This window comes from Mucilaginibacter sp. (assembly GCF_039921305.1).
Lineage (GTDB): Bacteria > Bacteroidota > Bacteroidia > Sphingobacteriales > Sphingobacteriaceae > Mucilaginibacter.
Genome location: NZ_JBDSCA010000024.1, coordinates 1 through 44,612 on the forward strand (window position 1 = coordinate 1; position 44,612 = coordinate 44,612).

41 protein-coding genes are annotated in these 44,612 nt (G+C 43.8%); 26 read left to right on the plus strand and 15 right to left on the minus strand.

Annotation, left to right across the window (positions count from 1 at the left end; all coding sequences use genetic code 11):
• Positions 1 to 244: 244 nt before the first annotated feature.
• The 7 genes from ABIN91_RS06755 to ABIN91_RS06785 all read left to right on the plus strand — a co-directional run bounded on the left by ABIN91_RS06755 (position 245) and on the right by ABIN91_RS06785 (position 9,855).
• Positions 245 to 691, plus strand: coding sequence for a hypothetical protein (locus ABIN91_RS06755; protein ID WP_348049799.1), 447 nt, complete (start codon positions 245 to 247; stop codon positions 689 to 691).
• Positions 692 to 769: 78 nt separating this feature from the next.
• Positions 770 to 2,545 (plus strand): hypothetical protein, encoded by a 1,776-nt coding sequence (locus tag ABIN91_RS06760; protein ID WP_348049801.1) that lies wholly within the window; start codon positions 770 to 772, stop codon positions 2,543 to 2,545.
• Between the two features lie 115 nt (positions 2,546 to 2,660).
• The gene (locus tag ABIN91_RS06765; protein ID WP_348049803.1) at positions 2,661 to 4,652 is read left to right on the plus strand and encodes a hypothetical protein; all 1,992 of its coding nucleotides are present in this window, start codon (positions 2,661 to 2,663) and stop codon (positions 4,650 to 4,652) included.
• Positions 4,653 to 4,796: 144 nt separating this feature from the next.
• Positions 4,797 to 7,481, plus strand: coding sequence for a hypothetical protein (locus tag ABIN91_RS06770; RefSeq protein ID WP_348049805.1), 2,685 nt, complete (start codon positions 4,797 to 4,799; stop codon positions 7,479 to 7,481).
• A gap of 75 nt (positions 7,482 to 7,556) precedes the next feature.
• Positions 7,557 to 8,591, plus strand: coding sequence for a hypothetical protein (locus tag ABIN91_RS06775; RefSeq protein WP_348049807.1), 1,035 nt, complete (start codon positions 7,557 to 7,559; stop codon positions 8,589 to 8,591).
• 71 nt (positions 8,592 to 8,662) lie between these two features.
• The gene (locus ABIN91_RS06780; RefSeq protein ID WP_348049809.1) at positions 8,663 to 9,277 is read left to right on the plus strand and encodes a hypothetical protein; all 615 of its coding nucleotides are present in this window, start codon (positions 8,663 to 8,665) and stop codon (positions 9,275 to 9,277) included.
• A gap of 338 nt (positions 9,278 to 9,615) precedes the next feature.
• Positions 9,616 to 9,855, plus strand: a complete 240-nt coding sequence (locus ABIN91_RS06785; protein ID WP_348049811.1) for a hypothetical protein — start codon at positions 9,616 to 9,618, stop codon at positions 9,853 to 9,855.
• A gap of 2 nt (positions 9,856 to 9,857) precedes the next feature.
• Here the strand turns inward: ABIN91_RS06785 and ABIN91_RS06790 are convergent, their stop codons facing one another.
• Positions 9,858 to 10,358, minus strand: a complete 501-nt coding sequence (locus ABIN91_RS06790) for a hypothetical protein (RefSeq protein WP_348049813.1) — start codon at positions 10,356 to 10,358, stop codon at positions 9,858 to 9,860.
• Positions 10,359 to 10,477: 119 nt separating this feature from the next.
• Positions 10,478 to 10,972 (minus strand): hypothetical protein, encoded by a 495-nt coding sequence (locus ABIN91_RS06795; RefSeq protein WP_348049815.1) that lies wholly within the window; start codon positions 10,970 to 10,972, stop codon positions 10,478 to 10,480.
• A 264-nt stretch (positions 10,973 to 11,236) separates the two neighbouring features.
• Here ABIN91_RS06795 and ABIN91_RS06800 point away from each other — a divergent pair, with 264 nt between their 5' ends.
• The 7 genes from ABIN91_RS06800 (at position 11,237) to ABIN91_RS06830 (ending at position 18,706) form a co-directional block, all read left to right on the plus strand.
• Positions 11,237 to 12,412, plus strand: coding sequence for a head maturation protease, ClpP-related (locus ABIN91_RS06800; RefSeq protein WP_348049817.1), 1,176 nt, complete (start codon positions 11,237 to 11,239; stop codon positions 12,410 to 12,412).
• Between the two features lie 174 nt (positions 12,413 to 12,586).
• Positions 12,587 to 13,669, plus strand: coding sequence for a hypothetical protein (locus ABIN91_RS06805; RefSeq protein ID WP_348049819.1), 1,083 nt, complete (start codon positions 12,587 to 12,589; stop codon positions 13,667 to 13,669).
• A gap of 156 nt (positions 13,670 to 13,825) precedes the next feature.
• Positions 13,826 to 14,368, plus strand: coding sequence for a hypothetical protein (locus ABIN91_RS06810; protein WP_348049821.1), 543 nt, complete (start codon positions 13,826 to 13,828; stop codon positions 14,366 to 14,368).
• A 336-nt stretch (positions 14,369 to 14,704) separates the two neighbouring features.
• On the plus strand, positions 14,705 to 15,208 hold the full coding sequence (locus ABIN91_RS06815) for a hypothetical protein (protein ID WP_348049823.1): 504 nt from the start codon (positions 14,705 to 14,707) through the stop codon (positions 15,206 to 15,208).
• Between the two features lie 52 nt (positions 15,209 to 15,260).
• A complete protein-coding gene (locus tag ABIN91_RS06820; RefSeq protein WP_348049824.1) occupies positions 15,261 to 16,658 on the plus strand; it encodes a hypothetical protein in 1,398 nt (465 codons plus the stop codon).
• Between the two features lie 219 nt (positions 16,659 to 16,877).
• Positions 16,878 to 18,020, plus strand: a complete 1,143-nt coding sequence (locus ABIN91_RS06825) for a GAF domain-containing protein (protein ID WP_348049826.1) — start codon at positions 16,878 to 16,880, stop codon at positions 18,018 to 18,020.
• Positions 18,021 to 18,184: 164 nt separating this feature from the next.
• Positions 18,185 to 18,706: a hypothetical protein gene (locus ABIN91_RS06830; RefSeq protein ID WP_348049828.1), complete on the plus strand. Its 522-nt coding sequence runs from the start codon at positions 18,185 to 18,187 to the stop codon at positions 18,704 to 18,706.
• Here the strand turns inward: ABIN91_RS06830 and ABIN91_RS06835 are convergent, their stop codons facing one another.
• The 3 genes from ABIN91_RS06835 to ABIN91_RS06845 all read right to left on the minus strand — a co-directional run bounded on the left by ABIN91_RS06835 (position 18,707) and on the right by ABIN91_RS06845 (position 21,219).
• A complete protein-coding gene (locus ABIN91_RS06835) occupies positions 18,707 to 19,291 on the minus strand; it encodes a riboflavin synthase (protein ID WP_348049830.1) in 585 nt (194 codons plus the stop codon). It lies immediately after the preceding gene.
• Positions 19,292 to 19,391: 100 nt separating this feature from the next.
• Positions 19,392 to 20,309 carry a helix-turn-helix transcriptional regulator gene (locus tag ABIN91_RS06840; RefSeq protein ID WP_348049832.1) on the minus strand — a complete coding sequence of 306 codons (918 nt, stop codon included), beginning with the start codon at positions 20,307 to 20,309 and terminating at the stop codon, positions 19,392 to 19,394.
• Positions 20,310 to 20,328: 19 nt separating this feature from the next.
• Positions 20,329 to 21,219 carry an SDR family oxidoreductase gene (locus ABIN91_RS06845; protein ID WP_348049834.1) on the minus strand — a complete coding sequence of 297 codons (891 nt, stop codon included), beginning with the start codon at positions 21,217 to 21,219 and terminating at the stop codon, positions 20,329 to 20,331.
• A 222-nt stretch (positions 21,220 to 21,441) separates the two neighbouring features.
• Here ABIN91_RS06845 and ABIN91_RS06850 point away from each other — a divergent pair, with 222 nt between their 5' ends.
• Both ABIN91_RS06850 and ABIN91_RS06855 read left to right on the plus strand, forming a co-directional pair.
• Entirely contained in the window at positions 21,442 to 21,639 is a 198-nt protein-coding gene (locus tag ABIN91_RS06850; protein ID WP_348049836.1) for a DUF2683 family protein, read from the plus strand.
• On the plus strand, positions 21,630 to 21,899 hold the full coding sequence (locus tag ABIN91_RS06855) for a Txe/YoeB family addiction module toxin (RefSeq protein WP_348049838.1): 270 nt from the start codon (positions 21,630 to 21,632) through the stop codon (positions 21,897 to 21,899). Before ABIN91_RS06850 ends, ABIN91_RS06855 begins: the two co-directional genes overlap by 10 nt.
• On the opposite strand, the gene accC is transcribed toward ABIN91_RS06855, so the two are convergent.
• Positions 21,896 to 23,380, minus strand: a complete 1,485-nt coding sequence (accC, locus tag ABIN91_RS06860; RefSeq protein WP_348049840.1) for an acetyl-CoA carboxylase biotin carboxylase subunit — start codon at positions 23,378 to 23,380, stop codon at positions 21,896 to 21,898. The genes ABIN91_RS06855 and accC overlap by 4 nt on opposite strands.
• Positions 23,381 to 23,516: 136 nt before the next feature.
• Between accC and ABIN91_RS06865 the strand changes: the two genes are divergently transcribed.
• The 6 genes from ABIN91_RS06865 (at position 23,517) to ABIN91_RS06890 (ending at position 29,901) form a co-directional block, all read left to right on the plus strand.
• Positions 23,517 to 24,023: a DUF892 family protein gene (locus ABIN91_RS06865; protein ID WP_348049842.1), complete on the plus strand. Its 507-nt coding sequence runs from the start codon at positions 23,517 to 23,519 to the stop codon at positions 24,021 to 24,023.
• Between the two features lie 92 nt (positions 24,024 to 24,115).
• Positions 24,116 to 24,766, plus strand: a complete 651-nt coding sequence (locus ABIN91_RS06870; RefSeq protein ID WP_348049844.1) for a hypothetical protein — start codon at positions 24,116 to 24,118, stop codon at positions 24,764 to 24,766.
• Positions 24,767 to 25,060: 294 nt separating this feature from the next.
• Entirely contained in the window at positions 25,061 to 25,744 is a 684-nt protein-coding gene (locus ABIN91_RS06875; protein WP_348049846.1) for an MBL fold metallo-hydrolase, read from the plus strand.
• Positions 25,745 to 25,775: 31 nt separating this feature from the next.
• Positions 25,776 to 26,675, plus strand: a complete 900-nt coding sequence (locus ABIN91_RS06880) for a YegS/Rv2252/BmrU family lipid kinase (RefSeq protein ID WP_348049848.1) — start codon at positions 25,776 to 25,778, stop codon at positions 26,673 to 26,675.
• Positions 26,665 to 27,201: a dual specificity protein phosphatase gene (locus tag ABIN91_RS06885; protein ID WP_348049850.1), complete on the plus strand. Its 537-nt coding sequence runs from the start codon at positions 26,665 to 26,667 to the stop codon at positions 27,199 to 27,201. Before ABIN91_RS06880 ends, ABIN91_RS06885 begins: the two co-directional genes overlap by 11 nt.
• 282 nt (positions 27,202 to 27,483) lie before the next feature.
• Positions 27,484 to 29,901, plus strand: coding sequence for an outer membrane beta-barrel protein (locus ABIN91_RS06890; protein WP_348049852.1), 2,418 nt, complete (start codon positions 27,484 to 27,486; stop codon positions 29,899 to 29,901).
• 88 nt (positions 29,902 to 29,989) lie between these two features.
• Here ABIN91_RS06890 and ABIN91_RS06895 read toward each other — a convergent pair whose 3' ends face one another.
• On the minus strand, positions 29,990 to 30,268 hold the full coding sequence (locus tag ABIN91_RS06895; RefSeq protein WP_348049854.1) for a hypothetical protein: 279 nt from the start codon (positions 30,266 to 30,268) through the stop codon (positions 29,990 to 29,992).
• Positions 30,269 to 30,627: 359 nt separating this feature from the next.
• Here ABIN91_RS06895 and ABIN91_RS06900 point away from each other — a divergent pair, with 359 nt between their 5' ends.
• The 3 genes from ABIN91_RS06900 (at position 30,628) to ABIN91_RS06910 (ending at position 35,561) form a co-directional block, all read left to right on the plus strand.
• Positions 30,628 to 31,179 carry an AraC family transcriptional regulator gene (locus ABIN91_RS06900; RefSeq protein WP_348049856.1) on the plus strand — a complete coding sequence of 184 codons (552 nt, stop codon included), beginning with the start codon at positions 30,628 to 30,630 and terminating at the stop codon, positions 31,177 to 31,179.
• Between the two features lie 138 nt (positions 31,180 to 31,317).
• Positions 31,318 to 33,546, plus strand: a complete 2,229-nt coding sequence (locus tag ABIN91_RS06905; protein WP_348049858.1) for an ice-binding family protein — start codon at positions 31,318 to 31,320, stop codon at positions 33,544 to 33,546.
• Positions 33,547 to 33,647: 101 nt separating this feature from the next.
• Positions 33,648 to 35,561, plus strand: coding sequence for an OmpA family protein (locus ABIN91_RS06910; RefSeq protein WP_348049860.1), 1,914 nt, complete (start codon positions 33,648 to 33,650; stop codon positions 35,559 to 35,561).
• Positions 35,562 to 35,767: 206 nt separating this feature from the next.
• Here the strand turns inward: ABIN91_RS06910 and ABIN91_RS06915 are convergent, their stop codons facing one another.
• Positions 35,768 to 36,259 (minus strand): hypothetical protein, encoded by a 492-nt coding sequence (locus tag ABIN91_RS06915; RefSeq protein WP_348049862.1) that lies wholly within the window; start codon positions 36,257 to 36,259, stop codon positions 35,768 to 35,770.
• Positions 36,260 to 36,562: 303 nt separating this feature from the next.
• On the opposite strand from ABIN91_RS06915, the gene ABIN91_RS06920 reads away from it, so the two are divergent.
• Positions 36,563 to 38,896: a TIM-barrel domain-containing protein gene (locus ABIN91_RS06920; protein WP_348049864.1), complete on the plus strand. Its 2,334-nt coding sequence runs from the start codon at positions 36,563 to 36,565 to the stop codon at positions 38,894 to 38,896.
• A 4-nt stretch (positions 38,897 to 38,900) separates the two neighbouring features.
• Here ABIN91_RS06920 and ABIN91_RS06925 read toward each other — a convergent pair whose 3' ends face one another.
• The 7 genes from ABIN91_RS06925 to ABIN91_RS06955 form a co-directional block, all read right to left on the minus strand.
• Positions 38,901 to 39,713: a hypothetical protein gene (locus tag ABIN91_RS06925; RefSeq protein ID WP_348049866.1), complete on the minus strand. Its 813-nt coding sequence runs from the start codon at positions 39,711 to 39,713 to the stop codon at positions 38,901 to 38,903.
• A 12-nt stretch (positions 39,714 to 39,725) separates the two neighbouring features.
• Positions 39,726 to 41,324, minus strand: coding sequence for a hypothetical protein (locus tag ABIN91_RS06930; protein WP_348049868.1), 1,599 nt, complete (start codon positions 41,322 to 41,324; stop codon positions 39,726 to 39,728).
• Between the two features lie 66 nt (positions 41,325 to 41,390).
• Positions 41,391 to 42,104, minus strand: a complete 714-nt coding sequence (locus ABIN91_RS06935; RefSeq protein WP_348049870.1) for a hypothetical protein — start codon at positions 42,102 to 42,104, stop codon at positions 41,391 to 41,393.
• 1 nt (position 42,105) lies between these two features.
• Entirely contained in the window at positions 42,106 to 42,729 is a 624-nt protein-coding gene (locus tag ABIN91_RS06940; protein WP_348049871.1) for a hypothetical protein, read from the minus strand.
• 64 nt (positions 42,730 to 42,793) lie between these two features.
• The gene (locus ABIN91_RS06945; protein ID WP_348049873.1) at positions 42,794 to 43,348 is read right to left on the minus strand and encodes a dihydrofolate reductase family protein; all 555 of its coding nucleotides are present in this window, start codon (positions 43,346 to 43,348) and stop codon (positions 42,794 to 42,796) included.
• Positions 43,349 to 43,589: 241 nt separating this feature from the next.
• A complete protein-coding gene (locus tag ABIN91_RS06950) occupies positions 43,590 to 44,039 on the minus strand; it encodes an RES family NAD+ phosphorylase (protein WP_348049875.1) in 450 nt (149 codons plus the stop codon).
• A gap of 3 nt (positions 44,040 to 44,042) precedes the next feature.
• Positions 44,043 to 44,483, minus strand: a complete 441-nt coding sequence (locus ABIN91_RS06955) for an MbcA/ParS/Xre antitoxin family protein (protein WP_348049877.1) — start codon at positions 44,481 to 44,483, stop codon at positions 44,043 to 44,045.
• Between the last annotated feature and the right edge of the window lie 129 nt (positions 44,484 to 44,612).

Below are 44,612 nucleotides of genomic sequence, written 5' to 3' on the forward strand. Positions count from 1 at the left end.
AAAGCGGAGAGAACGTGCAAGCCTGTGCGGCCGGGAAGGGCCTCCTGATTGTGCATAGCGAGGGCCTGTGTAGCTTAAGCCGCACAAGCATTCAGCCCGTGTAGTTCTCTTCGCTTGTGCGTAAAAAGCCCTGTGCGGCAAAGAAGCCTCCTGCCGACAAGCCCTTTGGTTACTTTGTGGCTACAAAGTAACTAAGCCCCCGCGGCTATGAGCGGAAACCACGCAAGATCTAAACCCTGCAAAAATGAATCAAAACCTGCTAACCTACCTCACCGATATCAAAAACCAAATAATAGATATCGCCACCCAAAAGGGCATGAATGCTTCGGGTAAAACCCTGAGCTCCATCGAGATCATAGAAACCCCGAAGGGCTATGATTTGCAAGCGAGCCCCAGCATTTACTTTATGGAGCACGGCCGTGGGCCAACCCATCCCGGCACACCGGCAGGCAACCCTAATTTGGTTGAGGTAATTCAGGATTGGTTAGATGCCAAAGGCATCAACGCCAACCCCTACGCCATAGCCAAAGCCATCCACAAAAACGGCACAAAACTATACCGCTCCGGCGGCAACTCCGGCATCCTGAGCGTACCACTAAACCTCGATAGGCTTGATCAGGTATTTAACGATATCAGCGCTGAGTACCTCAACAACACAGCCCAGGCCGTATTTGATGAAATAAAACTATAAACAACCAATTCACCTCTAAAAAAGATACTTGATACCTGATACTCGCTACTTGATACTAAATCACTAACCCAAAAACCCATGCCATTCTTAACCACCATCGATTATTTCAGCTACGGCTCCGTTGTTTACAGCATCAATTACAGCCATACAACCGAATCATTTACCATATTCCCCGATATGCTGCCCGAAGATACCGTGATAACCGAAGCAGACCGCGGCAAATCAGAATCGCAATACATTAACACCCTAAGCTACCCCGGCGAAACCGTCGATTTTTATGCCAGCCTCACCTACCCTTTTGCAACCCTGGTAATTAACCCTGATGGTAGCGGCGACCCCGGCGATGGCGATACCTGCGATCTAACCATCACAAACATCAGCATCACCAACCAAAGCGTAACCAGCGCTCACGATGGTTCAGTCACTATATCGGCAGCCACAACGCACACGCCTATTCAGTATAGTATTGATAATTTGAGTTGGCAAAGCAGCAACGTATTTACCGGTTTAAACGCTGGCCACGGTATAGCTTACGTAAAAGATGCGATGGACTGCACCGCGTCAATGGGTTACGATATCATCACCACCCCCATCCCCTTTAACCGTTTGGTAAGCACCCCCGCATCCGGCCAATCCCGCTGGAGCGCGTTGTTTAACCCCATTGTATTTGGTTATCAAAGCGAAAGCATGGTTCCCGGTCGCAAATTCATCACCCAGATCACCAGCGGGTACGATGGCGCAACCAACATAATAACCGCTACTCATGCCGCTAACCTTACGGGATATTGCCGGGCCGACATCTCCAAATACCTCCGCACGTTATTACAACCTAAAGACGAGCTGGACTACACCGCCATCAACTATCGCGATGCCAACATCAGCGCATCGTACACCGTACAATACAAAGAAGCCTGGAACGGTGGCGAAGATTTAACCTGGACCAACACCGGCGACCCCTTCTACGTTACCTACTCGGCCATGCAAATAGGCAACAAAACCGGGGGTAACATGGGCCCCTATGTTACCTATCCGGATGCCGTTCAAACCAACCCCGCCAAGTTTTTAAACGATTTTAAATACCCCGTATTTTACACCGATATGCCCTGGGATCTCTCCTTCATCTACTCCGAAAAAGTAGCCGGGTACCAGCTCAAATTAGGCGGTAACGGTATCGATATCAACGGCAACATAGCTGGCGCGCTGGGCGAAACCATGCTATTGAACGAAGATGGATCGGTGCTGTTAAACGAAGACGGCTCCAAACTCCTGATCGAAAAACAGGCACCCGGTGTACTCTACAACAAACTGGGTGTTAACCGTTTGCGCATCAGCCAAAACCTGCCTGCCAACAGTATTTGGTTAGATGTGTTTTTGTTTTACACCGATGGCTCCGGCAACAACATCCGGGTAACCGAAAACCGCCGCCTGCTGTTAGATAACTCGCCTTGCAATGGCCTGCCTTACGAGTATTTAAAATGGGTGGGGCCAACCGGCGGCTGGCTCTATTACCTATTCACCAAAAACCAACTGCACGAACTTAACACCAGCAACCCGGTACTCATGGAACGCTACATCAGCGATTACGCTGCCGCGGATAGCTCGCACGATTTGATCAGCATCAGCGCCCAGCGCAAAATAACCGCCGGCAAAAACGATATCCCCGCCCACGAAGCCGAGGCCCTGGCCACCATCCTCTACTCGCCCAAAGTGTACCGCCTAGTTGATGCCGACACCAACACCTGGCAAGGCGTTATCATCGATACCAAATCCATCAAAATGTACCAAACCTACGGCAACACAGGCGATTTCGAGATCAGCTATTTACTGCCGGAAGTGAACACCCAGAGGGCGTAGAGCCCCCTAACCCCTGTCTGCCGACAGGCAGGCCCTAAAGGGGGAACAAAATAACTAAGTATTAATTAACCATCACACTAATCAAAAACTCCCCCTTTAGGGGGCTGGGGGGCTTATGCAAAACTCACAACTCTACATCAACGATCACCCGCTCGATCTTCCTTCAGATAGCCTCATCGCGCTATCCTACGCGGTAAATACCTTGACTGATGTTACCACCGTGCAGGGTAACATTTCCAACTCCATCACGCTGCCTAACACGGCCAATAACCGGGCAGCTTTGGGTTACCCCGATGATATGAACTTTAACGGGGCGGGCATCATCCGCAAAAAGCTGCCCTGCCGCTACATTCAAAACGGGGTTGACGTTATTGCCCAGGGCAACCTTCGCATTACCGGGGCAACTAAAAGCGGCATCAACGTGGTACTTAGTTGCGGCAATACCGATTTTTTCGATGTCATCACCGGCAAAATAACCGATTTGCGGATGGATGAACATGACCACATCTGGAATCACGCCAATGTGATCGCATCGCGTATTAACCCTACAGCTTACGTGTATCCAATCATCAATTACGGCACACTTTTACCTTCCGGCGATGAGGGTCACAGCAGCGGCGTGTACACCAACGAAATGCGTCCTGCCGTATTCGCCCGCTACATCGTGAAAAAAATAGTCGAGTCCGCAGGTTATACGTTAGATGATCAGGCCGTGATAGACGACAACGTTACCCAACCCATTTACAGCAATTTGCTGCTGCCCTTTAGCGGCGATAAAATGTCGCACCCGCAGCGTTATATTAATGATTTGAAACCTAAAGACGTTAAGGCTACTAACACAGGTCAATCGCACAGTAGCGCAAACGGCGAACTGGTGCCCATCCCCTTTACCAACGAAGTAACCGACACCGATAACCGCTTTGATGGCACCCGGTGGACAGCCAACCGCATTATGCGCATCAACATATCCGCAGCCATGCCGCACATTCACCTGCACCGTCCGTCGGGCTCTGGCGGTGGTACCGATAGCGTAGCCGGGGCCTATTTCAAAATAATGCATCAACCCGCGGGCAGCGGTACGGCTAACATTATGTACGAGCAAAACCTGCGCTTTGGCCCTGCCCATGATGATGAAGACCATAACGATGTTCACCTTAATATGCAATCGGTAGCTATGTGGCCCGGCGACAGTATTTTTATAGCCTATGAAACCGCCGGGCACGATGTTAACACCACTGTAACAATAGATACCGGTGCCACCCTGAACATTAATGCCGATTTTAGCGATATAATTTATGGCGAAATACTGCAACTGGAAGGCACCCTGCCCGATATGAGTTGTACCGATTTTCTTCGTTTCATCCAATTCTATTTCTGCGCCGTAATCCAAACCGATAATGTTAAAAAAACGGTAAAAATTGTACCCTTTGGCCACATTATTCAAAATATGCCCCTTGCGCTGGATTGGAGCAGCAAAATAACCAACGGCGACGATGAGTTTGACGTTCAGATAGGCGATTACTGCCAGCAAAACGAAGCCAAATGGCAGCCCGACGATAACATATCGCCAGATACCTACGCCAACGGCAGCTTTAAGATTACTGATGACAACCTTGACCTTTATCAGGATATTTACGATCTGCCCTTCGCCCCCAGTTATGATGTATTGAGCTTGGCCTCAAAACTAAAAACCATAGCCATTAACAAAGTGCCCGATATTTACCAAAGCAGCGAGTTTACTATCCAAACGGAAAACCGCATCTGTTTGCTCAACACCGTAAATACCCAACTTATTTATTACGATACCAACGGCAGCGGCACCACAATAACCGATAACATCCCGCTAACATTCTTCAGCTCCGGCAGCGCCGATGTGCCCGATCTTACCCTGCCCAGCATCTTCAATAATCACTACAAAGATCTGGTGACGGTACTAAACGATCAGCGCAAGCTCACCTGCTATCTGCGCCTTACGGAGATGGATATTCAGCAGCTCAATTTCTTTATCCCTATCTACATCCAAAAGTACGCTAGCTACTTCTACATCTCAAAAATAACCGATTTCACCGGAGTAAAACCCGTAAAGGTGGAGCTGATACGGCTTTAAGAGGTTCATAGCCAATGGTTCATAGATCATAGTAAAAGCACTTAGCACGCTTTCCATGATCACCTTTTTTCTTCCATGAACCATGATCCATGGTCTATGAAGCAAACATCTCAATACTAACTACTCACTACTAACTACTTCCCAATGGACGATACCAAAAAAGCCCTCCTCAGTATCGAATTAGATACTGCCGCCCTCACCCAAAATGCCGAAAAGGCCAAAGAAACCGTAAAGGCCCTGGCCGGGCAGCTCAAAGAACTTAAAGCCGCCGGAAAAGAAAGTGGCGATGCTTTTGATAAGATAGTTGAGCAACTTAAAAAAGCCAGCGAAGAAGCCAGTAAAAGCAACGAAAAGCTCAAAGAGTTTGGTAAAGGTTTAGTCGACGCAGCCAAGGCAGCGGGTGATCTATCCGCCCAGCAGCAAAAAGCTACGCAGGATACTAACAGTGGCGCGGCCGCTTTAGATGTTTTAAAGCAGCGTTACGCAGCCAGCACAACCGAAGTTGCCGCGCTCGGGCAGCAATTCAGTCTGTTAAACCACCAATCCATTACACTTAAAGAAACCCATGGCAAAAACAGCGAAGAAGTAAAAACCCTGCAAAACCAGTTATTGGGCCTAAACGCGCAAATTAAAAATGCAAAAGCCAACAGTGCCGAGTATAAAAACGAAATAGCCCAGTTAACAACACAGCAAGCCGGCAACAGTACAGCCATAGCCAACACCTCCCGGTCGGTTGGTGATTATACCAACGCGGTTGTACACGCCATTGAGGCGCATACACCATTCGGTAAATCGGTTGGCGAAGCGGCCCAGCAATTCGCTACCTTTAAAGAGGGTGCTACCAAAGTAATCACATCCCTTAGCGATTATAAAGCCGAGGTGGCGGCGGCCTTAGCCAAATCCGAAACATTCAACAGCAATACAAGTATATTTGCCAAAGGCTTCGAGGTGTTAAAAACAGGCACATCGGTAGCCACCGGTGGTTTCGAAGGTTTAGGTAAAGCTATAAGCGGCACAGGTTTTGGCCTGTTGCTCACCGTACTGGCCGCTGTGATAGATAAATTTAAAACCTTTACCCCACTGGTTGAATTTTGCGATAAGATAACGGCAGCCCTTAATGGCACGTTTGATGCCCTGGGCAATATGGTGATAAAGTTAGTTGCGCCTATGGGTAAAATATTTACCGAACCCAAACAAGCCCTGGTAGATTTTGGCCACCTTTTAATTGAAAACGTAGTTAACCGCTTTAAAGCCATATCCGTTATCGGCGAAGGCGTATGGCATATACTAAAAGGCATATTTACGTTAGATGGCAAAGAAGCAACCAAAGGCTTTAAAGGCTTAACCGATGGCGTTATTCAACTCAATACGGGTGTAACCAACGCTACCGATAAAATAGCGGGCTTTGCAAAAACAATAGGTAACGCCAGCCAACAAGCTTTTAAATTGAAAGGCGCGCAGCAAGATCTGGACAGGCAGGTGCAAACGTCGGCAATAAAGAGCCACGAGGAAGCCGCCAAAATGGCGGATCTATCACGCAAAATGGCAACAGCCGACCTGGCAACACGTAAAAAATTACAGGCCGAAATAGATGCCATTCAAAAAGGAGCAACCCAAAGGCATAAAACCGAAGTTGACCGGCAGATAAGCATTACCACATCCAAAGTTGCCGCCGCGCACGGTCTATCGCAAAAAGAGCTTTCGCAGCTTACCGCTGATGATGTCGAAAAGCTGCGCGTATCAAAAAACCTGAACGCCGAAGAAGTTAAAAGCCTGCAGGAAGCCGTTAAACAACGTGCCGACCTGGGCAAAGAAGAAGCCGAAGCCTATGCTAAGGGTCATCAAACCAAGCAGGAAGAGCTAAAGGTTCACCTCGAAAAAATGCAAACTATCCATGATAAGGCTAAAAAGCAAAAAAAGAAGGACCCACAACAGGCTGCACCAATAGAAACACAGAAATCTACTTCCACAGATGATAATAACAGCTTAAGCCAAGGAAAAGACGCATTTGATAAAACCACCGCTGCTGTGGCTGCGCAGGAAGCGAAAACAAATGACAACGCTTTAAAGAACAAAAAGAAAACCGTCCTCGAAGAACTTAAGATACTGAAAGACAAAACAGCCGCCTACCAGCAGCATTTTACCAAACTGGCCCTAATGTTTGGTAAAAACACACAAATGAACAAGGCGGCATTTTTAGCTCAAAAAGCCTTTGCCGCTGCCGAGGTAGCCATTTCTACCGAAAAATCAGTAGCAGCAAGTATTTTAGCTACCAAAAATGCTATAGCAGAAGATTCCAGAAACCCATTCCCCTTAAACGTTGCCCTTGTTGCTAAAGATATTGCCTTTGGAGTGATTGATGTTGCTACCACCATTGCCGACGGTGCCAAGCAAATATCAACTATTAACAGTAGTAACCCATCCGGTTTCGCCCGAGGTGGTTTATATTTGTCGGATGGTAATGGCGCCTACCTAACCGGCCCCGGCAGCGGCACCAGCGATAGCATCAACGCCAAACTCAGCAATGGTGAATCCATCATCAACGCCCGCTCAACCCAAATGTTCGCACCGGTACTATCAGCCATCAACCAGGCAGGCGGCGGCAAGGCTTTCAACACGGCGGGCAATGGTAATAACTATGCCCTTGGCGGGATATTCAGCGGCAGCGATGTATTGAACGATAGTTCAAACGAATTGGCTCAAACCCGTGCCCTAAATGATATGGCCCGCATAATGGCCGCCAATATGCCCCGCCAGATATTGGTAGTTGAAGATGTACAGGCAGGCCTCCAAAACAAAGCAATGCTGCAAAGCATGAGTAACTTTTAAAAAAAACTAATTTTTTTAGTATTTTATTGTTGTATTATTTAAATGTTTTTTTATTTTTATCCAAAATATTAAAACATGAAAAAAATATTACTACCTATTATCTTATTAATTACTGCTTTTAACGTAGCAAACGCACAAACCGACTTTTGTAAGGATATTACCAGAACTACAAAAGGGTCAAAAGTTATTTACGAATCACCCACACCTGGCGATAAGAGGGAATTAGTTACCCAATGTGGTTTCATAAAAGCAATTGATGAGAACGGGGCCCAAAATTATTTCAAGCTTGGTACCGCTATGGGTGGCAATCCGGATGTTACAGATGTAGTCTTTACCTTTGAGGATGGATCTGAATTAAAATATTCAAACATAAAAATAACCCAAGGAGAGAAGAGTGCTCTGGGCGACTATATGTATACTACCATTTTTGCAATATCCAAGGATGATATAGTAAAGTTTAAATCAAACCCAGTGCGCTTTTATATGTTTTTAGGTAAAAAGCGCGCTGTAGGCTTTAAAGGTGATATAGCTAAGTTACGTGCATATGCCGATTGTATTGACAACCTTAATGAAGCACCCAAACCCCTAATAAACGCAAACGAAAAAAAATCGATAGATGGTTTTTGGGGCATCAAATTTGGCGCATCAGTCGACGAGGTTAAAACGGCTATTGCTGCAAAAGGCGGGACTTACAGCACCGGAAGTTCAAAACCTGATAACCTGATGTTTAGCGGTGCAAGCTTTACTGGTCGTAATACAGAATATATCAACGTTAGAACAGTGAATGATAAATTTTACGAGGCCTCAGTAGGATTTCCGGAGTTAACAGATGTTCAATTAATACCGACATTTAACACAATCGTATCCGAATTATCCGCCGTATATGGCGATGCGAAAATTGAAAAAACTTTTAAAGAGCCTTACAAAGAGGGTGACGGCTTAGAAGCCGGAGCTATCAGAATAGGCATGGCAAGTTATGTTGCCCGATGGAAAACCAACAACGGTAATACTATTATTGTACAAATTAATAAAAACAGCACCATTACAATCTTTTATACCGACACCGCTTTAAATAAAGTAAAAAACACGCAAAAAAGTGCCGATTATTAATCAAAATTAACTCAAAAAAAAGGCTTCCTTATAAACAGGGAGCCTTTTTTGTAAACAACCAAAACCGCATCATGAAAAAATTATTACTCGCTATACTATTGCTCCCGCTGTTCACCATCGCCCAGCAAAAACGGATAGATGGTTATGCAGGCATTATGTTTGGCTTATCGCCAGAGTCGGTAAAAAATGCTATTGAGGCCCGTGGAGGCGTGATGGAGGCCTCATCATCCGCTAAAACTTATTACTTTTCTAATCTATCATTTAACGAGCATAAGTCCACTACAATGGGTTTTCATTTTTTTGATAACAAGTTGTACCATGCTATCATGTTTTTTGATCATGTTGACCAAGATAAGGTAATAAGCACCTACAATGCCTTAATTAAAGAACTCAACGTTATTTACGGCGAAGGCAGTGTAATAAGCGAGTTTAGGGCGCCTTACCAACCCGGCGATGGCAAAGAACTTTACGCCCTGCAAAATCAAAAAGCAAGCCTTTATACCACGTGGACATCCCACAATGATGATGGTACCGATAACGTTGTACTGTTAAATATAACCAGCGAACTCAGCATTGCAATTAGTTACATGGGCGGTACCCTTATGAAACAAAAAGACGCGGCAGAAGAAGCCCAGGCCCAAATTAAACCAAAAGCCAAAGCTAAAACGACAGCCAAAAAACATTAATACAAATACCCGGCACTTAGCCAGTGCCGGGTATTTATTTACATCCTTTCCAATCATCACCATTATCTCATATCACTCCTATATCTCAGCAAAAATCTGTCGGTAACTTTAATTATTCTGGTTTTTAAAGTTAATTATCAAAATGCAATAATCTCAAAATCAGATAGATAAATTTTATTACAATTACCCCAACAGTAATAAAACCCGTACCTTTGTATAACACAAAAGCAAACGGAAATAAAACACATCCTGTTGTAAATTTCATCATTCCGTATTCAATATTCAGTGTTCGATATTCAAAAAATCTAATTACTAAATACTTCAATACTAATTAAAAAATGCTCCAAACCCTGCTCAATCTCAAAAACAACGGTACGCTAAAGCAACTGGTGCTAAGCGGACTCATGTCGCAAAAGGTGTTTAATTATATCGAGATCTACCTGTGGATTGATGCCCGCGCCAAAACCACCGGCAAAAGCCTCAACACTATTATTACCGATGCCGAAATAGCCTTCGGCGTATGCCGCCGCACCGTGTGGAACGCCCTCAGGGTAATGAAGGAAATGGAAGAAGGTTGAGGTCAATTTTCGGCTTCGCTTAAATTAAAATGATAAGTAAAATCATCAAGCAGGTTCCTCTTAGATTCCGAGGCGTTAAACCATGTCAAACCCGGAATAACAATCATGCTCATCACACCAATCGTACCCAAATAACCATTAAATGGTGTTTGCAATAATGCATTCGTAACCAATATCAAGCCAATAATAAAACAGCTCCATACAATAAAAACACTGGCAAAAGGTGGCTTTAAACAAACGTTAACCTGGCAACCATCTGCATCTTCTAAATCAACAATTAGTCGGCCATTGTGGGTTCGGTTCGGTATCAGTTTCCTAAAACTATGTTTAATATTAAAACTTCCATCATCATTCATCGTTCCACAAAGTTCACTCATACTTAAACCCCAAATTGAAAATGGCTTTTCGCAAATTACTATCAACCGGCTTTCAATTTGTGCTACGCTTTGGCTGCTATAGTATGTAAAGTACTCTTTGCTAAAAGCTTTGTTAATAAAATTCATCAGCTAAAGCTGCTCATTAAAAATCAAAATAACAAATGAAGGTAGTGCAAAAACACGTGCACCACTTTAACCCAAAACCCGCCGTACCTTTATATCACAATAGCAATAAAAGTAATGCATTAAAGCTTACTCACATTAAAACATTGGGTAAATGCTTGCACCAGAGCATTTTTAGCATAATAACAACCATAAGATAATAAGCCAGGAATACCTATCATCAAGAATAAACCCACAAACAATACTTTAAAAGCATTCCCCCTATTAAAAGGTGTTGCCGATGTTACGAGCAAAACACCAAACGCAAACACAATTAAACCAATAACTATAAAAGCTCTATGCGGTCTTAGCCTTGCTTCAACAATGCAACCATCAACAGCAGGCAAAACCCGCACTACAATTATAGCATTGCCACCACCACCGTTATCTGGCGACATTTTAAATTTCCCGGTAAATCTAAACCAGCCGTTATTTTTTTTTCTGCCACTAAGTGTATCTGATAAAATCCAAATACTACGGCTGCAATATTCACGCAATTCCGCTTCAAGCTCTGCCGAGTTCAGTGTACTGCTAAAACCAATATGCTCGTTACTAAACTGCTTAAAAACAATATTCATCAGCTAAAGCTGCCTAAATAAAACCATAAATGCAAATCATCATTCAACCATCAAATTCAAGTAGTGCAAAAACACGTGCACCACTTTAACCCAAAACCCTCCGTACCTTTGTATCACAATAGCAATAATTGTAATAAATAAAAACAGCAAGCTTTAAGCTCCAAGCCACAAGCTAAAAACCAAAAGCATACAACTAACAGCCAACACAATTCCCATAAACCAAAAGCTTGAAGCCTGGAGCTTGAAGCTAAAAGCTAAATCAAAATGCCTCAAACAACAGCCCACATATACATCTACGGCGATATCGTCAGCTTGCAGGCTCCCAGCCTGGGTCAGTCGGGCGCTGTGTCCTTAACCTCAGTAAAGGATGCGTACAACTCTAACAGCGCCTGCGACAACATCGTGGTACACATCCACAGCAACGGTGGTTCCGTTTTCGAAGGTTTCGCCATCCACGATTTCCTTGTTAACACCCACAAACCCATCACCACCATTGTTGAGGGACTATGCTGCTCCATCGCCACCGTCATCTTCATGGCCGGTACCGAGCGTAAACTCACCGAAAATTCCCGCTTTTTGATCCACAACCCATGGGGGAATGCCGAGGGCGATGCAGCATACTTCCGCCAGTATGCCAACGAACTGCAAAACGAGCAGAGCCGCTTATTAAACTTTTACAAACAACAAACCGGCGCCAGCAGCCAAATACTGCAAAGCTACATGAACGCCGAAAAAATGATGAGCCCCCAATTAGCCGTCGACCTTAAATTTGCCACCGGCATCATCGATACCGTAAAGGCTATGGCCCTGTATCGCAACCAATTGCACAATCCTTACCCCGTAACCCCTCAAAACAAACAACATATGGACAAAACAAAAAAGACTGCCTTTAGCCAACTCATATCCGGCCTAAAAAACCTGGTTAAAGATTTTAATAACGATGCCTCGGACAATATCCAGGCGGCCAATAAAACCCTTATCGGGAATGCCGGCGACCTGTATTTTGATGGTGAATTAGCCGTAGATACAGCCGTTTTCACAGATGAAGCCCTAACCGTACCCGCAGCCGATGGCGATTATGAGTTTGAAGATGGCACAACCATCAGCATAGCATCAGGCTTAGTAACCGACTTAACCGAAGCCACCGATGGCAGCGGCACAAACGATACCCCATCGGGCAGAGCTGTATTAGCCACTTTACGCAAAAAGTTAGCCACCCTAAAAGCCGAAAAACAAGAACTGGAAGCCGCCCTTGCCCAAAGCGAAACCGTAATGGCCAGCGCATCAAAAGCCTTACAACTGGCAAAATCAAGCTACCGCCCCGATAAGCGCGAAAATAAATTTAACTGCGCCACCAAACCCACCACCAACGATCTGGCCGACAAAATGGAAGCCCGCCGTGCAGAACTAAAAGCCAAAAGCGCAAAGGTAAAAGCGTAAGCAATTCTCTCCAATTCAATTCCCACCATCTCCATCGTGTCATTGCGAGCGATAGCGCGGCAACCACACGGAAGCCGAGCCGCCCACCAAGTCCGCCATACCTATGTGCGATTACTTCGTACCTCGCAATGACACATTCAATCATTCAATCCATCAATCATTCAATCATTAAATATGTCATCAACAATTGATCTATCCACCGTAAGCTTCCATGGCAAAGAAGTTATGAGCTTGCGCGAAGCCTTTTACCAGGCCGTATTCCAAAACCCCACTATCGATCAGTTCCACACCGTAGTAAACGGCATTAAGGCCAGCCAGCAAATCGTATTTCTGGGTCAGTACGGTTTAACCGGTAAAAAACTGGTAGGCTGCGATGCGCCAACACCCGTATCTGCCATACCAACATCCAACAAAAGCTGGGATCCGCAATACATTGGCGCCCGCATCCAGGAGTGCTACGTCGACTTATTAGATACCTTCTTTGTTTGGGGTATGAAAAACGGCGTTCAAAAGCCCGACTTAACCAACACCGATTTCGCCCTGTTTTTAGAAGAGCGCTTCTCCCTTGCCGCTTATGAAACCGCCCTGCGCTTTGCCTGGTTAGGTAACGTATCAGCAGCACGCGTAGCCGGTGGTGGTTACCTATCCGACACCCTAAGCTCTGCCGACTTAGGCTACTTTAACGCGCTTAACGGTTTTTGGCAACAAGCTCTATCTATAGCTACAGCCGATGCCACCAAACACGTAACTATCGACAGGAACGCACAAGCAGCCTATGTTGATCAAGAATTTACCCAAACCGATACCGATAACCGTGTAGCTACCCACGTCTTCGAAAAAATGATCTATGGTGCCGATATGCGCTTACGCGGAGCTAAGGACAGGGTGATCATAGCCACACAATCATTAGTAGATCAGTACGCCCGCGAACGCAAAGCCGTAGGCAGTATCGACTTAGCTTACGAGCGTACAGAAAGCGGTATCGATACCTTTAAAGTAGATGGTATTGATGTGATTCCGTTCCAGTTTTTAGATCGCCACATTCGCGCTTACGAGCACAATACCGTTAAATTTAACCAACCGCACCGCGCCCTTTTCACCACAAAAAGCAACCTGTTGTTAGGTACCGAAGAAACCGGCAATTTATCAGAGCTTGATCCTTTTTACGATAAGCCAAGCAAACAATACATTGTTGATTACGCCTACAACCTCGACGCCAAAATTGCCGAAGACGCGCTAATTATGGTAGCGTACTAAAGCCCCCTAACCCCCTAAAGGGGGAACAATAAACCACAATCAAACTAATTAAATAACCAACCCGCCACCCAGCAAATCAAAAGCTCCCCCTTTAGGGGGCTGGGGGGCTCAACATCATTCAAACACATGGCCATCTGCGGAAAATTAATCCAAAACATGCTTTACGACTGCAACAACCCCGTTATAGGCGGTACCGAAGCAGTAGTTTACCTTTTTAACCGTGCCGATATCGTAGCTTACGTTCGCGACGTCACTAACCCACAAATCATTACCGATATTACCCTGGCAGCCAGCGCAAAAGGCTTCCGTTACGAGGGTTACAATACATCGGTTAAACCCAAAACAACCTTCATTAAGAAGGATTACAGCGCCCGTTACGATCACATGGTTGATTTTGTGGTCTTCGCCAAAGGCTCTGATGTAAAAGCCGAGATCGAAAAACTGGGCACCAATCGCGTAGTAGCCGTTATCGAAAACATCCACAAATCCGGCGATTCCGCTTTCGAGATCTTCGGTACCGACTTAGGCCTGGAACTAACCACCCTAAAATCCGACCCGAACGATGCCAACTCCGAAGGCGCTTACGAGGTTAACTTAACCTCACCTGGTAACTTCAAGGAGCCACACATGCCCGCAACTTATTACAAAACAGATTACACAACAACCAAAGCGGCATTGCTGGCCATGATAACGGTATAAGCAATGATAGAAGGATTGACTGATTAAATAATTGTTTAAACACCTAATCCTTCAAAAAATCAATCCTTCAATCATTAAACACCCGGCACCAACTATTGAGCGGCGGTCCTAAGCTGCCAGGTTGGTAGCCGGTTGTGATGTTGATGGAAAGCCTAACCCTCTTCCACCACGTCATTGCGAGGTACGAAGACAACCGACCATAGGGGAGCTCATTAATACCTTAAAAAAACAAACACAAATTAATAATCGCACGGAGGTAAGTAACCCACATTCAAATCCGCCCTGTAAAGTTCGCGATTGCTTCGTACCTCGCAATGACAAAATGGAAAATACCACATGGATAATACCTCAATAATAACTCCCCCTTCAGGGGGCTGGGGGGCCTTCGGCGCACAAATAGCCCAGCGCCAGCCCGAAGCCATAGCCCAACTTAACCAGCTCTATCATAATCTGTTTAATCAAACCATACAGCAGGGTTGCGGCAACTGTTATCAAAAAGCCTTTTATCGCATCCAAAAATACCTGTATCTGCAACAGCAAAACAATCCATCAAACAATAACGATATTATGAGTAAAACACATCCAACCAGAAAATACCTGCTCAAGCCCGATCGCAGCCTGCAAACAACCTTCGGCGGCGATACACTAACCAACGATAACCTGACCGACGATGCTGCCGAAAAACTATTAAAAGCATTCCCCTCACTCATTGAGCATTTTGAAAGATATCCGGTAGTACAAACGGTAGAAAAAGTAGTTAAACAAGCAATCAAAGTAGCAGGCCCCTTAGTAGAAACAGCAGCCACCATAGCCGAAATAATTGCCGAAATTAAAAAGTAAGCTCGGTCGAAACATTCAATCCTTCAATCACTCAATCCTTCAATCATTAATAATGAACAACAACGGGCCAAACACTACCCTCCGCATAACCCAGCGCGAAAACCGCACCTACGGCATCGTTAATTTTGACGATGATAACGCTTATCCGCAGCGCATCTATTCGCTTACCAATTCGGCCCCAACGGCGCGTACTTGCGTGGATACTTACAGCCGCTTTATAGGTGGCTCTGGCTTTGCCGATACTACCTTTTACCAAACCGTGGTAAACAGCGAGGGCCAAACTATGGATAAAATATTATCGCTGGTTAAAAAGGATATGGCCCGTTTCCGGGGATTTGCGCTGCATGTGAATGTGAATGCCGAAGCCAAAATAACCGACATCTTCCACGTACCATTTGAGCACGTGCGCATGGCTGCCGAAAGCAAAAAAAACGAAACCGGGTTTGATTTTGCCACCTATTACGATTGGGGTCGCGAAAAGCGCAGCAACCTCAAAGCCGAGCATATCAACTGGTTCCATGCATTTAACCTATCTGCCGAAGCAATTGCCATACAGGTAGAAAGCCTTGGCGGCTGGGATAAGTACAAGGGCCAGTTGCTGTATGTTAGTCTGGACGAGAACAGCTACCCGCTATCATCGTGCGATGCCGTGTTGGAGAGCCTGAATGCCGAAATTCAATCCGACATCCGCACCACGGCCAACCTGCAAAACAACTTTAGCGCCAAAACTATTTTGGTACACAAAGGCAAGTTTGCCGACGAAGAGAGCCGCGAAGAGTTCCAAAAAAGCCTGAATGATTTCATCGGACCAGAAGGCTCTGATCTGATGGTGGTTGATGTAGACAGCAACGAAGAAGTGCCCGATCTGGTACCCATAACCAGCACCGCCGATGATAAGTTATTCGAGTATACCGATAGCAAGATCACCAACAAGATCATCCGCAACTTTCTCATCCCCAAAGTACTGCTATCCGTAACCGATGGCTCGGGATTCTTTAACCAGGAGCAGGTTCGCGATGCAACCATGTATTACAACATGGTAACGGTAGAAGAACGTTTGTTGCTCGAAGCCACATTCAAAAAACTGGGCGGAGGCTTCCAGCAAAGCATCAACCCCAGCGGCGATTACCACCCCATGACAACCATAGAAAGCAAAGAAATACGAGGCATTACCTTGCGTATACTATACTTATTGGTGGCATTCTCTGTAGTATCAACTGCGGGGATCATGACCTCCTACTTCAGTTTAAAAAACGACAATCAACTTTTAGGAACACAAATCGAAATCTTGAAAATTCAATATAAAATAATTGATGAACGTTTAGAAAAAATTGAAAGCAAAAAAGACAATCAATATCCGAAAGATCATTCAGTTGTTAATGCCGTTTCGCAAAAGCCCTCAACCTATAACAAACTCATAGCTTCAACTGATGTCGCGCAAATCAGGTAACCAATCTGTTACAATCATAGCAAAACCCTAAAATTTGCTCATTCCTTAATTTTTCCTCGTCGATTGTTCTCATAAAATCCACAAAAAACCTTATATTTAAACAGTGTTATTGTTTGTAAAACATTTCGTTCAAATTAAATGTGCAAACTTTCAATTGGTTAAGTATAGTTTTACATTAGTTGTTAAGAGCGACTAACATATTCCCCTTAGGTACAATTTATGAGTGAAACTGTTCGGGTGCAGGCAGTTAAACAGTTTGAACGCTTTGATTTGCAATCAGATACCGAATTGCAGGAGTTGATTACTATGGCTTCTGAAATTTGCGAAACGCCCATCGCGCTCATTTCTTTGCTAGACGAAGACACGCAGTGGATGAAAGTGCGCAAAGGTATCACAGTAGAAAGCTCTCCACGCGAATTAACGTTTTGCCACCATGCCATTGAGCAGGAGAGCGTTTTCAGCATTCCGGATACTTTGTTAGACGATCGCTTTGCCAACAACCCTTTTGTTATTCAGCATCCGTCCCTGCGCTTTTATGCAGGTGCGCCGCTTATCAACCGCAAAGGCCAAATACTGGGTACACTTTGCGTTGCAGATAGTAAACCACGTATTTTAGATAAACACCAGGAGCTAATGCTTAAAATGCTATCCAAACAGGCCATCAATATTATGGAACTAAAGCTAAGCTATGAGCAACTGGAGTTAAAGAAAAAGGAAACAGAGGAGCATAAAGAAACTATTGCCAATGCCGAAATAAGGCTCCGGTCGTTTTTTGAAAGCTCGCCAAACCTGCATGTGCTTTTAGGTAAAAGCGGCGAGGTTTTAGATTATAATAAAGCGGCTTACAGCTTTGTGAAAAAAAATCATAATACCAAGCTATTCCGTGGCGATCTGTTTATCACCTATCTGGCGCCATCTTTTGTACCTGTTTTTATTGAAAAATACAATTTGGCCCTTACCGGAGAAAAATGTTATGCCGAAGGTAGTACCGACTATAACGACTTAGGTGAAATATGGTGGGAAGCCCGTTTTGAACCCGCCTGGAATAACAACCACGAGGTTATAGGCGCATCATACAGTGCACGTAACGTTACCGACCGTAAGCTTTATGAACAGAAGATAGTAGCGCAAAATCAATCGTTGATCAACATAGCCTACATCCAATCGCATGAGTACCGCGGGCCGCTCACTTCAATTATGGGGATGATGAACCTCATTAAAGAAGAAAACTATAAACCATCGGTTGAATACCTCGAATTATTGGAAATGGCCATCAATAAATTAGATGAAAAAATTCAAGACATTGTTAGCCACGTTAACAATCAAGATGCAACCAACAACAACCAGGTTAAACTGTTTTAAACACAGGGTTTAGTTATTGTAAAGTCACAAAAAAGCGCCTCACCTACCAATACGTCTGTTTCGGCCACTGTATCAGCTTTATTACTTGGTCATTTTTAAACCTTTAGCTAATTTCATACTCAAACATTAACACGGTTTGTGCGTTGGATATTAAACGAAAGGTTATGAACAGGGTTTACATTAAAAAAGCGGCAATATTGGTAACAACAGCGGTTGTACTATCGGCTGCTTATTTAGTTGGAAAATCTTTATTAAAACCTAAAGTAAGCGTCGATGTTTCCGAACTGGAAATTAAACTCCCAACGGGCTTAAATTCAGTAAAAATAGGTTCGTCGCAAAAGGCTGTTATTAAAGCCTTGGGGCAGCCTAAGCAAATTGCAGCTTACTCGTCCCAAGCTAATTATAAAGAAGGCACAGTGCTTAATTACAATGGCGCCAAGTTTATCTTTATTCATGATAAGCTCACTAATTTCGAGATCACATCACACAAATACAGGGTTGGTTTAGCCAGTACCCACAAATACAGTTCGATCGGCAGCCTAAAATCCGATCTTCCTCATTTTAAAATTCAGGACAAGACGGCATTCCTTGATGTAACTAACGAAGATTCGACAACGGATCAATACCTGGAATACGACCTGAATGATAACGGGCAGGTAACCAAAATTAGCTACGCCGATTATTGATTAGCGCTGCATCAGCCTCGCAACGTACTTCCCGATAATATCAAACTCTAAATTTACAGTTGAGCCAATACGTACCTGTTGCAAATTGGTATGTTCCCAGGTATAAGGTATAATGGCTACCGAAAAGTAATTAGGCCCCGAGTTCACCACCGTTAAGCTGATTCCGTTTACACAGATCGAACCCTTCTCAACCGTTACATTGCCTTTGGCAGCATCATATTCAAAAGTATACTCCCAACTGCCATCTAACTCTTTATAAGCGGTACAAACAGCAGTTTGATCAACATGGCCCTGAACGATGTGTCCATCCAGCCGGGCGTTCATTTGCATGCAGCGTTCCAGGTTAACCAGGTCGCCAACTTTAAAGGTGCCAATATTGGTTTTGTTCAGCGTTTCCTCGATAGCCGTAACCGTATGCCCGCCATCGGCCAAGGCCACTACGGTTAAACAAACGCCGTTATGCGCTACCGATTGATCTATCTTCAGTTCATTAGATATTGCAGATGCAACCGTGATATGCAAATTACCCTGATCGTGTTTCAGATCGGTTACCGTACCTAAAGTTTCTATTATTCCTGTAAACATATGGCCCCTTCCGTCCCCTAAAGGGGATACTTTTTTTGCCGAAACTAATTATAATTATGCAGGGTTAATACTTTGGTGCCGAAGTTTTACAATCAACTTATCAATTGAACAACTGCCTGAACTCCAATGGCGATAACTCTGTTTTAGTTTTGAACAGCTTACTGAAGGATTGCGAATGCTCAAAACCTAACTCATAAGCAATTTCGCTTACCGATAATGTGGTGGTTGATAGTCTTTCTTTAGCCTTATCTATCAACTTATCGTGGATGTGTTGCTGTGTGCTTTGCCCAGTTAGTGCTTTCAATAATTCGCTTAAATAACCGGGCGTTACGTTGAGTTGACCGGCAAGGTGAGCCACGGTTGGTAAGCCGTGTTTGGCTAAAGCGGGACTGTTGAAATACTCTGTCAGAATACTTTCTACCTTATCGATGATCTGGTGGTTAGCAATTTTCCTGGTGATGAATTGCCGCTGGTAAAACCTGTCGGTGTAAGTGAGCAATAGTTCAAGCTGGGCCGTGATCACGCTATCGGTAAACTTGTCGATATTAGCATGATACTCCTGCTCCATATATTGTACAATGCCGGTCATTAGGTTTTCTTCCTTCTCCGATAGGTGTAACGATTCGTTGGCCGAGTAACTAAAAAACTCGTACTGCTTAATGGTTTTTGCCAGGTTAGTGTTCCACAAAAAATCGGGATGGATGAGTATCATCCATCCCGACGGCCTATGTTTAGCCCCATCAATAACGTCGAAACCAAAAACCTGCCCCGGTGCCATGCAAAACAATATGCCTTCCTCAAAATCATAAGTTTGCTGGCCATATCTAAATTTTCTATCCGGCACCCTTTTCATGGCGATGGAATAAAACTCAAATATCAAGCTTACCTGCCCCGTTACAAACGGACCTTTAATATTGGCCACATTAACCACGCTTATAAGCGGGTGTTCCGGTTTGGGCAGGCCCATCATGCGGTGATATTCGGCAATGGTTTTAAAGCGGTGAATTTGCGTGCTCATAACACAAGGTATTGATTATTTACGATTTGAAATAGTATTGCTCCATATCTTCAAGCAAACTTATTCCGCTTGGTTGCCAGCCTAATGTTTCGCGGGTTATTTTGCTCGATGCGGGGCAATCAATACCGGCAAAGGCTGCAAACCAACCAAAGTGCTCGGCGGCGGCTTCTTGAGATATTGATCTAACCGGGATATTCAAATTCTTACCAATCACTTCGGCGATAGCTTTAAAAGCGATACCCTCTCCGTCAACGCCGTGGAAACGGGCTTTCGCTGTTCCTTTTTCTAAGGCCAGTCGGTATAAACTTCCGGTATCAAAACGTTGCACACCCGTCCAGCGGTTTTGGCCTTCGCCAATGTAAGCGGCAAATCCTTTTTCGCGGGCTATGTTGATCAATACCGGCACAAAGCCATGATCGCCCTCGCCATGAACGGACGGTGAAAGGCGAACCACCGAGGTACGCACCCCCAGATCAGCCACAGCATCCGAAGCGGGTTCCGAACGGCGTGGGGAATGCAGGGCATCATGGTCGGGATCCATATCCTCGGTAGCCATCGTACCGGGTTTAACCAACGCGGTACCTGAGGTAACAACGAATGGCTTATTTGTACCAGCAAGCACTTCGCCAATGGTGGCTATGGCTACCTTATCAACCTCACATACGACTGCAAAACGGGAAAAATCATGAATAAACCCGGTATGAATAACGCCATCGGCCTGCGCGGCGCCACTGCGTAAACTATCCAGATCTTCCAGATCGCCGCGATGAACCTGGGCACCGGCGGCTTTTAATTTTTCGGCAGACGCATCCGACCGGGCCAAACCCAATACCTCATGACCTGCTTTTATCAAATCCTCAACAACGGCTGTACCTACGAAGCCTGTGGCCCCGGTAACAAATACTTTCATAAAATTAATTTTGGTGGATGTTGTTTAACATTCTGTTGCAACATAAACGCAAGGTTTTTCTATTTCCCTTTGTTTTTGTTGATACAAAGTTGCGCATCAGCACCTAAGCGGATGTAGCCGAATCGTGGGTTGTTGTAGCCTAATTGGGGGTTGAGGGGATCAAAATAAATTTAAGTTTTTTTATGGGGTTATTTAATTGACTGAAATAGTTTAAATTTGTGTATGACAACATTGATCGCGCATCCTGAAAGCAAAGAAAAACTTGCTGCGTTAAAAGCGGTAATGAAAGCTTTGGAAATATCTTTTGAAGAGGAAAAATCCCCATATAATTCTGAATTTGTGGCTTCTATATTACAAGCTGAACAAGATATCAAAGATGGAAAGGGTGTTAAGATAGCCACTAAAGACTTATGGAAATAGTCTACGCTCCAAAAGCATTGAAAGATTTGGAGTTTTGGAAAAGATCTGGCAATAAGTCAATTCAAAAGAAAATTCAACAAATTATTGATTCTATTCAGGAATCGCCATTTGAAGGAATTGGGAAACCAGAGCCGTTAAAACATAACCTTTCCGGAAAATGGTCAAGGCGTATTAGCCACGAACACCGTATTATTTATTCGGTATCAGATGAAAAAGAGATTGAGATATTAGCGATCTTCTCCTTAAAAGGACACTACTAAAATTCCTTCCTATTCCTAACCCAACCATTCTTCTCCCCTACAACTGCTTCTGCCACCGCCACCTGCTTCCCTGCTGCTAACAACTTGCCCATTAGCATAGCTGCAATTTTGGCTTCGTCCTCATTTTCGGTATTCAATACATCGGGAGTAAAATATTTTTTGACGAAGTGGGTATCAAACTGACCGCTGGTGAAGGCCGGATGCTGCATTACAAATTTACCGAAGGCTAAGGTGGTGGTGATACCGGTGATCTGGTACTCGTCAATGGCGCGAATCATTCGTTCTATGGCTTCGGTGCGGTCTTTACCGTAAGTGATAAGCTTGGCAATCATCGGATCATAATAGATCGGGATCTCCATGCCTTGTTCAAAGCCGTCATCAACCCTAACGCCGGGGCCCTTTGGGGTTTTGTAGGTTTGCAGGGTACCAATATCCGGAAGGAAATCGTTTGCCGGATCTTCGGCGTAAACCCTGAGTTCCATGGCGTGGCCCTGTATGTGCAGGTCTTCCTGCTTAAAGCTGATGGCTTCTCCCCTTGCTATGTTAATTTGTTCTTTAACTAAATCGATGCCGGTGATCAGTTCGGATACGGGGTGCTCCACTTGCAGACGGGTGTTCATTTCCAGAAAATAAAAATTAAGGTCATCATCCATAATAAACTCAACCGTGCCTGCGCCGGTGTAGTTTACCGAGCGCGCCACATCAACGGCGCATTTACCCATCTGCTGGCGTATCTCGGGCGTTAGCACGCTCGATGGTGCTTCTTCTATCACCTTTTGGTGACGGCGCTGTACCGAGCAATCGCGCTCAAACAGGTGCACTATGTTGCCATGCGTATCACCTAAAACCTGGATCTCAATATGCCTTGGCGAGGATACATAGCGCTCTATAAATACCGAGCCATCGCCAAAGGCCGATGTAGCTTCACTAACGGCCAGTTGCATCTGCTCTTCAAAATCTTCAACTCTATCTACTATCCGCATACCCTTGCCACCGCCGCCTGCTGCCGCTTTGATCAGGATAGGGAAACCTACCTCTACAGCGCGGTTTTTGGCATCGTTTACATCGGTAATAGCTTCTTCTGTGCCGGGCACCATGGGGATGTTGTATTTTAGGGCGGCCGCTTTTGCGGATAGTTTGTTACCCATTACCTCCATAGCTTCGGGCGATGGGCCAACAAGGATCAGTCCTGCTTCGCGCACTTGCCGGGCAAAGGCGGCATTCTCCGAAAGGAAACCGTAACCGGGATGAATGGCTTCGGCACCGGTTTGTTTACAGGCTTCGATTATTTTGCTGCCAACTAAGTAGGATTGGTTGCTTGGCGCGGGGCCGATATGAACCGCTTCGTCCGCGTAACGCACATGCAGGGCGTGTCTGTCGGCATCCGAGTAAACGGCTACGGTTTTGATCCCCATCTCGCGCGCCGAACGCATTACCCTAAGTGCTATTTCGCCCCGGTTGGCAACTAATAATTTCTTCATCAAAACAAATGTAGTTTTTTTGAGCTGAAAGGCAAATGGTGGATAAAAATCCGATGATGCAAATAAGCCAATAAACTATTGTACCTTTAATAAAGCGTTTTTGTTGCCACTCTTCATGCCAAATACCAATCAATATATGCGTTTATTTAAGGGCCATTTAAAAATGGATGAGCCTACGCTAACCGATCTTTTTCTGGGTCAGCTGGGTAATATCTATTGTGCCAAAAGCCATTTGGTTACGGTACTGCCCGAGCTCTCGGCTAAAGCATCATTCCCGGAGCTTAAAACCGCTATTTTAGAAGGTATTGATAATATCAAGATGCAGATACTCCGGATGGATGTAATATACCAGCAATTTGGCATTCAATACACCGAAGAAAAATGCATGGGCATTAAATCTATTACGCTCGAAGCTTATTTGGCCAGCAATGCCGATGGTAAATCGCCATTACATATCGATATGTCTATCCTCACCCATTTGCGTATTATTGAAAGTATCGAGATCACCTGCTTCAATATTCTTAACGATATTGCCAAATCGCTCGAAAACGACGATGTACTTACGCTGATAAACCAAAACCTGCAAACGGCTATCAATACCAACCGCATACTCGAACTGATATCGCTCGAGTATATTTCGTGATGGTAACTAACATCAACTAAAAACCATTTTCGCTTTTTTTATTGGATTTATAAAACAGATTTACTATTTTTATAAACCCCTTAATTAAAAGCATGAAGATTAAGTACTTAAAGCGCATAATTTTAGTTTGTTTTATTTACAGTTTTGCACTTACAGGGTGCAAAAAAAGCAATGTTGAAGTGCCTGAAATACCCTTCCCCATTACGGTTTATCCTACCAGCTATACAGCTAAATTTGCCATGAAAATGTTTGTGGGCGGCGTTGAAATTACCGACGCAGGCAAAATAACCAAGTTTATGGCCAATGTGCCGGCTAACTATACCAGTACCGATCTGTTAAGTAAGTTCCCGGCATCGTACACCTTTACATCTAAAGATTCGCTCAAGTTTTCGGCAAACAACAACTTTTTTGTGGCCAAAACTAATGATAGATATGTGATAACCTATTTAACCACATCATCAACAAACCCGGTTAACCCTTTGGTCGACTATGAAAAATTCTTTGTATTCCAAACCAAGGCTGTACCTAACGGAAGCACAGTTAACATCACCCGGCAATTTGCCGCCTATGGCAATTACTCAAATTTTAAGGTTTCGGTTTTAAATTACAAATACCGCAAGCCAAACATCAACAATGTAACGGCCTATGGCTTAGCCACCAACGAGTTTGACCCTACAACCGTTAGCAAGCTTGGCCCTACTGATACCCTTGCTGTACAGGAGTTTTTTATTGATTACAAGTAGTTTTTATGGCGATGGGCTAAACTTAGGTGTTTTTTTGGTCCAGCTTATTTGAAGGAAAATTCGATTAAGAAATGGGCGCTGACGGAGATAACTACAATAATATTGTGCGCCGGGTGTCATGCTGAGGTACTCGAAGCACGAAGCGCAAAGGCCACTCTACGCTATACTTTAAAAGCGGTAATACAGCGGAGTCGCGCGTATAGGCCACCCACTATGCTTCGAGTACCTCAGCATGACACCTCCCCCGCTAAAAAAATCAAAACAAATTCCCCGTTTTCATCCTTATCATACCGCATGAAGATCACCAAATACATTCATTCTTGCCTTACATTTGAGCAAGACGGTTTTAAACTACTGGTTGACCCGGGTAATTACACCTTTGCCGAGGGCCGTGTTAAGCCCCAAGACTTTGCCGATGTACAGGCCATCATCATCACCCATATTCATCCCGATCACCTGGATATGGATAATCTTAAAAAGATCATCGCGTTAAGCAAAGCACCCATTTACACCAACAAACAGGTTGCCGAAGCCCTTCGCAAACAAGGCATTGACAGCGAATTATTTACCGATGGAAAACGCATGTTCGGCAAAATGGAATTTATGGCCATGCCGGTTACCCACATGCCACTGTTAGACAGCCCCATACCCGAGATGACGGGCTACATTATTAACGGGAACATTTTGCACCCGGTTGATTCATTCCAAACTGAGCTTACCAAAATTGAGAACATTGAGTTACTGGTACTTCCTGTTATGGCGCCCTTTTGTAACGAGCTGCAGGTTACCGCTTTCGCGGATGCTATGCGGCCCAAAAATATTTTACCCGTACATGATGGTTACGCCAAAGAGTTTTTTGTAAAGGCGCGCCATGCCAATTATGTAAAGCATTTTGCAGCCATAGGCACCCGGTTTTTACAGGCGCCATCGGCAACACTGGCAGATGGTACCCAAGTGGTTTTTAAATTCGGCTTTTAACCAAAACCTTATCCCTATATTTATATGGAACATGCTTTATATCAATATCCATATCATTGTTAACCCGGCTTCGGGTAAAGAGGAGCCTATCCTATCGTACCTCAACACCATATTTTTGAATACAGGTATCCATTGGGAAGTAAGCGTAACCACGCCCGATAGGGAAGCTTTTGATATTGCCCGCTCGCTCATCGGCAAAACTGAACTGATCGTAATTTATGGTGGCGATGGCAGCATTGCCGAAGTTGGCCGGGCCCTGTATGGCTGCGATACGCCTATGGCTATTATTCCCGGTGGTACCGCTAATGTAATGAGCAAAGAGCTGGGCATACCGCAAGATGCTATGGAAGCTATTAAACTCATAGCCTATGGCCATACCAAAGTAATTGCCATTGATATGGCTATGGCTAACGATACCCCGTTTTTACTCCGGGTAAACCTGGGCATTATGGCAGATATGATCATCCAGGCGGATGATGCTTTGAAACACAATTACGGGCAATTGGCCTACGGTATTTCGGCAGTGCAAACGCTGGTACACTCCGAGCCAAAACAATACCGCCTGTTGATTGATGGTAAAGAATACATAGAAGAAGGCGTTACCCTTACGGTGACAAACGCCGGCAATATTGGCATTAGCGATTTTAGTTTTTTGCCCCATATTAACGTTACCGATGGCTATCTGGATGTGATACTGATGAACAATACCGACCTGCTATCATTGCTGCGTGTGGCTGGTACCATGCTTTTCCAAACAGAAAGCGAAGTTTTAAAACACTGGCGCTGTAAAGCCGTTACTATAATATTAGATAAGCCCACGCCCTATATTTGCGATGATACCGAACAAACCGCCAGCACAATAAATATTAGTATGATGCCCCGGGTATTAAAGGTTTTGGTTGCAGAAAGCTATAATAAACATGCGCAGTAAACTAAGGAGTTTATGGGTTGTGTTCCGCATCTTTATGATGAAGATAGTGGATAACCTGCACCGGGTAATTTTTGGCTTGCCGCGATTAAAACGCAGCCAGATTACCGCTAACTTGTTTTTGGGCAGTCAGTACAATAAAGTGGGACTAAAAAAGCTGCGCAAGCTTGGCGTTACCGCAATAGTGAACATGCGCATCCATTCGGTTTACAGCAAAGCGCGTTTTATGGGTTTCCATTACCTGCACATCCCCACCATTGATAATACCCCACCACCGATAGAAAATTTGCTGAAAGGCGCCCTGTTTATAGAAAACGAAATTAACCACGGCGGCAAGGCCTATGTACATTGCCGGCAGGGGCTTGGCCGGGGGCCAACCATGGCCCTGGCATACCTCATCAAAATTGGCACTACCCTGCCCGATGCTTTGGCGCTGGTTAAAAGTGTAAGGCCATTTGCCAACCCGCGCCCCGGCCAGATACAGCGTTTAAAGGAGTTTGAAACTTATTGCCGGAAGAATTTTGGATGAAGGGGAGAGAATCCTTTTGATTTGTCATTGAGGAACGAAGCAATCGCACGGAGGCGGAACGGCCCATGCATATTCGTTATGCATGGGCCGCGATTGCTTCGTACCCTGTCTGCCGACAGGCAGGCTCGCAATGACAAAGTTTTTTACACCCTCAATTAAACCCTGCTCCTTCCTTCCCGTCTAAACAAAAACATGCAACATCTATCTAACTAAAATGATACGATGGCCTGCTTTTTTAATCCTGTTTTAATATTATTTTTGTAGTTAATTATAAATAATCTGTTGAATAAAAATTACTTACTCCTTTATTTACTGGTATTTTTATCGTTCAGTACGGTGTTGGCGCAAAGCAATAATGGTACAATAAGCGGCAAAATTACCGATCCATTAACCGGCGAAACCATAGATTTTGCCAGCGTATCTGTTTTAACTCCCGGTACCGAGGATATTGTAAAAAGTAATAACAGTAATAACGGAGGCTTATTTAAAATAAGCAACCTAACCTATGGCAAGTACACCCTGCGCATAACCAACATGGGCTACGAGAAATACATTGCCGAAGATATTGAAGTTGATGGCAGCCATGTTGATGTTTATTTAGGTACGATCAAATTAAAAAAAAGCGGCGGATCGTTAAACGAAGTCGCTATTGTTGAGAAAAAGAATACTGTTGAATTTGGCGCCGATCAGATCAATTATAATGTTTCGTCGAGCTTACAATCAGAAGGCAGCACCGCTACCGATGTTTTGAAGAATGTGCCCATGGTGAGTGTGGATATTGATGGTAACGCCACCATTGCCGGTAAACGCAATACCCGCGTTTTTATTGATGGCAAACCGTCGGACTATATGACATCCAACATTACCGATTTGCTGAATGTGCTACCATCCGACGCGATCGAAAAAATTGAGGTTATGACCAACCCGCCGGCCAAATACTCTGCCGATGGTGAGGGTATCATTAATATTGTACTTAAAAAGGGATATAAAGTTGGCTTAAACGGCACGCTATCGTTAAGCGCGGGTACGCTGGGTAATTACAACGTGAACACTTATGCATCGTACAAAGGCAAAGGGCTTTCGTTAACATCAAGCTATGCTTTTGGCCGCAGCGAAAGCAATACGTACTCCACATCAATGAGTCAGAATTTTTTGGCCGATACCAATTACAACCGTAATCAGTTTGCCAACCGCAATTCCATGAACTTTGGCCACAACCTTCGCGAAAGCATCAATTGGGATATTGATACCACACGCAACCTTCGCTTAACGGGTAATTTTAACTTCAATAAGGCACAGGGCGGCTCAGGCAGCGATTACCTTTATTTTGATGAAAACGATATTGAAACGCAATTGCGCGATCAGAATAACAATAACCACAACCAATCGGTAAACTATGTTTTTGATGCCGATTACACCTGGAAACGCACCAACGGCGATCAGTTAGAGGCCGCAGCTACTTACAGCGCCAATCAGTCAAATAACGACCGCTTTGCACAAACGCTTTATCTGGATGCCAGTGGTTTACCAATAGCCAACTCTAAACCGTTAAACCAAACCTATGCCATTGACGGTAAAAACCGCGCCTTCCAGTTTAAACTGGATTACGATAAGCCGCTGTTTGAAGCCAAAAAAAGCACGTTCAACATCGGGGTTTCGGCCAATATGCGCAAGCATGATAATGACCAGGATGTGCAGGATTATAGCTTTACTAACCAGCTTTACAATCAAAATACGTTATTGAGCAGTCAGTTTACTTATAACGAGCACATTTACGCGGGCTACGCCAGCTTAACCATTAAAACCGAAAACAAGTGGAGCTTTAGAATGGGCGGCCGAAGCGAGCTTACCGATGTTAATTTTAACCTGGGTGATAACGCCGCCGATGCTTACAGCATAAAGCCATACATCAGCTTTTTCCCTAATGTATCCGCAGCAAAAAACTTTAGTAATTACACCGTGGGCATAAGCTACAGCGGCCGCATTGGCAGGCCAAACGAGTATGCGCTAAACCCGCAGGTTATTTACAACACCAACAACCCAAACATCGCCTTTGGTAATACCGATCTTATACCATCGTACACGCAACAGTTAGACTTAACCTTTAGCATTTACGGTAAAAACTGGGCCTTTTACCCACGCATAGGCGTTGCCAACACCTCGCATATTATTGAACGCCTTACCACCCCTATTAATAGCGGCGCATACCAAACTACGTATAACAATTTAGGCTCAAGCAGTTACAACACGGTTAATTTGTACGGCAACTATCGCGTAAGCCGCAAAATAAATCTGAACGGCGGCGGTACCTTTGGCCACATGGTTTACGAAAGCCAGAGCGATGCCCGCCGCAACCGCAACGGTTATACCATACAAAGCAAGGCCGGCGCGCAGATAGATCTGCCGGGCAAAACAGCTTTTGAGGGTAACTTTAATTACTACTCCAACTCATCGGCGCAGGGGCGTAATAAAGGTTCGTTAACATCGAGCTTTGCCATGCGCAAGGCCTTTTATAAAAACAAAATGCGCGTGCGTATTATGGCCGTTAACCCGCTGGGCCAAACCAGCAGTACCACCCTAACCAATGATGTAACCTTTAACAAGCAAGATTATTACACCATTAACAGCCGCAACTACACCATATCGGTTAGTTATAACTTTACTAAGGTGGGCAATAAGGCGGTTAAGAAGATTATTTAGATCAGGAGATCGAGCCCCTTCCGCACCCAAAGCTGATTACAGGCAAATTCATTCTAAGGTTTACTTCGTTTAAATTATTTACCATGTATTATTGAGTAAGTAAAATAATACAATCGTTGTGTAGTTCATAATTACAGTTGGGGGCTTGATCTTTTATAGATTGTTCTGCGATAAATCTTACAATTTTTTCTAGTTTTTCAATGCTTATTTTTGTTTCTTGTAACCATTTTTTAATGGTTGGAAGGTAAATTATGGCAACGCAATTACCACCTCCATATTCAAAAAATAATTTTAATTCATTTATGTCGTCTTTATAGATAACATAACCACCTCGTCCCTTATTGATGTATTCAAGTTTTTGTTGCATCCGATTTTTAAACTGAAATATTAGCTAACAGAATTCCTCCTTTCGCACAAACGGAAATGGTTTAAACACTATTCCCGTTCTTTGTTTATGGCCATATATCTTGCAAGATACATAATATTAATTTACAGTTAATAAACTACACTTATTCCTTAATATCGGGCATTTTTGATTTGTTTCTTCTCCATTTAGCAGACAAATAATACGTTTCTTTTTTTATTAAAAATACAGTATATAAACAGAATGTACCCTGATAGGTCTGAATACTGGAATAATGATCAGCAATTACCCCAATAAAGTGCTGGCTAACAAATAGCGTTAACTAATTAAAAAGGGGGCACTGGCTTTGCAAGTAATGGTTAATGATCCTCCTGATTAAAAACATGGTTTGCTTGAGTTGCCAAATGGTAGTGAAATACGAATTGGAAAAGCTCGGCATTAATTTAATGACCATAGAAGCCGGAATGGTTACTATATTGGAAGCCATGTCGGCACAGCAATTAGTAAGTTTTAAGCTTGCTTTAATTAATGCCGACCTGGAGCTGGTAGATAGCCGGAAGAATATGTTAGTTGATAAGATCATCAATGTAATTTCGGAGATGATCAATGGTACTGATCATGTTTTAAAGATCAATTTTTCTAATCATCTAAGTAAAAAGCTAAACCTCGATTATACTTATATGGCTAATGTATTCTCTGAACATCAGGGAACCACCATTGAACAATATATAATTCAACACAGAATACTAAGGGTAAAACAACTGATTTGCCACAACGATTTAAATTTGACCGAAATTTCGTGGAAACTAAATTACAGTAGTGTGGCCCACCTGTCAACACAGTTTAAAAAAGTTACCGGTATTACTCCTTCTCAATATAAACACATCGATTGCAATAGCCGCATAGCGGTTTAACAGGTGTGAATTATAGAACTTTTTCCACTAATTATATAACGTTTTAACCTACATCCCAAGGTAGGTTTGTATTGTCCTAAAACCTGATCCCTTAGGTCTGGATAAAAAAGAACCATACTATTAATTAAAAAAATGACCATGAAAAAAAAATCTACTTTGATTATCGATAATAGTTCCCGGCCCCGCTGCCTCGGCTATTCCCAGATCTTTAATACACTTTGTTTTATCGCATTCGCGCTGGCAATTTTTGCTGGCTGTAAAAAAGATACCTATAAAGCAGTAGAAGGCGTTTGCCCTATTGTTACCGCTACCGATCCTTCGGATAAAGCTGTTGATGTTGTACTTAATAAAGTAATCTCGGCAACATTTAATACCGCCATGGATTCTGCAAGCATCAGCAATTTAACTTTTATTATTAAACAAGGTGCTACCGTGATTACCGGAAAGGTATCAACCACGGCAGATAATAAGGTTTTCACCTTTAAGCCCACTGTGGCACTGCTACCCTTTGTAACGTACACCGGTACCATTACTACCGGCGCTACAGATGTTTTCCATACCGCCCTCACCGATAATTATGTGTGGACATTCACAACCATTCCGCAAGTAACCTTATCTGCCAATCCTGTTTTGGGTGGTACGGTGGCAGGTGCGGGGGTATTTGCGCAGGGATCAAAAGCTACAGTAACGGCAACACCTAACACAGGTTTCACATTTACAAGTTGGACGGATGCCGGTGTTGTGGTTTCAACAAGCTCAAGCTATCAGTTCACTATGGCAGGTAACAGAACGCTGGTTGCTAACTTTACAGCCATACCGGTTGGTAACTTCGCGGTAGTATTATCATCAGCACCGGTTGCCGGGGGTACTACAGGTGGTGCGGGTGCTTTCGCGGCAGGTACCGTGGTAACGGTAACATCAACACCAAACGCAGGTTATACCTTTACCAATTGGACAGATAACGGTGTAATTGTTTCGGTAAGTTCAAGTTACCAATTTATTATAGCAAGTAACCGCACTTTGGTTGCTAATTATACTGTAATACCTGCTTCGCAATTAGCGGTGGTGTTATCATCAAATCCTATTGCAGGCGGTTCAACAACTGGTTCTGGCTCGTACACGTCCGGATCATCAGTAACAGTGACAGCTACAGCTAATGTAGGTTACACTTTTGCCAATTGGACAGAGAACGGAAATGTGGTTTCTACCAGTGCTGCATACACTTTCGCGTTATCAGCAAGCAGAACATTGGTTGCCAACTTTACCGTGATCACCTTTACCTTAACAACATCTGCAGTTAACGGAACAGTTGTGGCTAACCCTAACCAAACAACCTATAATTTTGGGAGCGCGGTACAACTTACTGCAAGCCCTGCTACAGGATATGTGTTTACCGGCTGGAGCGGCGATGCTACCGGAACGGCCAACCCGCTAACGGTAACCATGAACGCTAATAAAAACATTACGGCCACCTTTGCGCCAATAACGTTCACTTTAACGGTTACTGCTTTAAACGGAGCAGTGGTTAAAAACCCCAACGCTACTAATTACAACAGTGGCACAATTGTACAACTTACGGCTACAGCAAATCCGGGTTATACCTTTACCGGTTGGACGGTTGATGCCACCGGAACTACAAATCCATTATCTGTTACCATGAATGCTAATAAAAATATCACGGCTAACTTTACCCTAAATCCTGCTGTTGGCCCTACCCTGGCTAACCTTGGCGGTGCGGGTAATTTTACAATTTTAACGCAGGCAGGCATTACAGATGTTCCAACATCAGCCATTACAGGTAATATAGGTGCCAGCCCAATTTCGGGTGCATCTTTAGTTATCGGCTGCCCGGAGGTAAACGGAACTATTTATACGATAGATGGGGCTGGCCAAACATCGGCCTGTGCTGTAACCAACAAAAACCTGGTTGATATTGCTGTGGCAGATATGGGAACGGCTTACACTACAAATTACGGTTTAACCACACCCGCTCCTGTTAATGAGCAATCGTCGGGTGTGCTTAGTGGCGAAACGCTAACTCCTGGTATTTATAAATGGAGCTCTAACGTTTCAATAACTACTGGTATTACCCTTAAGGGTGGTCCGAATGATACCTGGGTTTTCCAGATAGCGGGTAACTTAACTGTAAATAACAGCGCTATCATTACGCTTACTGGTGGTGCCCAGGCTAAAAATATTGTTTGGGTAGTGGCGGGTGCAACAACCGCGCTTGGAACAAATGTTGATTTTAGTGGTGTGATTCTGTCAAAAAACCTCATATCACTTAATACAGGTGCTAAGGTTACAGGTAGGTTACTATCGCAAAAAGCGGTTACCCTGATCAAGAATATCGTTGTTAATCCTTAATCATATCTTATCAACAAGTAAATCCTCCCACAGGGAGGGTTTACTTAGTTCAATTAAACAATAATTTAAAATATAATCTTATGTTATCCATAAATAAAATAATGCAAAAACTACTCATCGCTGCTTTGATGGTAGTTATTGCCGGTCCATCTGCAATGGCACAAGTTACGCCGCCTACGTGGTGGTTCGGTGTATCGGGAGCTGGTAATTTTAACTGGTACGATGGTACTACCCAGCGCTTAAACAATTCGTTAATAGTTCCTACGGCTTTCCATAAGGGATTTGGCGTTCGCCCGTATGCTTCCGTTTTGGCTGAGTATCGCCCTGCGGGTATTTGGGGTGGAATGTTAAATGTAGCTTACGACGGGCGTGGAGCTAAATTTGACGAAGTAATTGCCCCCTGTAATTGCCCGGCTAACTTAACAGCCAATGCAAGTTATATAGCTATTGAGCCAAGCTTGCGTTTGGCTATACCAAAAACCGGTATTTACCTTTTTGCTGGTCCAAGGGTATCTTTCAACATAACCAATAGCTTTGAATACACACAACTTAAACAACCTAATACCAACGCCGATTTGAGCGAAGTGAAAAAGGTATTAGTATCTGGCCAGGTTGGTGTTGGTTATGAAATACCATTATCATCAGCCAGCAGCGTAACCAAGTTTGATCTGTCGCCATTCGTTTCTTTCCATCCATACTTTGGTCAGGAGCCGCGTAACATCGAAAGCTGGTCGGTAACTACAGTGAGGGCCGGTATCGCGTTAAAATTTGGCGTAGGCAAAAAGGCTCCCATTAAAGAAGTTGCTATTATCCCGGTAGCACCCGATGTTATTTTCACCGTTCGTGCACCTAAAACAGTACCATTAAAACGTAACGTAAGCGAAACCTTACCTTTGCGTAATTCGGTATTCTTTGACGAAGGATCGGCTGCTATACCGGATAGGTATATCGCACTTACGGCTACACAGGCTGTAACTTTTAAAGAAGATCAGTTACAAAAAGCTGAATCGGCAAATACAGTTGGTCGCTCTTCAAGGCAGTTAAATGTGTATCATAACATACTTAATATTTTAGGAGATAGATTAAGAGCCAACCCTGGTACTACCATCACATTAAATGGCGCTGCCGCTGGCGGCCCGGTTGATGGCAAAATACTTGCCGAGAATGTTAAACTATACCTTGTGTCAAACTATGGTATTGATGGCACACGTATCACCACTATAGGTCGTACAAAACCGGTTATCCCTTCAGAACAGCCGGGTGGTACAAAAGAACTGGCGTTATTACGTGCAGGCGACAGACGCGTTGATATTACCAGTAACTCGCCCGAGTTGCTTACCGAAGTAGGTGGTGGTATGATGAAACCTGTTCAGATAGTTGCTGTACAGGTAGATCCGCTTGATAGTCATGTTGTTTTTAATATGGATAAAGCCAAAGATGTATTTACATCATGGACCATAGATATGACCGACGATAGGGGAACTGTACAACATTACGGCCCGTACACCCAAAACCAGGAAAGTATTTCGGGAGCGGCGATATTAGGTAACAACCCCGAAGGTAATTACAAAGTAGTAATGACCGGGCAGACTAAAGGCGGTATGACCTTGACCAAAGAAAGCTCTGTGCATTTAGTTCGTCAGGATCAGGCACCCGAAACTGGTTTGCGTTACAGCATTTTATACGATTTTGATAAGTCGAACTCTACTGCATCGTACGATAAATTCCTGACAAATACCGTAGCGGCATCAATTACCGATGGCGCAACTGTTATTATACACGGCCATACTGATGCTATTGGCGACGAAGAGCATAATCTTAAACTTTCGCAAGAACGGGCTAAAGATGTGCAGACCACACTGGAGCGCGCTTTAAATAAAGCCGGCAAAACCAACGTTAAATTTGAAATTATAGGTTTTGGAGAAGATGTAGCCCATGCGCCATTTGATAATAATTTGCCCGAAGAACGTTTTTACAACAGAACGGTTATTATTGATATAATACCCAATAAGTAGTTAGTTAAATGATATAGTACAATTGTTTTAAAGCGGTTGTGCTATATCACTAATAACCAACATGATTTCTTGAAGGTGTTCTTATTATAATGCACTATCATAAAAAAAGCCCCTTTTGTTAGGGGCTTTTTTTATGATATGGAAATTTGAAATATCTATTACAGATGTTATGGTTATACCGTAATACGCCGTTACAGGTGCATTTGCTAAAAGGTAAAACTTCCCGACATTATGCTGATGTGATCAGCCTCGTTATTATTTAAATGGGGGAATGCGCCGCTTATTGGTTTCAAACCATATATCATCACAACACCCATTAACGCTACCGGAGGGCTGCTATGTGAAGCATAAAATAGTACTTGCGGATCTTTAGCCCGGGTAGATTCAATATTATAATGGCCTATCCTAACGGAGTTTGAAAAAGTAATGATCAATCTTTCGCCACCGTCAAACATGAACGTCAAACTTTTTGCTGTCCAATGCATCTGGTTTGTGTGCATCACCACCATACGCCCCTCATGATTCAAATAGTGAAACTTACAGTATGGCTGTACTTTGGTTTGTAATGGGGTTATATTCTTATTATTTGCAACAACGCGGTTAGCAACAGCTAAATGATTTGCCGGCTTAAAACTGGTAAAGCAAACAGCGGAGCAAAGCAATAATATGGATACTGCCGATTGGATAAGTTTTTTCATACTATAACAATAGCATTATTTTATAAAAGCGATGGTTTATTAATACCTGTTTTGATGTTAAAAATTTCCGGAAGTCATTATAGTTTAACTACTTATCAGCATATTTTGTTAATTTAAAAATGCTTCATTTTCGTATATATGTTGTAGTGCATAAAAATACAATCGGTTTAATTCTCCCTGAAATAACTTGCATTTGTCATAGCTAATAATTACGTTCGTATAATAATTGTAATAATTACAATTATTACAGCCAGCTGTCTGTTCGCAGGTAACTTATAAACCCAACCAACCAATAACCAATTTATGAATAAAACATTACGTTTATCACTTTTTGTGCTTTTTGTAGCGCACATCGGCAACGCATTTTCGCAATCGTACCAGCGCACCGCCCAGGGTGTTAAGGCAAATATTCAATCTATGGATATTGAAGTGCAGTTTTATTCCCCTCAAATTGTGCGGGTGTTAAAACAACCCGAAGGAAATGTGTTAAAGAAAGGGAGTCTTGCTGTAATTAAAAAGCCGCAGCAAACTCAATTGGATATAAGCGATCAAAACGGCGTAGTCACTTTAAAAAGCAGTGCGCTTATAGCCAGGTTTAACCTTAAAACAGGCAGCGTAAGTTTCGCGGGTATTAATGGCGCGCCTTTGTTTACCGAGAAAGATTACGGCGCGCAGTTTACACACGTCAGAGATGGTAACGATGCATCTTTTGAAATACGGCAAGCTTTTTTGTTAGATAAAGACGAGGTGATTTATGGCCTTGGCCAGCAACCCAATGGCAAGCTGAACCAGCGCGGACAAAAAGTATATTTACGTAACGAGAACACCCGCGTTTGTATACCCTTCTTCCAATCGGTAAAGGGCTATGGCATTTATTGGGACAGCTACGCCCCTACCACCTTTACCGACAATGTGCAGGAAACCGCCTTTGACTCGGAAGTTGGTAATTGTTCCGACTATTATTTTATGTACGGCGGAGGTGCCGATGGCGTTGTAACCCAAATGCGCGATCTTACAGGCCAAGCCCCGATGATGCCTTTATGGGTATATGGTTACAGCCAATCGCGCGAGCGCTACAAAACACAATTTGAGCTGGTAGATGTGGTTAAAAAATACCGCGCGCTTAAAGTGCCCTTAGATGGCATTGTACAGGATTGGCAGTATTGGGGTAAAGACGATAACTGGAACGCCATGAGTTTTGATGCTGCCACATATCCAAAACCACAGTTAATGGTTGATAGTGTGCACTTGTTAAACGCGCACTTGTTTATTGTTTCGTGGCCGGGTTTTGCCCCTAAAACACCACAATACCAAGAGTTTAAGCAAAAGAATATGCTGATCAATTTTGACACCTGGCCACCGGGCGCCAATACACGCCCTTATGATGTATACAACCCGGCCGCGAGGGATATTTATTGGAGTTATTTAAACAAAGGCATTTTTTCGTTGGGCCCGGATGCCTGGTGGCTGGATTCGACTGAACCCGATCATATCAATGTGAAGGACAAGGATTTTGACCAGCCTACTTTTTTAGGCACTTTTAGAAGTGTACAAAATGCGTTCCCGTTGCAACATACCAAAGGCGTTTATGAGCACCAAAGGCAAACATCCGAAGCTAAACGGGTTATTCTGCTTACCCGTTCGGCATTTGCCGGTCAGCAACGCTACAGCGCCAATACCTGGAGTGGTGATATACGATCAGACTGGCCGACGTTTAAAAGACAGATTCCTAACGCGCTTAACTTTTCTATGACCGGGCTACCCTATTGGAATGCCGATATAGGTGGCTTTTTTGCCGGTAACTGGAATAAAGGCGGCGGTATAAATAACCCCGAGTTTAGGGAGTTGTATACCCGCTGGTTGCAGTTTGCCACCTTTACGCCCATGATGCGCTCGCATGGTACGGATATCCCGAGAGAGATATACCAGTTTGGTAAACGTGGCGATGAGATATTTGATGTACTGGATAAGTTTATTAACCTGCGTTATAGTTTGCTGCCTTATACCTATTCAACCGCCTGGGATGTTACACACAATTCTGGTTCCATCATCAGATCGTTATATGCCGGGTTTGGTAATGATAAGCAGGGTTATGAAAACAATAACGAGTTTCTGTTTGGCAAATCGTTTTTGGTGGTGCCCGTTACCGATAAAGGCCTCAAAAGCCAAAGCGTTTACTTACCAGCCGGAACCAAGTGGTACGATTTCTGGACGGGAGAAGCTATTGATGGCGGTAAAACTATTGAGCGCGCTACTCCAATTGACATATTGCCGCTGTATGTACAAGCAGGATCAATCATTCCCTGGGGACCTAATGTGCAATATGCAACAGAGAAAAAATGGGATAACTTAACCATTCGTATTTATCCCGGTGCAGATGGTAAATTCACCTTGTACGAAGATCAAAACGATAGTTACAATTATGAAAAGGGCATGTATGCCACTATAGATTTTGCATGGAACGATAAAGAAAGCACATTAACTGTTAATAAGCAGCAAGGATCGTTCCCGGGAATGCTTAAAAAACGGGCTTTCAACTTTATTATTGTTAAACCAAATCACGGTGCCGGTATTGAAAGCCCGTCTCCTGATAAAACCAAGGTTTATAATGGCGAGTTTACGAAAATTAAGTTTTAACGTTTTATTGGGCCAGCGCAGCCGCATTAGCGGCTGCCAAACCAGCCTGTAGCGATTTTAGTTTCACCTGTGCCTTATTCAAATCTGCCTGGGCATGGTTGAGTTGTGTAGTAACATTTTTTAACGCCGCTTGGCTGTGTTTATACGCTGCTAAAGCATTAGTATAGGCGGTATGGAGATAACTTTGCAGCGATGCCGTTTCCTTTTTAGGTGCCGCTTTGCCGGGAGCCATGCCGGTTAGGGTTTGATACAAGGCTGCCGCATGCTTATCACTCAGTTTGGTGGCTGCCGCCGATTCTGTATGAGCAGCAGCAGCCGCAAAGCTTGATTGCAAGGCTACCAACGTTAAAGCAACGGCATTATTGGCATCTGTACCCGCGGTACCTACCAGGCTCACCAGATCATCGGATATTAAAGGGTTAAGCGCCTTTTGCCTGATGACAAGGTTAGCCAGCTTATTGGTTACCTCGGCAGTGTAAATGAGCTTATCTATCAATAGTTTCATTTCGGCGGCAAGGTTTGTGGTGCTGCTAGCTGCTTCACCCATTTCCTTTATGGCGATAGCTGAGTTATTGACCAGATCGAGCGCGCTTTGTACCAGTGTATCTAATACCTGCTTGTTGCTAAGGGCTTGCTGTTTATTACTATCGGCCACGGCCAAAAAACCCTGATAGCTATCGGCCTTTCCGGTTAACGAGTTAACTATGGCCTGCAACTGATCTACCTGCTGTTGCGCACTGATCACATCAATGGTTAATTTATCCAGTTCGGTTTTCTTGTGCGCTGTTATTCCTTTAGTTTGTATGTTGTTTAACATGGGCTGGCCTGGTTAAATTGAAAAGGTTTTTGTTGTGTTGATGTTGGATAGGGCGCTCCGGTAATTCTGGTCCTCATCTGCATCTATTGTTAATACAGCCGGTATATATTCGCTTCCAGTAAGCAAGGGGTTGCCAAAGTTATCGGTTGTGCTTTCACTTATAGTGGCTGTGTATTGCCCTTTGCCGTCGGCAACAGCCACCGTATAATTAGCGGCCGGTACTTGTTCGGCTATCATCGCATCAAAAACAAAACCTGCTTTATTGTGATGCATCAAAACCGTACTTACAGGTAAAAACAGGCAACGGTGTTCTGGTTTCGATGTGGCATTTTGGGCCGCTCTAAACTCTAATTGCAGTACGTTACCGGCTTGCTTTTCGGCGGAAGCCTTAACTTTAATAACGTTTATGCTATCGGCGGCAACCGCTGCAAACTGCGGGTTAATGTTAAAGGTATTTGATGCTGCGGATAAAAAATTATCAAAATTATTAATGCTTTTTTTATAAGCATCGGTGTAAACTGCCATTAAAAACACCACGTAATTTGTTCCGGCCGTAATTGGCTCGCCATCGGCATCGTGCAAAACAAATGTTTTGGATGTTGAAGTAGCAGACGGCATTTTCCTATAATTAAAACGCTGACTAACATGGCTTTTTGCACCAACCGGTATATTGATAATGATGTGATCACTTTTTTGAGCAAGCAGGTTTTCCGCGTCGGTTATTGAAAAGGTTACCTTTTGTGAATCCTTAACCAAAATAAAATAGTAGCTGCTAACCGGGTCAATATCGGTTAATGGTTTTTTAAACGGGGCTTGGATCTGCTCGAAATTAACCGTGAAGCTGCTTTCATCAACATCGCTAACGCTTAAGCTATTATTGAGGTTGACCGTGGCAAAACCCAGGGCGGTTTGGGCTGCTTGTACATCGGTAGTCGAATCAAGATGGGCTCCCCCGGCTAAAGCTTCTGCCGCGCTTGCTGCGGCTAAAGTGCTTTGCGCATTCAGTACAGTTTGCATGGCTGCACCGGCATCTGCGGAGCAAAGCTTGAGCAGGTTATTAGCCTGCGCGTTGGTACTTTTCGACTTATCCCATACCGTAGCCGATGAAACCTCAGACGTTAACATAGAAGCCTGCATCGCATTTTGCGAAGCCTGTTCTGCAGCGTATGCGGTATCGTTTATGAGTTGTTTAAGCTGGGTGGCATACGTATACAGTTGAGTACCATAATCGGCCGCGTTTATGATGCTGAATATGCTGCCGATATCGCCGGCCAGCCTTACAATGGCATTAGCGGCAACCTGCACATTAGCCGCGCAAACAGCCGCGTTAGTAACCGACTGCTTTACATATTGATTGGCCTGCGTTGCCGATGCCAGTTGATTGTTAGCTATATTGCTAACCGTTACAGCCTGGTTGCTAACCGCTTGCCTAAACACCAAACCAGCTTTGGCCGATACTAACTTTTGCCCTGCCGTAATAGTTGCTCCTTGATCGTGGTAAAGGCTAAACAACGAAGCGTTAGCCTTGGCTACAAGGTTTTTCACCTCCAGGTTTTGCATCTCCAACGCATTAACTACGGTAGCGTGCAGGTTATCGGTATAGCTATTCATTTTTGTGATAAGTAAGGTTAATTAAATATAGCAATATATCAGCCTATTGCTGCAAGCTTGCAGCCGTCAATCAAAAAATATATCGATCAGCACCTTTTCGTCCTTTCGCCACCGCAACCAGCCTTTAACCGGCGATTTGCATTGGCTGATGTATTTATGGCAGGGTTCGCCCTCGTGCTTGTTGTTATCGGTATTGTAAAAGCAATCAAACTGTACCTGCACCCAATCGCCTTGTACCTGCATGGGGCAAAACATTTCGTACTTTTCGGTGCCGGGTATGGGTTCGCCTTTGCCATCGGGCCCGGTTTGCAAGGGTATACTTTTGTTCCCTTCGTAAAGTGGTTTTATCCCGGTTGAACTGGTTATATAATTGCTCCAGGTAATAAAATCGTAGCCTTTGGTTTTGGGCAGGTATTTTTCGGTAGTGCGGTTTACCAATACCTTGTAAGCTTTGGGGCTTTGGCTGATGCAAACAAAATGCATAATGCCATAGTCGGGCTTAAAGTATTTTGGCGATACGCTGAATTTAGCATCATGCCCCATATCAATGCTCTGGTACTTTTTTGTTAGTAGGCTATCATCATAAATATCAAACTTTTGAGGCGCTTTAATTAAGCCGATGCCCAAGCTGCTAACCGGGTTATCATACATAGCTTCGTGCGTGGTATCGGTAGCAATTTTGCTTAAAACCTTTTCGGCCAGGGTTTCTTTTTTAGCGGTTTTGCTTTGGCAGGATGCCAGGATGCTAACAGCGGCAATATAAATAAGTATTTTCTTCATTCTACTTCAAATTTTTAGTTGCCCCATAAAGCTGATCGGCAGCGTTAACTAACCCTTTTAAAATACCAAACTCTTTAACGTAGGGATAACATGCGCCGAGATATTCCGAAGCTGCATAATAACTGAGTAAGCGGGTTTTGCTATTGGAGTATTCCATTAAAAAAGAAGTAGCCGCATCATGAATAGCATACAGCCCCATGGTTTTACCATCTTTTACATAACTACAGCTTCGGGGTAGTTTATCCAGATCGGTTTGGTTATACCGGAATGCAGAATCAGGTTTAATCAACTTCATTACCGAATCGGTTTCAATTTTTGTAAGCAGCTTTTGTTTCACTATAATTCCTTGATCTAACAATTTTGGCTGCGGTATAACCGATGTGGATATATTAGCCAGGTAATATTTGCCATGCTGGATAAATAAACAATAGAAGTTCCTTTCGCTATACATCCATGTACTGGTTCCCCACGATATTAATGCATACTCAAAATTATTATCCTTTATAAAATCAATAATGCTTTGGTGCGAGTAATTGAGCTCTTTTTTTGTATCAATACGCAATTGCCCATAGCTAAAGCAAGTGGATATTGCAGCGATAAATATAGTAAGCAGCAGCTTTTTCATAACTATATAAATATCCAAAAAATATGGTATTAAATTGGGGTTACGGCTAAACTAAAATTGAAATTTATACCGCATCATAATTTAACAGCATCACCCCGCTTTTAAACGCGCGCGAACTGGTGAGTTTCAAATCAAGCGTTTTTTCCATGCCTGTAAAGATGGAGATACCGCCGCCCAGGGCAATGGGATCAATCATAATAATATACTTGTCGATCAAGTCCGCTTCGGCAAATTGGGATACGATGGTGCCGCTGCCTAAAATAGTCATATCCTTACCAGGAGTGGCCTTCAGTTTTTTAACCTGCTCCACAATGCCTCCTGATATGATAGTAGTATTGTCCCAATCGGCCTTTTTAAGTGTGTTGCTAAAAACGATCTTTTCAGATCTATTCATGTTATCGGCAACTTCGGGCATGCTTTGTTTAGCCGCATCGGTTGGCCAAAAACTGTACATCATGTCATAAGTTACCCGGCCAAACAGCAATATGTCCCCACCTTGCGAACTTTCTTTAGAAAAATCGGCTTCCTCGCCACCATGCTCGTGCCATTGCATGCTGTTGTTGAGGTCTTTGTAATAACCATCCAACGATATAAAATTGAATACGCTTAGCTTTCTCATAACATGTTTATTTGGTATTACTAAATTAAGGGTATTAACAAGGGGTAGGCGGTGTTGTTCGAGACGGTTTGAGGGGTTGGATGGGACAAATTCAACGCCCATGTCATTTCGACGGTAGGAGAAATTTTCTGCTCTTGCTTAGTCTGCTGTAGATTATCCCTCGCAGAAGATTTCTCTCTCGTACCTCGTTCGAAATGACATGAGGCTAATTGTTGTTATTCTGCATTCTAAAAATGCGCCCCTACCCCTTTATCCTCACATCAAAAACAAACGCCTCAACCCTAACCAACTCAACCAAGCCAAAATCGGCATGTAGGGGGTTAATTAAATAGTTGGTTTCGCCGTCTATAATGGATGATGGTACCTGGAGTATGGCTGTTGTGCCTTGCTTTACCCATTGGGCGCCTAATTGCTGGGTATAGGGCATTTGGTTAAAGGCGCGCCAATCGGGTAGTAAGTCGGCAGTGGTGATGGTTTGGATGGCGATGGTATCCGGGATGTGGATGGTCATCACCCTAAAATTATCGTTCAATCCGGCTTTGTTGCGGTGTACCACGTTCTCTAAGCAAGCCAGCGAACGTGAGGATGCGGTGTAGATCATTTCTACCTCGTTGGGGTTCCAGCGGGCGGCCCGGCCAGATGCCTTGAGCGCGCTGGCATATTTGGCTAAAGCGATGCGGTAAACCAGCATAGGTTAAGCCAGATCGCCGTATTCTATGCGGATCAGTTCTTCCTCTATCAGTTGGATCCCGGTAATTGTATCCATCAGATCAAAAGGAATCTGGTTGCCTAAACCATAGGCCGGCGTGTTTATCCACTCATAAAAAGCGGCTGCCGAACCAAATATTTCAATCCCCTTATCAAACAGGGCGAAAGATTTTAAGAGTTTTTCGCTTAAAGCGGAATCAAGCTTCAAGGCCAGTTTTAAATGGTTTTGGATGGTTTTAACGGTAGTTTTAAACACGTTTTGAAACTCCTGCTGTGAAAATCCCGACAAGGATAAAAAATCGATAGCGGCTTTGGCATCCAACCCTTCTTTAGAGCTAATGAGCAAATTTATGGCATTAGCATACATGGCCTGGTAAATGGTTACCAAATCGGCATCGGTTTGAATATGTTGTTCTTTCACTTTCATCCTTATTCAAATTTAAGAAAATTTTCTCTAACAAGAAGAAATTTTTCCACATTTTGTTTTAGTAAATTAATAATGTGGGTAAGGTGTCATTCTGAGGCACTCGAAGAACGCGCGCAGAGGCCATATCCG

Excerpts from the sequence above, each read along its gene's own strand:
- ABIN91_RS06830 (WP_348049828.1), top strand. The coding sequence starts at position 18,185 with ATGAACAGGGTTTACATTAAAAAAGCGGCAATATTGGTAACAACAGCG.
- ABIN91_RS06805 (WP_348049819.1), top strand. The coding sequence starts at position 12,587 with ATGTCATCAACAATTGATCTATCCACCGTAAGCTTCCATGGCAAAGAA.
- ABIN91_RS06790 (WP_348049813.1), bottom strand. The coding sequence starts at position 10,358 with ATGAATTTTATTAACAAAGCTTTTAGCAAAGAGTACTTTACATACTAT.
- ABIN91_RS06945 (WP_348049873.1), bottom strand. The coding sequence starts at position 43,348 with ATGAGAAAGCTAAGCGTATTCAATTTTATATCGTTGGATGGTTATTAC.
- ABIN91_RS06845 (WP_348049834.1), bottom strand. The coding sequence starts at position 21,219 with ATGAAAGTATTTGTTACCGGGGCCACAGGCTTCGTAGGTACAGCCGTT.
- ABIN91_RS06780 (WP_348049809.1), top strand. The coding sequence starts at position 8,663 with ATGAAAAAATTATTACTCGCTATACTATTGCTCCCGCTGTTCACCATC.
- ABIN91_RS06955 (WP_348049877.1), bottom strand. The coding sequence starts at position 44,483 with ATGAAAGTGAAAGAACAACATATTCAAACCGATGCCGATTTGGTAACC.
- ABIN91_RS06825 (WP_348049826.1), top strand. The coding sequence starts at position 16,878 with ATGAGTGAAACTGTTCGGGTGCAGGCAGTTAAACAGTTTGAACGCTTT.
- ABIN91_RS06950 (WP_348049875.1), bottom strand. The coding sequence starts at position 44,039 with ATGCTGGTTTACCGCATCGCTTTAGCCAAATATGCCAGCGCGCTCAAG.
- ABIN91_RS06885 (WP_348049850.1), top strand. The coding sequence starts at position 26,665 with ATGCGCAGTAAACTAAGGAGTTTATGGGTTGTGTTCCGCATCTTTATG.
- ABIN91_RS06940 (WP_348049871.1), bottom strand. The coding sequence starts at position 42,729 with ATGAAAAAGCTGCTGCTTACTATATTTATCGCTGCAATATCCACTTGC.
- ABIN91_RS06870 (WP_348049844.1), top strand. The coding sequence starts at position 24,116 with ATGAAGATTAAGTACTTAAAGCGCATAATTTTAGTTTGTTTTATTTAC.
- ABIN91_RS06795 (WP_348049815.1), bottom strand. The coding sequence starts at position 10,972 with ATGAATATTGTTTTTAAGCAGTTTAGTAACGAGCATATTGGTTTTAGC.
- ABIN91_RS06785 (WP_348049811.1), top strand. The coding sequence starts at position 9,616 with ATGCTCCAAACCCTGCTCAATCTCAAAAACAACGGTACGCTAAAGCAA.
- ABIN91_RS06840 (WP_348049832.1), bottom strand. The coding sequence starts at position 20,309 with ATGAGCACGCAAATTCACCGCTTTAAAACCATTGCCGAATATCACCGC.
- ABIN91_RS06905 (WP_348049858.1), top strand. The coding sequence starts at position 31,318 with ATGAAAAAAAAATCTACTTTGATTATCGATAATAGTTCCCGGCCCCGC.
- ABIN91_RS06920 (WP_348049864.1), top strand. The coding sequence starts at position 36,563 with ATGAATAAAACATTACGTTTATCACTTTTTGTGCTTTTTGTAGCGCAC.
- ABIN91_RS06760 (WP_348049801.1), top strand. The coding sequence starts at position 770 with ATGCCATTCTTAACCACCATCGATTATTTCAGCTACGGCTCCGTTGTT.
- ABIN91_RS06810 (WP_348049821.1), top strand. The coding sequence starts at position 13,826 with ATGCTTTACGACTGCAACAACCCCGTTATAGGCGGTACCGAAGCAGTA.
- ABIN91_RS06800 (WP_348049817.1), top strand. The coding sequence starts at position 11,237 with ATGCCTCAAACAACAGCCCACATATACATCTACGGCGATATCGTCAGC.
- ABIN91_RS06850 (WP_348049836.1), top strand. The coding sequence starts at position 21,442 with ATGACAACATTGATCGCGCATCCTGAAAGCAAAGAAAAACTTGCTGCG.
- ABIN91_RS06910 (WP_348049860.1), top strand. The coding sequence starts at position 33,648 with ATGCAAAAACTACTCATCGCTGCTTTGATGGTAGTTATTGCCGGTCCA.
- ABIN91_RS06925 (WP_348049866.1), bottom strand. The coding sequence starts at position 39,713 with ATGTTAAACAACATACAAACTAAAGGAATAACAGCGCACAAGAAAACC.
- ABIN91_RS06835 (WP_348049830.1), bottom strand. The coding sequence starts at position 19,291 with ATGTTTACAGGAATAATAGAAACTTTAGGTACGGTAACCGATCTGAAA.
- ABIN91_RS06770 (WP_348049805.1), top strand. The coding sequence starts at position 4,797 with ATGGACGATACCAAAAAAGCCCTCCTCAGTATCGAATTAGATACTGCC.
- ABIN91_RS06895 (WP_348049854.1), bottom strand. The coding sequence starts at position 30,268 with ATGCAACAAAAACTTGAATACATCAATAAGGGACGAGGTGGTTATGTT.
- ABIN91_RS06765 (WP_348049803.1), top strand. The coding sequence starts at position 2,661 with ATGCAAAACTCACAACTCTACATCAACGATCACCCGCTCGATCTTCCT.
- ABIN91_RS06775 (WP_348049807.1), top strand. The coding sequence starts at position 7,557 with ATGAAAAAAATATTACTACCTATTATCTTATTAATTACTGCTTTTAAC.
- ABIN91_RS06820 (WP_348049824.1), top strand. The coding sequence starts at position 15,261 with ATGAACAACAACGGGCCAAACACTACCCTCCGCATAACCCAGCGCGAA.
- ABIN91_RS06865 (WP_348049842.1), top strand. The coding sequence starts at position 23,517 with ATGCGTTTATTTAAGGGCCATTTAAAAATGGATGAGCCTACGCTAACC.
- ABIN91_RS06755 (WP_348049799.1), top strand. The coding sequence starts at position 245 with ATGAATCAAAACCTGCTAACCTACCTCACCGATATCAAAAACCAAATA.
- ABIN91_RS06855 (WP_348049838.1), top strand. The coding sequence starts at position 21,630 with ATGGAAATAGTCTACGCTCCAAAAGCATTGAAAGATTTGGAGTTTTGG.
- ABIN91_RS06915 (WP_348049862.1), bottom strand. The coding sequence starts at position 36,259 with ATGAAAAAACTTATCCAATCGGCAGTATCCATATTATTGCTTTGCTCC.
- ABIN91_RS06930 (WP_348049868.1), bottom strand. The coding sequence starts at position 41,324 with ATGAATAGCTATACCGATAACCTGCACGCTACCGTAGTTAATGCGTTG.
- ABIN91_RS06875 (WP_348049846.1), top strand. The coding sequence starts at position 25,061 with ATGAAGATCACCAAATACATTCATTCTTGCCTTACATTTGAGCAAGAC.
- ABIN91_RS06815 (WP_348049823.1), top strand. The coding sequence starts at position 14,705 with ATGGATAATACCTCAATAATAACTCCCCCTTCAGGGGGCTGGGGGGCC.
- ABIN91_RS06900 (WP_348049856.1), top strand. The coding sequence starts at position 30,628 with ATGATCCTCCTGATTAAAAACATGGTTTGCTTGAGTTGCCAAATGGTA.
- ABIN91_RS06880 (WP_348049848.1), top strand. The coding sequence starts at position 25,776 with ATGCTTTATATCAATATCCATATCATTGTTAACCCGGCTTCGGGTAAA.
- ABIN91_RS06935 (WP_348049870.1), bottom strand. The coding sequence starts at position 42,104 with ATGAAGAAAATACTTATTTATATTGCCGCTGTTAGCATCCTGGCATCC.
- accC (WP_348049840.1), bottom strand. The coding sequence starts at position 23,380 with ATGAAGAAATTATTAGTTGCCAACCGGGGCGAAATAGCACTTAGGGTA.